General features: G+C 35.0%; 45 protein-coding genes, 3 pseudogenes and 2 riboswitches (1 of these 50 only partly in view). Of the genes and pseudogenes, 12 read left to right on the forward strand and 36 right to left on the reverse strand.

Features of this window, described 5'->3' with window-relative positions:
- Positions 1-702 (forward strand): hypothetical protein (locus H131_RS25390; RefSeq protein WP_010859447.1); only part of this gene is annotated, 702 nt, incomplete at its 5' end.
- Positions 703-1065: 363 nt separating this feature from the next.
- Positions 1066-2673, forward strand: a complete 1608-nt coding sequence (locus H131_RS12200) for a glycosyl hydrolase family 18 protein (protein ID WP_010859448.1) — start codon at positions 1066-1068, stop codon at positions 2671-2673.
- Positions 2674-3023: 350 nt separating this feature from the next.
- Here the strand turns inward: H131_RS12200 and H131_RS12205 are convergent, their stop codons facing one another.
- From H131_RS12205 to queF, 5 genes are all read right to left on the reverse strand, one after another.
- Entirely contained in the window at positions 3024-3563 is a 540-nt protein-coding gene (locus H131_RS12205; protein ID WP_010859449.1) for a VUT family protein, read from the reverse strand.
- A gap of 46 nt (positions 3564-3609) precedes the next feature.
- Positions 3610-4338, reverse strand: a complete 729-nt coding sequence (gene queE, locus H131_RS12210) for a 7-carboxy-7-deazaguanine synthase QueE (protein ID WP_010859450.1) — start codon at positions 4336-4338, stop codon at positions 3610-3612.
- On the reverse strand, positions 4331-4804 hold the full coding sequence (gene queD / locus H131_RS12215; RefSeq protein ID WP_010859451.1) for a 6-carboxytetrahydropterin synthase QueD: 474 nt from the start codon (positions 4802-4804) through the stop codon (positions 4331-4333). The genes queE and queD overlap by 8 nt, the downstream gene beginning before the upstream one ends.
- A gap of 3 nt (positions 4805-4807) precedes the next feature.
- Positions 4808-5488: a 7-cyano-7-deazaguanine synthase QueC gene (queC, locus tag H131_RS12220; protein WP_268891044.1), complete on the reverse strand. Its 681-nt coding sequence runs from the start codon at positions 5486-5488 to the stop codon at positions 4808-4810.
- Between the two features lie 99 nt (positions 5489-5587).
- Complete coding sequence (gene queF, locus H131_RS12225) at positions 5588-6088, reverse strand: preQ(1) synthase (protein WP_010859453.1); 501 nt, start codon at positions 6086-6088, stop codon at positions 5588-5590.
- A gap of 123 nt (positions 6089-6211) precedes the next feature.
- Positions 6212-6258, reverse strand: a riboswitch (PreQ1 riboswitch).
- Between the two features lie 276 nt (positions 6259-6534).
- Here queF and H131_RS12230 point away from each other — a divergent pair.
- From H131_RS12230 to H131_RS12240, 3 genes are all read left to right on the forward strand, one after another.
- Positions 6535-7665, forward strand: a complete 1131-nt coding sequence (locus H131_RS12230) for a DUF418 domain-containing protein (RefSeq protein WP_010859454.1) — start codon at positions 6535-6537, stop codon at positions 7663-7665.
- A 268-nt stretch (positions 7666-7933) separates the two neighbouring features.
- On the forward strand, positions 7934-8794 hold the full coding sequence (locus tag H131_RS12235; protein WP_230491846.1) for a sensor histidine kinase: 861 nt from the start codon (positions 7934-7936) through the stop codon (positions 8792-8794).
- The gene (locus H131_RS12240) at positions 8791-9396 is read left to right on the forward strand and encodes a response regulator transcription factor (protein WP_010859456.1); all 606 of its coding nucleotides are present in this window, start codon (positions 8791-8793) and stop codon (positions 9394-9396) included. Before H131_RS12235 ends, H131_RS12240 begins: the two co-directional genes overlap by 4 nt.
- Before the next feature lie 147 nt (positions 9397-9543).
- On the opposite strand, the gene H131_RS23675 is transcribed toward H131_RS12240, so the two are convergent.
- Together H131_RS23675 and H131_RS12245 are read right to left on the reverse strand one after the other, a co-directional pair.
- Positions 9544-9693, reverse strand: a complete 150-nt coding sequence (locus H131_RS23675; RefSeq protein WP_010859457.1) for a YrzO family protein — start codon at positions 9691-9693, stop codon at positions 9544-9546.
- 26 nt (positions 9694-9719) lie between these two features.
- Positions 9720-10688 carry a DMT family transporter gene (locus H131_RS12245; protein ID WP_036130229.1) on the reverse strand — a complete coding sequence of 323 codons (969 nt, stop codon included), beginning with the start codon at positions 10686-10688 and terminating at the stop codon, positions 9720-9722.
- A 137-nt stretch (positions 10689-10825) separates the two neighbouring features.
- Between H131_RS12245 and H131_RS12250 the strand changes: the two genes are divergently transcribed.
- Positions 10826-11692: a LysR family transcriptional regulator gene (locus H131_RS12250; RefSeq protein ID WP_010859459.1), complete on the forward strand. Its 867-nt coding sequence runs from the start codon at positions 10826-10828 to the stop codon at positions 11690-11692.
- Between the two features lie 422 nt (positions 11693-12114).
- Here the strand turns inward: H131_RS12250 and H131_RS12255 are convergent, their stop codons facing one another.
- The 10 genes from H131_RS12255 to H131_RS12285 form a co-directional block, all read right to left on the reverse strand.
- Positions 12115-13200 (reverse strand): hypothetical protein, encoded by a 1086-nt coding sequence (locus tag H131_RS12255; RefSeq protein ID WP_010859460.1) that lies wholly within the window; start codon positions 13198-13200, stop codon positions 12115-12117.
- 29 nt (positions 13201-13229) lie between these two features.
- Positions 13230-13910, reverse strand: a complete 681-nt coding sequence (locus tag H131_RS12260) for an ankyrin repeat domain-containing protein (protein WP_010859461.1) — start codon at positions 13908-13910, stop codon at positions 13230-13232.
- Positions 13911-14137: 227 nt separating this feature from the next.
- On the reverse strand, positions 14138-15499 hold the full coding sequence (locus H131_RS12265) for a PepSY-associated TM helix domain-containing protein (protein ID WP_010859463.1): 1362 nt from the start codon (positions 15497-15499) through the stop codon (positions 14138-14140).
- Positions 15500-15762: 263 nt separating this feature from the next.
- The gene (locus tag H131_RS12270; protein WP_010859464.1) at positions 15763-15945 is read right to left on the reverse strand and encodes a hypothetical protein; all 183 of its coding nucleotides are present in this window, start codon (positions 15943-15945) and stop codon (positions 15763-15765) included.
- 214 nt (positions 15946-16159) lie between these two features.
- A riboswitch (cobalamin riboswitch) is annotated at positions 16160-16349 on the reverse strand.
- A 165-nt stretch (positions 16350-16514) separates the two neighbouring features.
- On the reverse strand, positions 16515-16676 hold the full coding sequence (locus H131_RS24460) for a hypothetical protein (protein ID WP_155242427.1): 162 nt from the start codon (positions 16674-16676) through the stop codon (positions 16515-16517).
- A 32-nt stretch (positions 16677-16708) separates the two neighbouring features.
- Positions 16709-16915, reverse strand: coding sequence for a hypothetical protein (locus H131_RS12275; protein WP_010859465.1), 207 nt, complete (start codon positions 16913-16915; stop codon positions 16709-16711).
- Positions 16916-17088: 173 nt separating this feature from the next.
- Positions 17089-17253, reverse strand: coding sequence for a hypothetical protein (locus H131_RS24465; protein WP_155242428.1), 165 nt, complete (start codon positions 17251-17253; stop codon positions 17089-17091).
- A gap of 36 nt (positions 17254-17289) precedes the next feature.
- The gene (locus tag H131_RS24470; RefSeq protein WP_196228889.1) at positions 17290-17463 is read right to left on the reverse strand and encodes a hypothetical protein; all 174 of its coding nucleotides are present in this window, start codon (positions 17461-17463) and stop codon (positions 17290-17292) included.
- A 319-nt stretch (positions 17464-17782) separates the two neighbouring features.
- Entirely contained in the window at positions 17783-18439 is a 657-nt protein-coding gene (locus H131_RS23145; RefSeq protein WP_080647730.1) for a M15 family metallopeptidase, read from the reverse strand.
- 26 nt (positions 18440-18465) lie between these two features.
- A complete protein-coding gene (locus H131_RS12285) occupies positions 18466-18777 on the reverse strand; it encodes a hypothetical protein (RefSeq protein ID WP_010859467.1) in 312 nt (103 codons plus the stop codon).
- A 95-nt stretch (positions 18778-18872) separates the two neighbouring features.
- Between H131_RS12285 and H131_RS12290 the strand changes: the two genes are divergently transcribed.
- Positions 18873-19202, forward strand: a complete 330-nt coding sequence (locus H131_RS12290; RefSeq protein ID WP_010859468.1) for a helix-turn-helix domain-containing protein — start codon at positions 18873-18875, stop codon at positions 19200-19202.
- 310 nt (positions 19203-19512) lie between these two features.
- Here H131_RS12290 and H131_RS24480 read toward each other — a convergent pair whose 3' ends face one another.
- Positions 19513-19677, reverse strand: a complete 165-nt coding sequence (locus H131_RS24480) for a hypothetical protein (protein ID WP_155242431.1) — start codon at positions 19675-19677, stop codon at positions 19513-19515.
- A 223-nt stretch (positions 19678-19900) separates the two neighbouring features.
- Here H131_RS24480 and H131_RS12295 point away from each other — a divergent pair.
- The 3 genes and pseudogenes from H131_RS12295 to H131_RS12300 all read left to right on the forward strand — a co-directional run.
- A pseudogene (locus tag H131_RS12295) lies at positions 19901-20818 on the forward strand (beta-propeller fold lactonase family protein); the annotation flags it as partial.
- Positions 20819-21393: 575 nt separating this feature from the next.
- Positions 21394-21474, forward strand: a pseudogene (locus H131_RS26145) (YjcZ family sporulation protein); the annotation flags it as partial.
- A gap of 366 nt (positions 21475-21840) precedes the next feature.
- Entirely contained in the window at positions 21841-22344 is a 504-nt protein-coding gene (locus H131_RS12300) for a DinB family protein (RefSeq protein ID WP_010859471.1), read from the forward strand.
- A 664-nt stretch (positions 22345-23008) separates the two neighbouring features.
- Here the strand turns inward: H131_RS12300 and H131_RS12305 are convergent.
- Positions 23009-23245 (reverse strand): hypothetical protein, encoded by a 237-nt coding sequence (locus H131_RS12305; RefSeq protein WP_010859472.1) that lies wholly within the window; start codon positions 23243-23245, stop codon positions 23009-23011.
- 516 nt (positions 23246-23761) lie between these two features.
- A complete protein-coding gene (locus H131_RS25955; protein WP_329600449.1) occupies positions 23762-23902 on the reverse strand; it encodes a DUF3953 domain-containing protein in 141 nt (46 codons plus the stop codon).
- A 418-nt stretch (positions 23903-24320) separates the two neighbouring features.
- Here H131_RS25955 and H131_RS12315 point away from each other — a divergent pair, with 418 nt between their 5' ends.
- Complete coding sequence (locus H131_RS12315; RefSeq protein ID WP_010859474.1) at positions 24321-24662, forward strand: DUF7668 domain-containing protein; 342 nt, start codon at positions 24321-24323, stop codon at positions 24660-24662.
- Between the two features lie 525 nt (positions 24663-25187).
- On the opposite strand, the gene H131_RS12320 is transcribed toward H131_RS12315, so the two are convergent.
- Together H131_RS12320 and H131_RS12325 are read right to left on the reverse strand one after the other, a co-directional pair.
- The gene (locus H131_RS12320) at positions 25188-26852 is read right to left on the reverse strand and encodes a helix-turn-helix domain-containing protein (protein WP_010859475.1); all 1665 of its coding nucleotides are present in this window, start codon (positions 26850-26852) and stop codon (positions 25188-25190) included.
- A gap of 152 nt (positions 26853-27004) precedes the next feature.
- Entirely contained in the window at positions 27005-27970 is a 966-nt protein-coding gene (locus H131_RS12325) for an ABC transporter substrate-binding protein (RefSeq protein WP_010859476.1), read from the reverse strand.
- Positions 27971-28638: 668 nt separating this feature from the next.
- Between H131_RS12325 and H131_RS12330 the strand changes: the two genes are divergently transcribed.
- A complete protein-coding gene (locus H131_RS12330; RefSeq protein WP_010859477.1) occupies positions 28639-28839 on the forward strand; it encodes a hypothetical protein in 201 nt (66 codons plus the stop codon).
- A 191-nt stretch (positions 28840-29030) separates the two neighbouring features.
- Here the strand turns inward: H131_RS12330 and H131_RS24485 are convergent, their stop codons facing one another.
- From H131_RS24485 to H131_RS12395, 14 genes and pseudogenes are all read right to left on the reverse strand, one after another.
- Complete coding sequence (locus H131_RS24485) at positions 29031-29189, reverse strand: hypothetical protein (protein ID WP_010859478.1); 159 nt, start codon at positions 29187-29189, stop codon at positions 29031-29033.
- Between the two features lie 264 nt (positions 29190-29453).
- Positions 29454-30959, reverse strand: coding sequence for a serine hydrolase domain-containing protein (locus H131_RS12340; protein WP_010859479.1), 1506 nt, complete (start codon positions 30957-30959; stop codon positions 29454-29456).
- 530 nt (positions 30960-31489) lie between these two features.
- Positions 31490-31675: a hypothetical protein gene (locus H131_RS12345; protein ID WP_010859481.1), complete on the reverse strand. Its 186-nt coding sequence runs from the start codon at positions 31673-31675 to the stop codon at positions 31490-31492.
- 282 nt (positions 31676-31957) lie between these two features.
- Positions 31958-32461, reverse strand: coding sequence for a MepB family protein (locus H131_RS12350; RefSeq protein WP_010859482.1), 504 nt, complete (start codon positions 32459-32461; stop codon positions 31958-31960).
- Positions 32462-32803: 342 nt separating this feature from the next.
- Positions 32804-32939 (reverse strand): annotated as a pseudogene (locus tag H131_RS26150) (Y-family DNA polymerase); the annotation flags it as partial.
- 231 nt (positions 32940-33170) lie between these two features.
- The gene (locus H131_RS12355; protein ID WP_010859483.1) at positions 33171-33926 is read right to left on the reverse strand and encodes a class I SAM-dependent methyltransferase; all 756 of its coding nucleotides are present in this window, start codon (positions 33924-33926) and stop codon (positions 33171-33173) included.
- A 14-nt stretch (positions 33927-33940) separates the two neighbouring features.
- Entirely contained in the window at positions 33941-35329 is a 1389-nt protein-coding gene (gene kamA / locus H131_RS12360) for a lysine 2,3-aminomutase (protein ID WP_010859484.1), read from the reverse strand.
- The gene (locus tag H131_RS12365; protein WP_036131454.1) at positions 35319-36107 is read right to left on the reverse strand and encodes a thioesterase II family protein; all 789 of its coding nucleotides are present in this window, start codon (positions 36105-36107) and stop codon (positions 35319-35321) included. Before H131_RS12365 ends, kamA begins: the two co-directional genes overlap by 11 nt.
- A gap of 2 nt (positions 36108-36109) precedes the next feature.
- Positions 36110-39307: a condensation domain-containing protein gene (locus tag H131_RS12370; protein ID WP_010859486.1), complete on the reverse strand. Its 3198-nt coding sequence runs from the start codon at positions 39305-39307 to the stop codon at positions 36110-36112.
- A gap of 20 nt (positions 39308-39327) precedes the next feature.
- Entirely contained in the window at positions 39328-44193 is a 4866-nt protein-coding gene (locus tag H131_RS12375; protein ID WP_010859487.1) for a non-ribosomal peptide synthetase, read from the reverse strand.
- A gap of 35 nt (positions 44194-44228) precedes the next feature.
- The gene (gene fabD, locus H131_RS12380; RefSeq protein WP_010859488.1) at positions 44229-45470 is read right to left on the reverse strand and encodes an ACP S-malonyltransferase; all 1242 of its coding nucleotides are present in this window, start codon (positions 45468-45470) and stop codon (positions 44229-44231) included.
- A 42-nt stretch (positions 45471-45512) separates the two neighbouring features.
- The gene (locus H131_RS12385; RefSeq protein ID WP_010859489.1) at positions 45513-49358 is read right to left on the reverse strand and encodes a beta-ketoacyl synthase N-terminal-like domain-containing protein; all 3846 of its coding nucleotides are present in this window, start codon (positions 49356-49358) and stop codon (positions 45513-45515) included.
- Positions 49336-50649: an MFS transporter gene (locus tag H131_RS12390; protein ID WP_010859490.1), complete on the reverse strand. Its 1314-nt coding sequence runs from the start codon at positions 50647-50649 to the stop codon at positions 49336-49338. Before H131_RS12390 ends, H131_RS12385 begins: the two co-directional genes overlap by 23 nt.
- Positions 50646-57671, reverse strand: the 3' portion of a protein-coding gene (locus H131_RS12395) for a condensation domain-containing protein (RefSeq protein ID WP_010859491.1). Its footprint extends 378 nt past the window's final position; only the last 7026 of its 7404 coding nucleotides appear in the window; its start codon lies off the right edge, out of view; it ends in the stop codon at positions 50646-50648. Before H131_RS12395 ends, H131_RS12390 begins: the two co-directional genes overlap by 4 nt.

The following is a 57671-nucleotide window of genomic DNA, read 5'->3' on the forward strand; positions in this document are numbered from 1 at the left end:
ATGCCAGGAGGGATGCCGGGCGGAATGCCAGGCGGAATGCCAGGAGGGATGCCGGGCGGAATGCCAGGCGGAATGCCAGGAGGGATGCCGGGCGGAATGCCAGGCGGAATGCCAGGAGGGATGCCGGGCGGAATGCCAGGCGGAATGCCAGGAGGGATGCCAGGCGGAATGCCAGGTAGATTCCCAGGAGGGATGCCGGGCGGAATGCCAGGTGGTTTCCCAGGCGGAATGCCGGGTGGTTTCCCAGGCGGAATGCCAGGTGGTTTCCCAGGTGGGATGCCGGGTGGTTTCCCAGGCGGAATGCCGGGTGGTTTCCCAGGCGGGATGCCGGGTGGTTTCCCAGGTGGTTTCCCAGGCGGGATGCCGGGTGGTTTCCCAGGTGGTTTCCCAGGTGGAACACCTAGACCTGGCCAAGGGGGGCAAATGAACCCACCATCTCCGTCTCAAAACATGATTAATAGATATCAATTTTTAAGTCAAAATCCAGCACAAGCGCAAAGTATGTTACAATCACAAGGTCCAGCAACATATGCAGTTGGTTGTGATGGTAGATGGACCATTGTTCTCTTAAGGAATGGACAGCTATTTTTAATGTATGTAATTTCAGCAAGCGTTACTGGTAATACTACTGGCATTATATGGCCGAATTTCACGTTTGCTTCATTCCCATCTTCCGCCATTTTAGCGTATTCTTGTAATTAATAATACCCATTTATTATGAACCCGTGATGAATCACATATGACAATAATAAAATGATCCCACTGAATTATTCAGTGGGATTATTTTATTATTATTACATTTTTCGTTGTACCTTGGTCAGTCGTAACATCCAGCCTTCCCTTGAATAGTTGATTACTTTATGTCTAGTCAACAATTCCGATACGTGAGTTTTCACTTTTCTTCTATAGTCAAATGTGAATTTATTGAATTTTAGAAAACCAACCACGAGTTTTGGTGACGAACCTAAATAACTCAATTAACCCATATTTTTATAATTGATATAGTTGATCCAAATAATAGATAATTAAGTAGATAAAATCTATTTTATAGGAAGGAAAGAAGGTATGAATAATAAATTTAAACAATATTTTCTAATCCCCGCTCTGTTAACTACATTATTTGCCTCTCCATTTAGTGCTGATGCCTCAGTAAATGACATACATATGTCTTATTTATATGGTGGAACTTCTAGCTCCTATTTAGAAAATATAGATATGACTTTAGGTGCGTTAAATACAGCTACGCCAGGATTCTATGAATTAAACGCTGACGGTAGTTTAAAATCTTCAATTGATAAAAATTTAATAGCAGAGTTACACAAAAGAAAATTAAAAGTCGTTCCATATATTACCAACAACTGGGATAGAAATTTAGCTCAAATGGCTATGAAAAATAGAGAAGTTTTATCTACTCAATTAGTAGATTCTGTAGTAAAAAATAACTTAGATGGCATAGATATTGATATTGAGAATTTAAACTATACCGATAAGGAAGTATTTACAGATTTCATTAGATTATTAAATGAAAAAATGCCTAATGATAAAACAATATCTATAGCAGTTGCTGCAAATCCAAATGGATGGACGGTAGGATGGCATGGTTCTTATGATTATTTAAAACTAAGTGAATATAGTGATTATCTAATGTTAATGGCCTATGATGAAAGCTGGAATGGTGGTCCAGTAGGTCCTGTCGCTAGCTTATCATTTGTTGAAAATTCTATTATATCTTTATTAAATCTAGGTGTTGATTCAAAGAAAGTAGTTTTAGGCTTACCATTTTACGGGCGAATTTGGAACGATGACGAGGAATTAGGTGGATATGGTGTAGCTAATAAATCTGTAAAAAGCATAGTTAATAATCATAAAGGAAAACTATATTTTGATAATACCTCAAAATCAGCTTATGCTAAATTCACTGTTAGAGAAAGCGATTCACCAACATATATTGGTGGTAAAAAACTTTCAACGGGCAATTACACCATTTGGTATGAAAATGATTTATCTTTAAAATATAAATTAAGATTAGTAGAGAAATACAATTTAAGAGGAACTGGTAGTTGGGATTTAACGCAAGCAGATAACGGAATATGGAAATTTTATTCGTCTTGGGCAAATGGACAACATAATTTTATAGATTCAGAAAATCATTGGGCTGAAAATGATATTATGTCTCTTTATAGAAAGGGATGGATAAGTGGGAAAAATGAATACACGTTTGACCCTAATGGTGATCTAACAAGGGCACAAGCTGTTACTATCCTTACAAACGCGATTGGTTTAAATGACAAAAAAGAAACGGTACCCAATTACTTTACAGATGTTCCTACTGACCATTGGGCAAAACGGGCTATTGAACTCGCACATAAGTATCATATTGTTAATGGAACGAAACCAAACGTGTTTGAACCAAATTCTCGAATTACAAGAGCTCAATTATCAGCAATATTATCAAGAATACTAGATTACCCATTAGATAATACGAATGAATGTCCTTTTTATGATGTACAAAAAGGACATTGGGCGTACTCAGATATTTTAAAACTAAGTAGTCATGAAATTATTAAAGGTAAAGAAGACGGTCGATTTTACCCTAACGAATTTGTTAAAAGAGCGCAAATGGCAGCGATGGTTAATCGTGCGAGTGGAGATTTAGAAAAATATCCAAAATAAAATAATTAACATCCTCCTCCAAGAAAGTGTTGATAAATAAGGTAAAGTAAATACAGGGCTTCATCTACAAACGTGTAGATGAAGCCCTGTTTTTAACTTACTTTCCCCCTTTGTCGAAATCCTTCATCTTGTTCGGTCCTATAAAGATAATCTCCCCTACATCATTAGGGGCGACGGTATTTCTTTCAGGGCCTACAATTTTTTTATATCGATGCTAGGCACATGCAAGCCGACTAAATTAATTTGTTTTTTGTAATTTGCTATGTGAGGCTCAGCTCACGCCCGCGAAAAAGCTATCGCTCTTAGTGGAATGTGCGGTCAAGTACATATTTTGAAAAAGCGCCAAAAAATCATTCTAAAGTAAGACGTTTTCCCTGAATTACACGCACTTGATTTAAAATCAGTGCACCTAACATCTGAATAATCGTCTTCACAATAATTTGTCCCAAAATGGCGGCTGGTACTGCTTCCCAATTCAGCATATTGGCTCCAAGCGGACTCAAGCCAATTACTACGAAAATAACGGAATCCAGAAATCCTCCAACAATTCCGCTATAAAACACACGCCAAGCCATTGGTAGTTTCAATCGGGTATAGATTTCTGTATCGGCTGTTTCAGCGACAACAAATGAAAGTGCCGATGCCACCACAATCAATAGTGTATCCCCGAGCATGAATGAAACCACTGCGGATAAGATTAGAGCTGTAATGATAAACAAATAGGTCTTTGCTCTACCATATTTATTTTGCACAAGATCCCGGAAAATGAAGGTCGCTCCAATCAACAGAGTCCCCATTGGAACAATAAACATGCCAAACTGTAATGGCGCAAATGCTGCCGTTACTACATTAGCAATGACAATAGATAATAAATAAAATAATATTCTCATGATGTTACTCCTCAAGTAAATTTAAAGACCGTTTTGAAACTGCCCACTATACACCTCTTTTATTTCCCCAAACAAGGGCATGCAGCTGTGGCAGTACTTTAACATCTCTTAATCCCTCATCTTCAATCACCCTGTCAATTAGCGCTTGGTACTTCTCTAATAAATGGCTAATCAGCAGCGGATTATCAGTCGTCGTAATATCATCATTACCGACTTGTAGATAAAAAGGAATCGTCGGATATCGAAGGTGAATTTGCTTAGCATAAGCATAATCCTCTTCATTAAAAACGACTATTTTGAGGGAAGTATGCTGATTGCTGTTTCGATTTTGAAGTTTTCCGAGGATATCAGATAGTACCGTATAGTCTGTGGTCATTCCGGAACTAGGAGGCTTGGGTGAAATCGTCAGTTCATCGATATCATATAGCCATTCTTGCCATCTGCTTCCCTGTGTCTCTACTCCGACCTTTATGTCGTTTTCTTTTAAAATAGCAATGAGCGCTTCCAAATTTCGAAAGAGTGCAGGATTTCCACCCGAAATCGTGACAAATGAAAAACCACTGCCTCCGAGTCGTTTCAACTCAGACCAAATCTCATCTGCTGTCATTTGGACAATCAGATGCTTTCCGCTGCCATCCCATGTAAACGATGAATCACACCAGGAACAGGAATAGTCACAGCCAGCAGTCCGCACAAACATCGTCTTCTGTCCAACTACCATACCCTCGCCTTGAATGGTCGGTCCAAAAATCTCGATAACGGGTACCTTACTCAACTTCCATCCACTCCCGTCGCGCTTCAGCATAGCTTGTCGGAGTCTCATACAGCCTGATAAACTCTACACGCGCCCCGTTATATCGTTGTTCATCATGCAAGGCTTCCGCTAACTTTTCGTAAATCCAGACTACAATGTTCTCAGCCGTTGTATTCATCGGTGGAAGCGTTTCATTTAAATAACGATGATCCAAATAAATGTCTATTTTTTGTTTCCAAATTTCTTTTATATCACCAAAGTCAATCATCAAACCGCGTTCATCTGTGAATCCACTCAACCCTAATACAGCACGATACGTATGGCCATGCAAATTTTTGCATTTCCCATCATAATCATGTAAATGATGGGCTGCATCGAAGGTAAATTCCTTGCTCACGAGAACACGTTTTGAATGATAGTTCAATTGATTCCTTTGAATATCTTCATCTATTTTTTGGAGCTTCTCGACAATTTTAAAATGAAACATGCCTTAAGACTCCTTTCTGAAGCTTAAATACTCATCTAGCCCTTTTTTTCGCAGTTTACACGCCGGGCATTCACCACAACCATCTGCTATTACACCGTTATAACAAGTTAACGTTCTTTCCCGAACAAACTCAAGCGCCCCAAGCTGATCAGCAAGCTCCCATGTCTGTACCTTATTCAGCCACATTAACGGTGTATCAATCACAAAGGAATCATCCATAGATAAATTTAACGTTACATTCAAGGATTTTATAAAAATATCCCGGCAATCCGGATATCCACTAAAATCCGTTTCACAAACACCAGTTACGATATGCTTGGCTCCAACTTGACTCGCCAAAACGCCCGCAAATGAAAGAAAGAGCAAATTCCGGCCAGGCACAAAAGTCGATGGAAGCCCGCCATCTTCTCCGTCTTCTACTTCGATGTCTTGTCGTGTCAATGCATTCGGAGCAAGCTGATTCAGGAGCGACATATCAAGAATGTGATGCGTGACACCAAGTTCCGCTGCTATCTCCTTTGCACATTCAATTTCAAGAAGATGCCTTTGACCATAATCAAAAGTCACCGCTTCAACCTCTTCAAAATGTTCTTGTGCCCACAACAAACAAGTGGTACTGTCCTGACCTCCACTAAACACAACAATTGCTTTTTCCTGCTTCTTCATCTGTAAAAACTCCCTTATAACGAAAAAAACAGCACACTAAGAAAAATGCTGTTTTCTTCTTAGTTTTTTTAAGAGGGTAGCTAAAACCTCTTCCTTCATTGATAAGACTTTCCAAATTTATCGATTATCGATTTTTTCTGGATTAAGATCGTGATTCATTAAACGATAATTCGCTATTTCTTCGTATTTAGTTTCTGGTTTCCCATAGTTACACCATGGATCAATCGAGATTCCTCCACGTGGCGTAAATTTACCCCAAACCTCGATATATCTTGGATCAAGTAATTTAATTAAATCGTTCATAATGATATTGACGCAATCTTCGTGGAAATCGCCATGATTTCTAAAACTAAATAAATATAATTTTAGTGATTTACTCTCCACAATTTTTTTATCCGGGATGTATGAGATGTACATCGTCGCAAAATCAGGCTGATTGGTAAGCGGACATAAACTAGTGAACTCTGGACAATTAAACTTGACGAAATAATCTCGATTGGAATGAAGATTGTCTACTGCCTCCAATACTTCGGGTGCATATTCGTATGAATATTGCGTACCTTGATTACCTAATAGTGTTAAATCCTTCAGTCCTTCTTCATGGCTTCGGCCAGACATAAAAAAACCTCCTTGTAAAATGTTTCCCAACACTTTTCAAGAGAGGCATCACCAATCATTCTATTAAAACATAAGTAAAAACATAAAAAAGCCACGTCCGATATGGACATGGCATATTGTCATGTTTCCATAGTTTTTTATAGAGGGTATCAGCTATGAACCTCTCCCGTTCTAGTCCGGGCATTCTTTTCTTCTATCATAATATAAAATATGGTGGAAAACGTCAAATGAAAATTTTCAAATAAAATCTTACACCCTTGTACTTGGCTAACCACATTTTCAGCCTTCGCGGTTCTGGTACACCCTATAAATTACGTCCGTGCCCGGCACACAAAAGTTCTTTATGACACGTGTCATAAAGAACTTTTGACTCCTGTGAATAGGCTTCTATTCTGTTTCTCTTTATCATTTAATTATAAGAAAACAAAGAAAGAGTGATATAAATAATGCAAACGAATCAAAGGTTACCGTTAATCGACATTTTACGTGGTTTTGCGGTATTGGGAACACTCGGTACAAATATTTGGATTTTTGCTTATCTCGGCGACTTATCTTACATTACAACGAGTCACTATTCGGGTTGGTGGTCATTCGATGATTTTCTACGAATGCTCGTGTTATTTTTCGTAAATGGGAAGCTTTTAGGACTGTTAACCATTATGTTTGGGGTTGGTCTAGAATTAAAATACCAACAATCCATTCGAAAAGGGAATGCATGGCCAGGTGTCTATATTTGGACTGTTTTATTCTTGTTTGTAGAGGGTTTTATCCATTTCACATTGGTTATGGAATATGATATTTTGATGAGTTACGCTGTGACCGCAATCCTCGTTGCCTTTATTGTAAAAGCTGGTGATAAAACCATTCATCGCGCTTTATATACGATTGGAGGGTTTCATGCGCTGATGATACTGCTACTTTTAATAAGTGCCTTCCAAGGTGCTAATATGTCTTTGCCTAGTAACGAGTCGATTGTCACGATTTATCAACATGGTACTTGGTTTGAACAAATCTACAATCGTTTAACGAATTTTTGGTTTTTTAGAACGGAAGCCATTTTTATTATTCCAATGAATATCTTCTTATTTTTACTGGGTGTGAAGTTAATGCGTACTGGCGTATTTGCACAAGATGAACATGGACGCCATATGCGCAAAAAGTTATTGTCGATTGGGCTTTATATTGGTGTACCATTAAATCTCCTTATTTTTATTCCTGGAGGCGCTTTTGATTTCCCTGTTCGCTACTTATTTGCGCCGCTCCTATCACTTGGGTATATTGGCATTATAGGTAAACTGATAGAATATAAAAAGGTAGATTGGCTATGGCAGCGATTTGGAGAAGTTGGTAAAATGTCTTTAAGTTGCTATGTTTTACAAAATGTGCTGTCATCTATTATTTTCTATGGTTGGGGCTTCGGATTAGGTGGAAAGCTGTCTAGCTTCGAGGTGATTGGCATGTGGATTGTCCTGTCCCTTTTCCAACTGTTCATTGCTCATATTTTCTTAAAGCATTTCCATTATGGACCGTTGGAATGGCTTCGAAAACATGCGGTTCAAGCCGTTGCACATAAATAATCGACAAGGGTTGGTGTAAAGTATAAAAATATATCCGAAAGATCAAGCAAAGCAATATTTAATTATCGACGCAGTATCCATTATTTTTTTACTATCCATGGTATTAAGCTCAAACTCGGAGTTACCAGTCATAGCAAAAATAATTGTCTTGGTGCTATTGCTAACCGCATTTTATTTTGCATTATGGTATAAAGATTGGCGCCTTCATTTGGCAGCCTTAACGGGTTTCTTTCTTATTACAATACTTGGCATCTATGAAGGCTCTATCATGTTAATCTTTGGATTTAGCTTTGCCGATTTAGTAGGAAGAGCGAAAGTCAAATGGCATATTGCTTCGGCAATGCTTGCTATTGCTCTGATGTTTATCGTTGTTTTATGGGTTGAAACAGGCGAGCTATTCAAAATAGACGACCCCGTTATACTTCCTATTATGATGATTCAGCTTGTCTTTCCCGTGCTGATTTACTATGTAGAAAAAGCAAAAAATTTAAAAGTTGAGTTAGCAACGGTCAATACACAACTTGTAAAACAGCACGAAAGGCAACGTATTGCCAGAGATCTCCATGATACGATTGGCCACACCCTCACAATGATTAAGTTAAAAACAGAGCTGACAACAAAATTAGTGGACAAAGATTCATCTCGAGTAAAAGACGAGTTGCAAGATATTTTAGCAACAACGCGTACTGCACTTAAACAAGTAAGAAAGTTAGTGTCTGATATGAATTTCATTTCATTAGAAAGTGAGCTTTTACACTGTGAAAAACTACTGCAGTCAGCTGATATCGACATCAAAATGACTAACAAATGCCCAAAAATCCTATTATCAAGCGTAGAGGAAACGATGCTAGCCTTATGTGTAAGAGAAGCAACAACGAATATCCTCAAACATAGTCAAGCAAAGTCTTGTATTGTAGAAATCGACTATAGTGACCATATCTATCAGCTGGACATACTAGATAACGGCATAGGTTTGAAAAATCAAGGCCTTGGGAACGGCATATCATCTATGAAGGAAAGAATGACTATCCTTCAAGGCACTGCAACGATTGATAATTTTTCACACGGTGGAACCATTGTTTCGTTAAAATTACCGTTCCAACACTATCGAAAGGAGCCCATTAAATGATACGGGTATTACTAGCTGAAGACCAACAAATGTTGCGTGGCGCTTTAACTTCATTGCTGTCGTTCGAGACGGACATCGAAGTAATTGCAGAAGTTTCTGATGGTCAAAAAGCATGGGAATGCATACAGAGCGATGTGCCCGATGTTTGTATCTTAGACATCGAAATGCCGAATTTGACAGGACTAGAACTTGCTGAAAAAATTAAGAACGCCCATTTACCTTGCAAAGTGATGATTGTGACGACCTTTGCCCGCCCGGGGTATTTACAGAAGGCGATGGATTGTGAGGTCAATGGTTATTTATTGAAAGATGAACCAATTGATTATTTAATTGAAACGATACGCAAAGTGATGAATGGTGAAAAGGTCGTGAGTAGAGATTTAGCCACTACGTTATTTATGAAAGAGCAAAATCCTCTAAATGAACGAGAAATGGCCGTGCTCCAGCTTGTTAAAGAAGGATTCTCAACTAGTGAGATAAGCAAAAAATTATTTTTAACAAAAGGAACCATTCGCAATTATTTATCGACCTCTATTCAGAAACTCCATGTAGAATCCAGACAGCAAGCCGTTCATATTGCCAGTGACAAAGGCTGGCTTTAAAGATACTCGTTCATGTGAGCTACATATGCGTAAAAAAGCAACAAAAAAAATGACCTACCCCCATTAGTGTCTACAATTGGAGGTAGGTCATTTTTATGGTGAGTGGCTCATTTTTTGTCGTCTACACACTTGCTGAAATTTGCTGTGTTAAGTAGATTTATTTTTTTGCTGTAGTAAATCTCTTAAAAGTAGAATCATCTCTTCTTGTTGTTTAATCTTTCTGCGGCCATTTCTATTGATCGCTACAAGCTCGCATGCAATTCCTGCGGCAAAGAAAAACGATAAACTCGTTAACATTATAAGCTCCTTTCAAAACATGAATATCAGCCAGCATGGCGCAATTGTCTTTCCTGTATAATTTGTATATCCTTATTTACTTCTTTACGCTGACATATATTGTTTCGAATGAGAGCTGTAATAACAAGCAGTGTGCCTACAATATCAAAAATGGTTATAGTATACCCTTGTACCATCATAATGACTAATGTAGTAATCGGCACAAAGTTGATAAATAAGATGCCATTAATGGATGACAAAATTTTCACACCGTAGTTCCAACAAAGTAATGCGACAATACCTGGTAAAATCATCATAAACAATAAATCGTATTTCACAATAGCGATTGTTTCCATCGTTGGTACCGACACATACCCTAACATTGTCACAACCATCGTTACTATTCCTGTTATGGCTGTACCAAATACACAAGTTAATGTTGAATAACGAAGTGTAGACCATTCAGGAAATGAGTGCCCCCCCATCGTGTAGATTACCCATCCAACAACTCCAAGGAAAATAAATGCGAGCGGCATTACATTATTTTTTAATGTCAGAAAGAACCCCATATCGCCTTTTGTAATAACAAAAACAGCTCCAACAAAAGCAATGGTCATGCTTACAATCATATACTTTTTCGGTTTCACATTTTTAAATCCCCATAGAATAGCAATCGAAATCATCGGCATCAGCGCCTCCATAATAGACGCTACCATAACACCTGATTTGCCCATTAGCATCTGCCCTAAGAAAACAAGGACATTGTATACAGTAAATGCCATAACCCCGAAAAAGATTAGCAGTTTCCCTTTACCCTCTAATTGAAATGCTTTCTTACCTTCTTTTATCCATAATAAAATAATCAATGCGATCGATACCACACCATATCGAATTGTTGAAAAATAAAATGGGTCGATATACTCCAGTGCATGATCTGCAACTGGGAACATTGCGCCCCATGAAATACTTGCAACTAAACAGGCAATCGCACCTATTATCATCTTACTCTTATTCACTGCTATTCCTCACTTCTATGTATTCTCTTATTATTTCACATTGTGAATTATAAAAAAGAAATAGCATCACGTAAAATGATTGAAAATGATATAAACCATCATTTATAATGATAGTTTATATCAAGGAGGATTACACAGTGGAACTACGAGACTTACAAATTTTCAAATGCGTTGCAAATCTAGGAAGCGTCAGCAGTGCCGCAAAGGAATTAAATTATGTCCAATCCAACGTCACAGCACGTATTAAGCATTTAGAAAACGAACTTAACACACAGCTTTTTTATCGTCATAAAAAAGGGATGCTATTGAATGAGGATGGAAGAAAAATGCTCACTTACGTTAATAAAATCCTACTGGATGTCGAAGAATTACAACAAGTATTTCTAGATAGTCATACGCCTGTTGGAACGTTAAAAATCGGTACAGTTGAAATCGTCAGTATTTTACCAACCATACTAGCTGCTTACTATCAGGACTATCCTAATGTCGATTTATCATTACAAGCGGGTTTGACTGAGGAACTCATAAAAGAAGTAACTGATCACCAATTAGATGGTGCTTTTATATCAGGACCTATCAAACATCCACAATTAGAACAATACGATGTCTGTATGGAGAAACTCGTTCTTGTTACGCAAAATAAAACTTTTCATAAAGAAGATTTTTTAACAACACCCATCCTCGTTTCTAATAAAGGTTGCGGTTATCGTTCCAAGCTAGAACACTGGCTTAAAGATGAAGGTTTACTGCCAAAAAGGATTATGGAATTTAACATACTAGAGACAATCATAAACAGTGTTGCACTTGGCCTTGGCATTACGCTAGTACCGCAATCTGCTGTAAATCAACTTTCCACTACAAGTAAAGTATACTGTCATCCAATCCCTAAAAAATATGGCAGCAATTCAACTGTATTTATACGTCGAAAAGATGCCTACATGACCAACTCAATGCGTTACTTTTTAAAAACAATTGCCGCGCATCGAGATATCAGCTTGCTGTAAGTATATGAATTTGAATGCTTTTTTGCGGTACCTTTATGTCATTTGCAGATAAAATTTTACGATTTTCTAAACTAAAAAGCACTTTTGAGTGAAACGTAGCGACAGAAGCAGGAAAAGCAAGCGTATGAGACCCAGCAGGGAGCGTTAAGTGGAACGAAGACTAAAGTCGTCACGTCCTGTGGCAACGCCTTCGTGACCAACATCCTGTTGCTGTCGCTTCGCTTTCGCACATAAAACATTTGTTGCCCTGATGCGGCTCATGCCTTGTCCGCGGAAAGCGAAGCGGATTTTTACTATATAGGAAGACGGACGTTATCTTTTGAAGGACTTTTAGACAGTTCCTACCTCCAGTTGTTCACTAGCGTCTAACAATGGCGACAGTCAATTTTATTGATGCTGGCTTTTCAATAGCATCTGTCGTTTTACTTTGCTTTTAACGTTAAATTAGCTGCAGTAGCCCAGTTGTTGAGTGGTTCTACTCGATAGGTACCGCCAGATTTTAATGTACCTTCTTTTACATCAAAAATACCGACAGCACCTTTTCGTGAAGAATAGCGATATTTCGCTTGGATTTTTTTACCATCTTCACCTTGTAATTCTACACTGCGCCCAGCAAATAACTCCATCCCTGGATCTTTATCTAACGTAACTTGGAATGATTTATCATCTATTGGTTCCACCGCTTTAATTGTCAATGGCGCGATTTCTGTGGCAGTAAAAGTTGGGTTCGCCACTGTTGCCCAATCAGACGTCACGGTATATTGCACACCTGGTCTTAATGTCCGTCCTTCAGGTAAGCGGAATTTTGGTGCTTGTCTACCATCAGCAGCTTGTGTGAACAAAACGTAACTCGCTTGCATTTCTTCTCCATCGTCTGCCGTCAATGTCACCACACGGTCACGTAACGAGGAAATTACTTGATATTGCTTGCCACTTTCATCTTTATTTTCATCGTTTACTTGGAATGATTGATCGCCTCTCGCCTCTCTATAGGCTTCAATAATGTTGGCATAATCGGTTACACCTTGTTCTTTAAATGACTCGATTTCAAACGTATCATTTGTGACCTGTTTTGTTTGACTGACATTAATTTTTTCATCGCTGCCCTCAAAAATCTGTGCTTCTCCACCTTTGTAACTTAACGTATATGTCGTGTCAGATTGTTGGACTGTCACGGGGACAATATACGTGCTTTGTGAACCGATTTTTAACCGAGGCACATTGACAATACTCAAATTATGATTGAATGTATAATCTTTTTTGATAGCATCTAAATTTTCTACTTTCACAGCTTCTTCTGTTAGTGCTTCAGAAAATGTTACTTGTAATGTCATAGCATTTAGTGCTTGTATTTGCATAATTTGCGCAACCTCTTTTGCTTGTTGTGATGTTTCCTGTTCCTGTTGCGCTTGCTTTGGTTCCGCTTGCTTATTTAGAAAGTTACATCCTGTTAACATTAGCGTTGCGCCTAAAAGGATTGGTGTCATCATTTTTAGCTTTTTGTTCATTTGTACGACTCCCTTTTCTCATCAATTTTTTATTTTGCTCCAGCTTGCAATAAAATTTGTACGATTTCATGGAAACCCTTCGCTTTCGCATGTTGTAATGGCGAAATATTTTTGTTATCCGCTATATTGACATTTGCTCCATGAGCTATTAACAACTGAACTACCTGCTGCTGTCTTTGATTGCCATCATTCAAAATAATTGCTTCGATTAGTGCTGTCCATCCAAGGTTATTGACGTGGTTTACATCTACTGCTGTAGTTGTTAGTAATTCTTGCACAACGTCTAGATAACCATGTTCAGAGGCGGGTATTAAAGCCGTCCCACCATAGCGATTTGTGATGGAAGAATCTGCACCAGCTGTTATCGTAAGGTTCAAAATTTCAAGATAGCCCTCTGCACCGGCATAGAGGAATGGACTATTTTGCCTATCGTCCTGTATGTTGTCATCTGCACCGGCCTCAATTAGCATTCTTGCCATCTCGACATCATTGTTATACGTTGCAATCATGACGGCCGTTCGTTTGTTCGCGTCTTGCACATTAATATCTATATCTTCACTGAGTAAATCTTGTATTTTACTTCGCTCACCTTGCGCCGCTGCTTGAAGCAGCTGTTCATTCAATTCAACGCTCACTATTTCACTACCCTTTTGTTGTTTTAATAGTTGTACATCTTTATTTGACAAACATTCTTTAAGCAAAAGTGCCATGCCTAAGATATGTACGAAAAACACATGGTGTAATGGCTGATGATGAGATTTGGTTGCGCTTTAAAGGTGAGCATTTAACCCATCGTGATGTGTGCTTGCGCAAGGAAACCTATTACCCTGAAGATTTGGTGGACGATCAACTCGATAACAAGATTTACCTCTAACATAAATAAAGCGATACTGTCATCCCTCTTCAAGGATTACAGCATCGCTCATTTTTTTAGTTTTCATTCTTTACTTGATAACCGTTTGTTTGAAATAATTTTGACGATCCATTCTATCAATACGACTGCGATTAAAGAAAGTCCAAATAACGGCATGAGTAGACCTAATACAATCATGAAGGCGATAAAAGGTATTGAAACCTTCTGAGATATTTGAGGTGGTGCAGACAGAAAGCCATTTTTCTTGCGAAGCAACCAAGTGCGGAATCCCCAAAAAATAACGGCTAAAAATGCAACACAGACAATTAAATTTAACAATTTATTTGGCCAGCCAAATAAATGTCCTTCATGTAAGGGAATTCCCCATGTAAACCATTTAGCTAAAATGCCATAATCCTCATAACCAACCTTGGCCATAAATTCACCGCTATATTGATCGAAATACATAGTAGTTTCGTCATTCGGGCTAACATCCAGGCCAGTTACGCCCGTGTTGCTCGATTTCGCAACTGTATATACGCCCGTTTCACTTGGAGGATAAATAATCGAATATGGTTTTGCAATGTCCATTGCTTCTATCTGTTGTTGAAGACTTTCTACAGCCAATTGATTTGGATTGGTTACATTACTCTTTGCCGCTCCCATTCCATGATGTCCAGCATGACCAGCGTCAGATGAAGGAGCCTCCTGTTGGCGAGTCGCCCAAGGAATTTCACTCATATCCGAAGTAGGTGGTTGCTGTTGCAATAACGGCGTGCCGAATGAAGGGTTTTCTTGTGATGCATTATAAATCATATTGCCCATCAGCGCAGACCATGGTAGACCCGTGAAAATAATGACAATCATCGGAATGGTAACGATCGTACCAATAAGGGCATGCCATCTTCTATTTTTTTGTCGTGTGTTAGGCTGTTTCGCCTTCTTCAAAACTTTTCCTTTAAAGGTCATATAGAGACCTGAAAGTAGTAAAAAGATGGCCCAACACGCCGCTAATTCTACCAGATAATTGACAACGGTTCCCCCTATGAATAAGGAACTGTGCAAGCTTCTGAGGATATTCCCGAAAGTGTATTGTGCATCTTGATGACCAACAATTTGATTATTGTTATCTAAAAATAAATAGCGCTGTTCGCCTTCTGCATTTGTCATCGTTAAACGTGTATTATAAGGTTCTTCTAATACAATAATTTTATCGGTTTTGAAGCCTGCAAACGCCGCTTCCGCTTCTTTAATTCCTTCATCAATCGATAATACTTCTGTTTTTTTACTATCTCCAAAGAAATAGTCATCATATAATTGATCTTCTACATCTGTATAGAATAAATACCCGATACCACTTAGTGTCAAAGTCAAAAGAAGTGGTGTCATAAATAATGCAGCATAAAAGTGCATTCGCCAAAAACTGGAATAAAGCCTATTTTTCATTCAAATTCTCCAATCTATTATAATAAGAGCAGATTTATTATATATTGAAAAAGTGAAATATGAATGAAGTCCTAGTAAATATTTAATGAAGTTATATTTTTACAGTAAACTCTCTTAATTCAATCTTTCTTTAGTGACTTTCATAATTTACTTTGGATAAACATTTCCAAGTGTAATGACAACGTATTTCAATTTTATAAAATCTCCTAAAAAAGCTACTTAATGCCCCGTGAAATGGAATGCGTTAAGTAGCTTACTTCATTTTATCCGATTACTTCTTTTCTTACATTGCTATAGGCTGCATGTATGTCTAAATGGTGTGCTTCATCTTGCCCTACAAACTGTTCAGCAAGTTCTTTCAATGTTTTTCTAGCACCATCAAACTGCTTTTGCATGATTTCATTTTTAAAGAGACTTTCATAGTACTCGATTACCTGTGGATTCATGTGTAACACTCCTTCAATTTTAGCATAAAAAAACATCTTTCCATCATTAGAAAGATGTCTACTATGACAAATACACGACATAATACGCCGAATGCCATGATGGAAAAAGCTTTCTATTCGTCATAGAAGCTACCCTTTTGACAATCGTCGTACTATGAGCATGCAGAAGAATTTCTCTAGTCACACTCAACACCCCCTATCCTCGTAGGTTTTTTGGTTGTACTAGATAAAGGCAGGTCTCCTGGCTTATGTTCATCGCACCTTTCACCTTCCCATTACTTTGCGTAACAGTGGTCTGCTGAAATGTGCTCCCATTTACAGTTGCGGGACAGCGTCGGATTTACACCGACTTCCCTATTAAACAAATCGAAAATCAGATTTGTACCTCTATCTTATTATTCCGTTTTTATTATTATACCATAAAGGTTTGTGTACAAAGACACTATCTTAATAGAATACTAATATCTATTGTAATGGAGTCAATTTTCAAAGTCAATTCAGTACCATGTTATAACTTTTTCATTATTTTTTTACAAATAAAAAAGAAGCTATTCATTAAGAATAACCTCTCATTTTATTAAATCCTTTAATAATCTAGCAGCTAAATCAATATTTAAATCATTAAATTTAAGATACGTATGATCACCTTTTACTACTTTTACAACTTTAGTATCTGGAGGTTCGTCTTTTAATACTAATTGAACAAATTCCTCTTCAGTCATTTTTGCCATAATAATTCTCCTTTCTTCATATTAATCTCTACTTACATGTATTTCACTAAAAACCTAGCCAAAACATCTAAATTTGGTTCTCCAATTGTATAGTAGATTGTTCCTTGTTCAGTTAACTTCGCTCGAAGCACTTGTCCACTTTCTTCTGCACTTTTTAATTGTGATTCGTAGAACTCTTTTTCAGTACCAGTTAACTCTCTTTCAATATCTGTATTATGAATCTTTATAGTTATACTCATTCATTCATCCATCCTTTTTAATAGATTTAAAAATATCTAATCTATACTATTTATGAGAAAACGAATTAAAGAATGACAACTGAGAATTTATATTATTTTTATGGGCGTGTGAAAAGTGGTCTATCTACTGAATTACCATTACAAACAAAAAAAGAGCATGCCCAAAGTACACCCTAGTCACTTTCTTCTCTTTCAATCTCTTCACTCATTATTCTCCTCATTATTTTAGTTACTACTTTTCTACATCTCAGTATAGCCTCTTCGCTAGGCTCATTTGTGGCAGTAACCGTACAGTCATACTTCCCTATTTTTAATTTAGTAGTTTTACCATTACTCATGAACTGTATCTTCCTCTCAATTTGATTTATCTTACTTCAGCATTCAAGATTCTCTGCTTTCTTCTCTCTCGATCTTTTCCTAAGGTAATTTTTCATTACTTCATTTACTATTTTTCTACATTTTAAAATCGCTTCTTCACTTGGTTCATTAAGCGCCCTTCCTACTAATGTGTATTTTCCGATTTTCATAATAGTTTCTTTCCCCACCATACATTTTCCTTTCTATTTACTGAACCCTATTCCTTATTTATTCTCTTCATAATCTCTGTTAGTTTTTTACGGAAGTTCATAATTGCCTCTTCGCTAGGCTCATTAACTCCTATCACAGTGCAATTATATTTTCCAACTTTTATCTTTATAGTTTTACCACTCATCCATCCATCCTTTCTTTATATCTAATTTCCCTGCTACTATTCTTATATGCTAGATTTCATGTAATATTCTTACAACAAATTTACTAATGTAACAGATGAATAAATTAAGTAAAAAAATAAGAGGTGAGACAAAAATATCCCACCCTATGTATCGATTACTTTACTATGTATTTATCATGGTATCGTTTAAGCATCGTAGCCATTTGTTGGCGACTTAACGCACCAGTAGGATTCATACTCTTACCGTCACCTTTAATGATTCCTTGAGCAATTGCCCAATCCCATGACTCCATATGTGTTTCATCAACTACAGTATCAGTTTTAATATTTGCTTTATTTTTCAACTGTTCTTCCAATTCTTTAATCTTTGCAGACAGTTCATTATACTGCGACATAGTTAATTCTCCTTTATCTACTTTTATTTTTCCAAAAATATCTGTACCATAACCTTTATGCTCATATTGCAAGTGAGGAGAATCCCATCCCCAATCATGACCACTTACAAATCCAATTGACTTCGCATAATTAATTACCTTCATACCATTAGCAGTTTTATAAGCATTCCAGAGTGTATTTCCTTTTGAATCAACTAACACCCAATCTAATGCCTGTCCTACTAAATGATATGATTTCATTGTTTGAGACTTACCATTGGCTACATTTTGCTTCTGTTGTGCAACCGTTCGAATCGTTTCATAAATCAATAGTTGAATTTGATTATTAATACAATAGTTGTACCATTTGTAAGCAGCTACTTTTGTATGGTCTGCTAACTTATCTAAATTGGTACGATTACGAGTGTCATAAATCATTTTAAATGCCAATTATCTCACCATCCTTAAGGTGTTTTTTCTTCAATCTTCTCAACACGTTTCTCTAATGATTGTAATGAGTCATTGATTCCTTCTAAACTTTTAGCAGTACGTTCCTGCGACTCATTACTACGTTCTAAATGCTCCATAAGCTTATCTTCACGTTGCTGTGCTTTAGTTTCATTTGCATCATATAACGTAATAATTTTAGTCTCATTTTGTTCATTCTTCTGATACACTTTTTTAAGGATAAATCCGCCTAGTAAAATACATAAAACAGCCCATCCAAATTGTGATTCTAAAATTTGATTGATCAAGTTAAAATCTAATGTTTCCAATTTAGCACCTACTTTCTGACAAAATAAAAAGCACGCCTCAAATGATCTGCCCCGTAAAAGTTAGACACCAATCTAACTTTTACGGGGGTTTTTTTATGGCAAAGGTAAGTGTTGAACAACGTATTCAAGCAGTTCAACGATACTTAAATGGAGATGAATCCATGAGTGGAATTGCGAAAGATATCGGAGTGACAGATCGAGTTGTCAGTGATTGGATTCGCCGTTATCAAAAAAATGGTGTAGAGGCTTTCTTAAAATCCTATACAAAATATTCAGCTGACTATAAAATGAATGTACTTAATTATATGAACGAGACAGGTACATCTTCGATTGACACAGCTGCACTATTTAAAATTTCATCAACTTTTTGTTGTGTTTCAGCATCCAAATTTGTGTATTTTTCTACATTCACTGTTTCTTTTTGAACCGTAGCAGCATAGGTTGGAATAGTTGTACCTCCAATTATCCCTAATGATAAAGCTCCTGTCATAGCATAAGTTGCAATCTTACTTTTTCTTTTCATTCTTATTCACTCCTTGAATTAGTGTAAACGAGGTTTTTTCCTCTAGCTTAGATTTTTACTAAGCTGTATCTACAATTTATCAGCGAAATGTGTCAGCTAGATGTCAAAAGGACAGCAATTTTAAAAAATTGTATAAGAACTTTTTCAATTGAGTCAATTCCACCAAAGCCCTTCTACGTAAAAAACGAATAATCTCCGTAATCTTGTTTGTTTTAAATAGTTCGTTTAACAACCGAAATCAGTAATCCTAACGCTTCACCATCTGTCATGCAATCCACTTTATCACCATGATCCACCTTTAAAATTCTGCGTTTATGTGTCTCTTTTAACAATCCCTTTAAATCTTGTTTAGCTGTTGATGTTAGTGTATTTGGCACTTGTGGTTCCTCCCAGTGGAGGAGTATTTGGTTTAGGTAAACGTACAAGAAGCCTAATTCTTTACACATAAAGTATCAATATATGACAGAAAGGAAGTCCATTGTGGAGAAAGAACATAAATCTTTTAAAAAGTTCAAGTTTAAATCAAATCCAAGTTGCCATTGTCATTGTTGTTGTTTTTGTTGTCCTTGTCGTTGTCCTATGCCACCATTTTTACCTTTACCACCAAGTTGTAACTATCTCGTATATATTACAGACGCTGGTCAGCTAGCAACTCCTGATAATAGAGTATCAGTGATTGATACAGCGACAAATACTATAGTCGCTACCATTCCAGTAGGGTCTGCTCCTCTAGAAGTAGCGATTACACCAAATGGAGCATTTGGTTACGTTCCTGCTTTCTTCTCGAATAATGTAACGGTTTTTAGTACTGAAACAAACACGCCAATCGCTACCATTCCGGTAGGAGTTAATCCCCTTGGTGTAGCCATTTCACCAAATGGAACACTTGCTTATGTATCCAATCATGGATCTAACACTGTATCTGTCATAAATACAGCTACTAATACCGTAACAGCTACTATTCCAGTAGGGCTCCAACCTCAAGGCATAGCTTTTACTCCGAATGGTGCGTTTGCTTACGTTGCAAACGAAAATTCAGGTACAGTATCAGTCATAAATACAGCTACTAATACCGTGGTTGCTACAATCCTTGTGGGAATTCGCCCAAGATCAATCGTTTTCATACCGAGCGGACAATTTGCTTACGTTACAAACGAAAATAGTAACACCGTATCTGTCATTAATGCAGCAACTAATACAGTAGTAGATACAATCCCTGTAGGAACAGGACCTGTAGGAAACTCCATTACACCTGACGGAACACTTATTTACATTGTAAATAAAGGTAGTAATACTGTATCTGTTATCAATACAGCAACTAATACGGTGATTGCTACCATCCCAGTAGGATTATCTCCTGACCAAGTAACTATCTTGTCTGATGGAACATTTGCATATGTCACAAATCAAGCTGACAATACTGTGTCTGTCATAAAAATAGCAACCAATATGGTCGTTGCTACAATCCCAGGATTTAACGGTCCTACTGGTATAAAAACCGGGACAATCTGCCAATAAAAGATTAACTTTTTATATAAACGAGTTGATTTCATAATCCTGTGTCCTTGGAGCTTGGAGGTTTCAAACAAAAAAACACTGGCCCCTCCCCAGATTCGGTATGCAAGATCTACAAAGTTAGCAAGTGATATTTTGAAATGTATAAAAAATTAAATTTGTTTATGGAACCTTTTATAAACATATTGTTCAAAACTCAAAGGGTTCGAACCCATTCTAGGCTGTATCGTGTGAAGACGCTGCGGCTTTTTTTATTAGATTGATCTATAGGCAAATCACTATGCATTATCTTCGTCTAAGGCATATTTATATTGTGTAAAGGCATTTAATTTTCGCCTATCTCCGCAGAGGACCAGCAGTGACCTTTTTTTATTGTCCCACAAAATACGTAACAGGATTTTCAATTCTTCAAAAGAAAATATTGATTAGATAAAAACCTCCTCTCCTTTCTACAACTAACATATTATAGATTGTAGAAAGGAGGGATTTTTATGGGATACTCAGGAAATGTAGGTAATGTAGGTAATTACAACAACAATTGTTATTACGGAGGCTATGACAGCGGCAGTAGCTATGGCGGTTCATCATTCGTTCTAATCGTTGTCCTATTCATTCTTCTAATTATTGTCGGCGCATCTTTCATGCATAAGCCATATTAACATTTCCAATTTTCTAAGTGTAACGAGTTGAATAGAAGGTTAGCGCCTTCATTATTGGCAACTATCAATAATCTCCATAACCCCTTCTGCAAACTATCATAATAGTAGTGTAATGCTAATCTAGCAGCTTTATACACTCCTGTTATGACCAAAGGGTCGCCCCCAGCCTGGTGACCCTTTTTTTATTGTTTTTTATTCATATTATTCAGTAAAATAGCAGTTACTGAAGTAATGTTCATGGATAGTAAAGTGAACCCTTTAGAAAAATTTAACTGTTTTTCAAAATTATAACCTTATTCCGCTTAACGGAGCGTATACTTAAATTATAGATGCATAGAAAGAAAACTAATTTTTAGGAGGATTTTTATGTTCCAGACCTTAGATCATTTTTTGAAATCTTGGGAGTTTGAAGCTGATGCTACACAGAATCTACTCAATAATTTAACTGATGAATCACTTAAACAGGAAATAACATCACAAAATTGGACTTTAGGACGCATTGCTTGGCATACCGTTTCTGCTATACGAATTATTACTTCAAATACAAACTTGAAGTTTGAAGCACCAACTAAAGATTATCCCGTTCCTTGTTCGGCTCAATTTATTGCAGACAGCTATCACCAAGCTAGTAATGCATTTGTACAGGCATTAAAAACCCAATGGACTGACCATACAATGAGTGAGTGTATTGAATTTATCGGTCAACAAATGCCTAATGGTTCACTATTAATGTTTTTGATTCAACATCAAAGCCACCACAGAGGACAAATGACCGTTCTTATGCGACAGGCAGGATTAGTTGTTCCAGGCATTTATGGTCCTTCAAAAGAAGAATGGGCAAAGTTTGGTATGGAAGCACCACAAATGTAGTTCAACAAAACAAACAAAAGATTAAACTTTTTAAGACTTCATGTGTATCCAATAGTTATTGAATCTATTTTGATTGAACTTATTTCAAAGTAGATTCTTTTTGTTTCTTCTTCTAAAATTGATTTGCTGAGTGATAATTATCCCATGCATATTACCATTCTTCCTTGTGAATATTTGGTTCACAATTTTTTTACTAAACAATATCTTGCAAAAATTCACTTGTTCCACCTGAGCAAATTACTAATCTGCTCCAGTTCTTTCCCAATACTTCTTTGCCACTTATACGTCTTGCACCCTCTGCATTTTTAGTAGGATCATAAGTTCTTCGTTTCGGACAACCTTTGCAACTGAGATAGAAAATGTGGTCCTGCTGATTCACTAAACTTGTCCAACGCTTTCTAATTTCCTTACGTACTATATTCAAGCATTATTTTTTCAGCAGCAGTATAACGAGCGCCACCATTCATTTTTGCTGTAGCACATTTCAACATGAAGTTATTAAAGATTGCGAGTACCTTCCCCACCACCACAATGAAAATCGTTGCATTTAAAAGGAGTGGCTTGAATCACTTATACTAATCTAGTAAAGATGGTTATTTATATCTCGTTACAGCCCCTACGCTTACCTTTTTTCTTCACATAATAATTTGCAGTAAATATGCTTTTAACCAATCGCTATAAAGTGTTCGTCAGGTGCGTTTTCTATATCAATAGTTCTCCATAAATGCGGGTAGAACCATTCTACTCCTCTTTCAGTATCTCCACTTGCTAATTCGATACAACGAAACGTTTTGGTTTCTCTATCAAATGCAATTTCACCATCCAACTCATCACTTTCACGGCTATATCTGTAAACAATTTGCTTGTCATCATCAATAATTTTTTTTAGTTTCCACCACATAATCGTCACCCCATACCGTAAATAAGTAATAAATTCCAATAAAATACATATCACCCAATTTTGTGCTATTTCAAATTCTTTTCCATTATTTACTTCATTACAACTTCGGGTACATACTCATACTTGTTATCATATATGTATTTAATATCTGAAATAAATTTATCTCCCAGTTTGCCTGATGTCGATACTTTTCAATGAAATCACAGTATCAAATCAAGTAATATTTGATATGTATCTTCTAAATGAAAAACATGGTCTGTCGCTGAATTAGATGGATGAACTTTCCTAGTGAAAGTATTGCTTTTTAACAAAAATTCTACAAAATCATCAACAATGACCACTTCACCTAATTTGATTGACGATGAGTTCGACTCTTCAGAAGTTTCTTCTGTTACTTTTACTTGTTCTACTGCTTTATCGACTTCTATTGATTCATCCCGAGTTGTTTCTTCACTTGTATGTTCAGAATCATCTTTTGAGAAATGTAAAAATTCAACATGATAACCACTCCTTTATTTAGAGCAATACGAAACTTTGAATTGATACAAATACTGAAAATAAAAATACAACGATTAGTAGCCATCCATAAACATTTCTCTCTCTCTGAAATTCTCTAATTCCTAAAATCAACATAAATAATCCTAAAAAGAATATCATTAAAAAATTCAGCTGATAATCCCGTGTGATAAGTCCGTAAGCTGAGAGTGATATTACTATGATGGAAAAAACAATTTGTAAAATTTTCAGCAAAACTTTCCTCTCCTCTTTTAAATTATTCTTATTTTATTATACAACAAAACAGAAAGTATGGATATAAATCCCAATTTATAGCTCTGAAATTATTTAGATACCTAATATGGGACGCTTTTCGGTCATCGGTCGGTCTTTTCCTAATAGTTAGGATTTTGTAAATTCCAAGCGAGAAATCTTTATCTGTCCGACCTCCAATTCAGTTTACATCTCGTACTTCCCTATCACCTAATATTGAAAGTATGGCAACTATAGTAATGTATAGATTATTAATGATAATATGAGATTAGTTAAGTATTTCATAGTTTAGAAGGCAATTATTATAATGACATTAGAAGAAAAAATAGTGCAATTAACTAAAGAAACACTCGTTGATCTAGTAAACCTTCGTTACGAAAAACTTAAAGAAGAGAATAAAATTAACGATGAAACTGAGAAGTTTTTAAAAGACGTTATACTAATGCAAGGAACACTTACTTTGCCACCTAGTGATGAAGAAATGGACATAGATGTATACGAATACAATGATAACAGTGGCTTTTGTGCAGAAGTAAGGTATCTATGGTTTGATGATGAAGAAATCCCGATAATACTTTTTTGCGAAGCTAAAACAAATGCTGAAAAAAATGAGGTAACTGAATTTTATATTGAAACAATTGATGCATAAGTAAAAGGGGGCAATCAGGCTCTCTACCTGTTACCCTATCATGTTCTCTACGATACTGTCCTTGATGTTTTAATGTGTGTATGACTTAAAACCCATATTTTGTACCTTATTCATCGCTTAGATCGCCCGTCAAGCATCTAGTGATCGCCTACACTTCCTACAACCTTTGATAATATAGCCTCGATACCGTATTGAGTTGTCTTTGCCCAACTGCTCGTATTTCTTTAAGCGTTAATCACCCAGTGTTAGTCCGTAATCATTGCGTCTAGTTGTTTTGTGTAAATGTTAATACTAGCCCTTGTTTGCCCATTAGGTTTGATCTCCTAAGTTGCGGTATAATTGTTAACAGATAATAAAGTTGTTTAATTTTGACCATTAAAATGCAATAACCACCTATCGCCTAAATTTGATAGGTGGTTTTAAAATCGTTTTAAAATCTATTTAATATTCTATAGCTCGAATTTATACAGATAATAAAGTCATTTAATTTATAAATAAGTACCTTTTTTGATGCTACACCCCTAATCACATAGTTTTCTTCTTAAAAATATACGGTAGCACCTCTAACAACCGTTCACGTGTGATGGGATCTTCATAATTCCATGTAGCATCCATAAAATGAATCTTACCGGGAGTTAACTCGACTATAGCCGCGATTTGTGGACAGTGAGCAACTGTTTGCAATTCTTTGCGAGAAGCCAAGATGAAATTGCGTTCTCCAGCATAGTGTTTCATTTGATGCTGCTGAATTTCTATCCATGCTTGCCCTTGCTCGATTAGGTGCATCACTTGGGCAGATGGACGAAAGCCAAGTGATTCATACAAGGAGGCAGCCAATCCGTTTTGGCCCATAATATAAAATTTTGTACCTAGCTTAAGATAAACAGTAGCCGTCTCCCCAGCAATATAAGCATCTGCTAATTGTCTACGTACCAGTCTTACTTTGTCCTCATATGTAGTAATCCACTTCTCCGCCGCTTTACTACGTTCAAATAGTTTAGCGATATACCGTAATCGTTCAAATAGTCTAAACTTATTGTCCAACACAACAGTAGGAGCAATCGCATCTAGTACTTGTAAATCTTGTGCATGATGATGATAGCTAAGCAACACTAACTCAGGCTGCAGCTGTGCTATTTTATCGGGATCTGCCCAATGTCCAATATTTTGAATATTTTGTAACTTATTGTAATAAATTACATTATCTTTCATAGAGATGGCCGCTCCTATAGGAGATATGCCTAGAACTAGTAATTCTCCAAGTGTATATTTGCCATCAGTCACAATACGCGTTGCATTTCTAGGAACAAGAACTTTTCTACCAAGTGAATCGATAACTGTTCTTTGCTGAGTATGTAGATGGATATTGGCATATTCACGCGGAGTGTTTCCAGTTAATTTACGAAAGCATCGGCTGAAATAGTATTCATCCTTGAACCCAATTTGTCGAGATATTTTGCTCAATGGCTCAGTGGAATTGCAAAGTAGTTTCTTTGCGTGCTTGATACGTAAATGGACCAAATAATCAGTTGGCTTTTGACCAGTCAATGTTTTAAACTGTTGACTATATTGCCATCTGACCATTCCAGCCATGTTAGCTAGTTGTTCTACTGTCAAGTCTTCATCATAATGCTTTTCCATATAATGTACAGTATGTTGTATCATTTTTATCTTTTCTTCGTTCTGCAAATGGGCAGCTTGCTCATCTAACTGGACCATCATACTTAGAATAAACTGAAGTCTACTTTGCATCATTGCCATTTCTGATGCGGACAGAGAGGAACGGAACGGATTCCTCATCTCTGCTTCATTTCCTAATATTTGCTTGACTCGAGAAAATAACAGACTATAGGGATAACCACAAAGCAAGGGTGGATGAGCAACCGGATTCATATTCATTCCTTCTACTTCAAAGGTTTCAAAGGTAAAGCGCACAAGCTCTCCCTCGCCGTTGCTTGATTCCACCGTGTAGCGTTGTACTGGTAAAACTAGAATGCAGCTCCCTTGTCGCAGATCGATTGCAATTTTATCTATGTACAGCCGTATGCCAGGACTAAGTGCTATCAATAATGTGCATAAATTTGTTTCATTGTTATTTATTCCCTCATTATGGCTAATCGCTGAGATCGTCTGGTCAACTTGAAACCTATCACAGTGTTGTAGCCTAATATACAAGGATGCTAGATTCATAAGCAACTCCCCAACTATTGAAAGTGATTATCATTGTCATTAATATAACATATAATGACCCGCTTTCAACTATAGCTCAGCTTTATTAGTTCGAGTATGTGCTATTTTAGAAAACTAACGGTTTAAAGAACTGAGTGGGCAGATACAATTTCTTACGGCCGTTGCATCCATTGTGGCAGCTCTTTAAACAATTGCTCCAAAGCTAACAAGCCATCTGTATTCCATTCAGCAGAAGCAACGTAAACATTTCCCTTTTGGACTGCAGGCAGAGTTCCCCATAGCGGGCTTCTTTGTAGCAGTTGGTCAGATTCTGTTTTACTTTCATCATTATCTTGTACAAGTACAAACAAATGATCACCAGCAAACTCTGGAATCACCTCCTCTGAAACCTCAACGAAAGATACCCCTTTTTGATCAATAATATTTTTCTGTACTGCTGGCGGGATGGCAAAGCCGTTCTCTCCATAAATAATGGCACCAAGTGAACGATTACCCATAACATAAAGCGTTTTACCTAACTGGTAGAAAACTGTTGCTGACTCCCCTTCTGCTAATTGAAGCTTATCAAACATTTCTTGCGACTGTGTTTCAAACTTAGCAATCAATTGAGCTGCCTCTTTCTGTTGGCCAAAGATATTTCCCATTTCCTTTATACGTTCTGCATAAGGAAGAGCTGGGTTGAAGGGGATAGTAGGAGCAATTTTCGACAATGCCTCATTTTGCTCTGCATCAGCATTGTAATAACTATTAATAATCAGATCCGGTTTTAAAGTTAGAATCATCTCTAAGTCACCTGGATGTCCAACATCAACTATTCCTTCCGTTTTGCCTTCATAGTAACTATGATTAGCATGGATAAGATTACTACCAACGATTGGAATATCCATCACCAAGAAATCGCCAAGCGTCGGACCAATATAAACGACCCGTTTGGGATGTGCAGGTATTTTAACTTGTTCACCTTTAATCGTTGTATACTGTATTGTTTTCTCGCTTTCCTCTTTCTGTTCATCAGACACGTTGCTATTAACATTAGAAGTACTGCATGCTGATAATATCACCAACAGGAGAAAGCTCCCTGCCCATAGTATAATTTGCTTTCCACGATGTTTCTTCACACTTGTTGCCCCTTTCCTTCTTGCCTTTAATTGAAAATGATTATCATTTACGGCATTATTATAGCTTGTGCGAAAAGAGGAAACAATGGAAAAAACGCAACGATTTATTTGGATAAATGTCAATGGCATCAATAGAAAAAGTTTCAGTTTGTCCAGTATTAAAATATTTAACAGCTATCGATGTCATTCTAGGTGTCTTCCATCTTTAATGTCATAGAAACTCTCACATGAAAAGTGAATAATTCACAAATTAGATGCGTTATCTATTAAATTTTGAATTTAATTTAATTCTTTTCTTCTTTTAGTAAGTCTCTGTTTAGCATTCGCCATCATTTCCTCCCAAACAAAAAACATCCGTTCGCTTATTTCATTTATAAGCAAACAGATGCAAATTACACATATATTTAAACAACTATTTTATTTTTAAACAACTTTATTATCTCTTAACAATAACACTGTTACTGACTAACCGTAAAAGGTCATGAGCCAATTCTAGGCTGTAGCGTTTGATCACGCTGCAGCTTCTTTTTGATGTATAAATTAACAAATTGTGTACAGAATAATTATTGCCATGAGATTTTCTCCACTGATTTGAGGCCGCAGCCACTTCCCTCGTTGCGGCTTTTTTTATGTTACAATTCACATAAAATACATATTGAGGTGATTTTATGGAGAATGATAAATTAATTTGTAAGGCTTGTGGTAACGATTCCTTTGCAACTGGTCAAATTGGCAGTATAACTAGTGAAGGTAACGTTAGACCTATAGGTTCTATAATTGCTGCTGGGTCCCCACTTATTTTAACATTTTGCAAAAAATGTGGTGAAGCAGCTTCAACCAAAGTAGCCAAACCCGAAAAATTCAAATAATCCCGTAGTTTTGTTTAGGGTCACTTTTAACCGAGTGACCCTTTAGATTGACGCCAAAAGGTATTCGGAACGTGATTATGCCGAATACCTTTTGAAATGTTATCAGAAATAGTAGTGACAAATAACCGCTATTAACGACAGTAGTTCGCTACGAGCAACTATTTTCTGCCGTTTTTAAACTTTACCATGAATTAGCTAGCTTCTTTAAATTCATGGCAGTCATGGACAATTAAGGTTGTCCAACGCATACCATGCTTTTCTTTCGCATCCGCACATATACGTTCAATCGTTTCTTTTAGAAGTGCATAGATCTGTTTCATGTCACATTGATGACGTAAAAGATTCCACATGATGCGACCAAATAGGACGTCCAATGATTTTCCGATAGCAGCATTTCTAATTGATGTCGTTCATTATTACTATTTTTCATCATCCTTATCCATCACCTCAATCATTTATAGACGTACACGAGTTGGTTGGAGCACAGGCGGCGACTTCTGCGGGAATAGCATGAGCTGAAGCCCCGCAAGAGCTTAGCGACGAGGAGACTGAAGCCGTGCCCGCGAAAAGCGTCCGCCGTAACGGAAATCAACGGCTTCATATAGATACTTCTCTTATTTCATCTTTAGCTCATTTTTTTTAGTAAAAATAAGCAATAATCCAAACAGATAATAAATAACACTTGTCACTATGACACTATAAAATAACACAGAGATTGAAGTCGGCCCCCATACTTTAATAAATTCCCAAGGCAATCCGTCGAATAAAATCTTTGGGAACAGTATCAAGAGTGTCAAAATGGCAGCTACAATTAACGAATGTATGGAAAGTAGAAAAATCCTCTTTGCGCTTAAAGATACTCTAATGCGTTGCTTTCTATAAAATTTTCTCGCGATTCTTAGCGAAAAAATGCTGAAAAATGCACCGAAACCAAAGATCGTAATACAAATGATGGTCACGATTTTATCCAATTTTTGATAGCTGTCGGAATGATTATTGTTAACATTTCCCCCTTCCCATAAATCCATCACGCCTTGACCTATAGCTGTTGTAAAGCTCGTATTCATATTGGACAGTATGGCTACGCCTAATTGTTCATCAGGCTGCATGATGAAATACGAGGTAAATGTTGGATTTTCTCCGGCATGGAGGATATATTGTTTTTCGTCTTTTTCCATAACGCCCCAGCCACTAGCATAGTATGTATCCTTATCGAAAGGCTCTACTGATTGATCAGGGATATGCGATTCTTGAATGATTTTTTTGCCAATAGGATAAATTTGGCTGATTCCTAACTGTAAGTTCAGCCATTTTGCGATATCATTCGTATTGCTGACAATATACCCAGCTGGTACATTTCCACGATAAATCGGTGGCGTGTATGTTTGCTCCCGCATAAACCCTCTTTTATAACCGGTTGCCATTTCTGTTGAATTCACTTGTTGAAGCCCAACAAAGGAATCATTCATATCGACTGGCTCTAAAATCTGCTGTTTTATATACATTTCATAGGGCTGTTTTGTTATTTTCTCAATAACAAGACCCAATACATCGTAATTAATTGTTGCGTATTCAAATGAACTGCCAGGTTTACGATTTAATTGTTGATTTAGTAATGTTTTCACAGTCAACTCAATAGCGTTATCCGCTGTACTTTTAGGGATACGAGCTATAGTGTTAGAAGCTATCCCACTCGTATGGTAAAGTAACTGATTGATAGTAACCGTCTGCACATCCCCATTATATTTTAGCTCTAACCAAGGAATATACTTTCGGACATCGTCAGTTCGTGTTAACAAACCTTCCTTTTCCAATTGCAGAATGGCTAGCCCTGTAAATGCTTTCGTCGTGGATCCTATTTCAAACAATGTATTAGAAGTGACGGGTGTTTTTTCCTTTACATCAGCGTATCCGAAGCCTTTTTGATAGACCGTTTTCCCCTTCTCTACAATAACTAATGATAATCCTGGAATTTTACTAATGGCTCTTTGCTCTTCAACAAATTGTTCAATCTTTTGAATTTTTTCTTTCGAGTCCGCGTACGCTATTTTTGGTAATAATCCATTAAATATTAGAATCATAGCAAGCATAAACATAAACATTTTTAATGATGATTTCATTTTAGTTTCTCCTTTGGATTTACACGTTTCAACTAAGTATTGCTGGTTACAAGAAAAAAATTTCTTACAACATCGTTTAATATAACAAGCAAATAATACCGAAACCATCGTTTTACATGACCAAAAACGATACAACATGACAATTTTGTCACATAATGTTGTTCTGTTATCCTGTAGTTAATTCAATTTGTATAATGGCATCACTTTTCATTTCAAAGATAGAAAGCAGGTAAGAATCGTTTCAAGGAAAAAGTATCGTCTGAAGAGATAAGAAAAAATATTATAGCGGAAGGAAAAAAAGAAATAAGAGAAACATACGAAGAAGGTTTAAAACAGGTTATTGATATTTATCGCCTATCAGAATTTTTATCGAAAAAACGTAAGTGTTTGGAAAAAATCAGAGACAAATAGCAAGATTACCTTGACAGAAGATTCAATAAGTAAGATAAATGTTCATGTACATAAAATTAATCCTGGTCGTAAAACATTCGATGAAACACTTGATAAATAGCTATAAAAAGACCGAGTACTCATAAATTATAAGTACTCGGTTTTTTTACTTCATTGGATGTCTTTAATGTTTTATCAATATCCTCAATCAACCTGTCCACTTGTTCTTTTGTAATTTTAATTACATATAACTCTGTGCTTTCCCCATTATGACGTCGCTTCTGGTGTTCGGGATATTGATATTCAATTATCGTATCTTTCTCCATAAAATCACCTCTAAAAGCTATGTTCAATATAAAGTATAACAAACTTTCAATAAAAAGGAAATTAACTAAATAGTTTTTCCTTCTCAAAAACAGAAAAAGAAAACGAATAAAAATCTTATTAATCAGTTGAAAGGAAAAAAGTAGTTGAGCAAGTAGATTACGTTTGAATATAAGGTTAAACTTATATGATTACCAATGATGCTCGATTTCAACAAAGTAACGAATATACAGGGATAAAAGCCCATTCGCTACATTAAATGACCGATCAGTAGACTTTAATGCTTAAGAATATAGTTTCATTATTTGTTCATTCATCAGCATATTATTATCTGCTAAATCAATGAAATATGGTAATTGCCATTTTTGAGTAGTTACTGCTTGCTTATTGGTTGGTTCATCCCAACTTGGATAGACTCTGATTGCCATCTTGCCCTTTTTATCTTTTGTTTTTAGAATACCTTTTTTCATCAGAAGTTCTTTTGGGAAAACAAATTGACCGACCTTTTTATTTTTAAAGGTAGTGATAACTAGTAAGTCTGGGAAGTCTTTATAATGATATGCTTGATTTTTATTGCCGTCATCCTTCTCCCAAAAAGCGACAAATTGTCCGATTTTGGTTGGCGTTATTTTGGCAACCCTAAAGCGAATTGTTTTCAAATTTAAAGTGAATTTCCCTGCCCCATATTCTGAATTTTGTTGTTCTTCTTGAATATTGCTGATCATTAGGTTATTTGGTTCGTATATCTTATTATTTGTAAAAGTTACTGCATCATAAAATCTGCTCATGGTGTCTTTCTCCTTTGTTAATAGTACAAGACAGGGCCTTCTCTTACGTTCAAAAAAGCACCGCAAACTACTAGTATACTATAATACTGTTAGTTCACGGTACTGTGATTCACCGTATCTAACGCTCACTATACTTAAACTGTCAGCTGCTATTTTGCCCTTAAAATTATCCATAATTTAACATTTTTAAAAAGGCCACTTCCATTTAGAAAGTGACCCAAAACAGGAGAGTTTTTTTGTAAGGCTAGATTAGCTTTACACTACTATTACTATGCGATGAAAGCTATTTTTGACTAGCCTTTTGTCTGAGCAATAGATTTTAAAAATAAAAAAGTAGAAACAAGCATCGAGATCTAATGCTAGTTTAGCCATCAACATGTTTGGTCCCATGCCAACCGCAGACGGAATGCGAAATTGAGAATAAATTAGCATTTTGAATTTCCTTTGCTGCCTGTTCAGGTGAACCCCAAAGGCTTTGCTGTATGTACTCCTTTTGTTGTGTAACATTAAAAAAACAATCTAAACACCCATCATAAAAATCGAGGGCACTGAAAAAGTCCGAAATTAAATTTAAGCAGTGAAAAGTTCGATTGAATCGAACTTTTCACTGCTTTTTATTATATGGTTCTAAGTCAAATGTTTCATTTTTGAGGCACCCCTACTGAGAGATGAATAGTTCTATTATTTATATTCGCTATTTAGTTAAATGCTATTTTTTTACTGCTTCATACGTAAATACCTCAGAATCATTCGTTGGATATTTATTATATTCGTAATCTGAAGAAATCGTAACATCTTTAAATCCAATATCTTGTAAAATAGCTCGAAACTCTTCTACTCCATACCACTTTAATGGGAAGATTTCTAACTCAGTGTCAATTAGTTTAGTATTTTGCCATTTCTGATATTTATTATGCGTAGTAGTAAATTGATTAATGTAATCCACATCCACTAATACTTCTTCCAAAGTTATAGAGTCACCGTCTTGATTCTTTAATACTCTAGTCGCAAGATAACCTTTCTCAAACGACTCGGGAAGGAAAGTATCCACTATTAAACGGCCTCCATCCTCTAAGTGATCGTAAAAGCACTTTAAAGCATTTAAAGAATCTTCTCTTTGATGCATTAATAGGAATGATCCAGTCGGAATAATAATTGCTTCATATTTTTGTTCCAATGTAAAATTGCACATATTTAATGAATATAGATTTGGTGAAAGCTCTCTTTCCGCACAATTCTTTTTACATAAACTTAACATGTCATCGGAAAGATCAAAACCTTCAATGTTTAGCCCTTTTTGCAGTAGAGGTATTAAGATACGTCCATTACCAACAGCAGGCTCTAATATTCTTCCCTTAACACCTTCTAACCTTTTTAGATAATACTCTACATCACCAAATGATTTACCAATATATTTATCTATATCGTATACTTCTGTGGATAACCTTCCGTAAAAACTAATCATCTCTATTCTCCTAACTAAAATTTTTTTATTTTCTGTGCTTGTAGTAATTTCTTTTGTTTTAAAAGATCCCTATTTTCTCTTTTATCCTTCAAAGTCTCCGCTCCCTCTTTTTTATATCTTTCCCTTAATTTATATCGGCGAAGATTTTTTGGAATTAGACTTTTAGAAGGCTCAGGCGCTAGAAGCTTTGAAACACCTGTGGATTCATATGATTTTAAATCATAAACTTCAGAAAAATAACTATCTGCAGTACCTGGCTCATAGTTCTTTATTTCTGGATAAGAAGAAATAACGCCTTCAAAATTTCTTAAAACAAATTTCTCAGGACTCTGAGAAATTATATAATTTGGTTGTAAAGCAATCTTCCCACCACCGTCTGGGGCATCTACTACGAATGTAGGAACAGCATAGCCGGAAGTATGCCCTCTCAAAGATTCAATTATTTCCAATCCTTTAGAAATAGGCGCTCTAAAATGACTAATACCTTCTGATAGATCACATTGATAAATATAGTATGGTCTAACCCGGGTTTTGACTAAATCATGTACTAATTTTTTCATTATCGGAACACTATCGTTAATGCCCGTAAGAATAACAGACTGATTCCCAACTGGAACTCCAGCATCCACTAATTTTTCACATGCTTCTTTTGCTTCTTCAGTTAATTCCAATGAAGTATTGAAGTGTGTATTTAGCCATACAGGATGATATTTTTTAAAAATATCACACAATTCGTCAGTTATTCTTTGAGGAAATACTACTGGTGCTCTAGTGCCAATTCTAATTATTTCTACATGCGATATTTCTCTTAAATTACTTATAATATACTCAAGTATTTTGTCGTTAATTAATAAGGCATCTCCTCCTGATAATAGAACGTCTCTAATTTCTTCATTATTCCTAATGTAATCAAGAGCTGTATCAAGTTGCTTTTTAGGTACTGCCATTCCCACCTGTCCAGAAAACCTTCTTCTAGTACAATATCTACAATACATGGAGCATTGATTGGTAACTAAGAATAATACTCTATCTGGGTATCTATGTGTTATGCCTGGTACTGGCGAATCTTCATCTTCGTCCAATGGATCTTCTAAATCATAGTGGCTCTTAATAATTTCAGCAGATAAGGGTACAGACTGCATACGTATTGGACAACGTACATCATCTGGGTTCATTAAAGATGCATAGTAAGGAGTTATATTCAAAGGAATCGTTTGTAGAGAAATTTTTACTCCTTCTTCTTCTTCAGCAGTCAAGTTTACAACCTTCTTTAAATCATCTAAAGTTTTAATAGTATTCGTTAATTGCCAATGCCAATCATCCCACTGCTCTTGGGTAACATCTTTCCAAAGTTCAATTTCCCGATAATGTCTTCTTTCTCCTGGTTTAAGTTTAGTCTGCATAAATCACCCCTCCTTTAATGTTAGCATAAATTTCCATTAATTCACGACTCAATTCTTTCGCAGGGGCCTCGTTCTCATTCAAGTAGAAATGACCACCTTTGAAATACTTACACTTATATTCATTTAGCGTCATTTTCTCCCACAGTTCTACTTCCTCTTCAGGAACTGCCAAATCTTGTTCACCTAACCAAAGCTCCATTGGATATTTGATGAATGCCTTATCATCAAACCTAAATGTATCAAGTAAATGAAAATCTCTTCCTGTAACATCAACTATTGAATTGAACAGGCACAAGTCAGACTCAAGCTCACTAGGAACTCCACCCAGCCTTCTAATATCTGATATAACACTTTCTCTCGTTCGCCTCGTAAAAGGAGTCTCAGGATACGTCGCATTATTAGATACAGTTATTGGCGACCTAGCAGCTGAAATAATTAATTTTTTAATATATTGACTTTTATCATCAAGTAAACTTGATAAAGCATACACAAATAATCCGCCTAAGCTATGACCAAATAAAACTGATGGACGATCAATATAAGGAGCTACGTTTTTTAGAAGATATTCTTTTGCTTCACAAAATGTAGCTTGAAAAGGCAAATCATTGGTCATTCCTCTACCAGGTAGTTCAAATAAACAAACTTCTACTTCTGAAGATAAGTTTCTTACTAAAGGAACCATTGAAAGTGCCGAACCTCCAGCATGATGAAAACATAACAATTTTAATTTTGCATTTTGATTCGGGTTATATATTAGATAGCCTTTTTCTTGTTTCATCTTCACAATCTATTACCACCTATTAATTTCATTGCTTCATCTACTGTAAGCTCGCCTTGTTTCACTTTTTCTAGTACTTCTATTTTGCTGTAAGATGGAGTCACACTTTCTTGAGTAGGCTTATCCTCTTTTCTAGCCGAAATTTCTTCAACAAATCGGTTGATCGTTGGATATCTGAAAAGGTCTCCAACCACAAACTCATGCTCAGGCAATACTTTTCTAAGTAAGTTATATAATTTTAGAGCAATTAAAGAATGGCCGCCTTGATCGAATAAGCTTCGATTTAGTTGAACTTTTTTCCCTAAAACTACTTCCCACGTCTCTCTAACAATATCAACTATATCTCCTGATATTGAAATATTTGTAGCTTCAGTTGATTGTTTTAGAAGTGCTTCAGCTTGTTTCTTTAGTGAAACTCTATCGATTTTACCATTCGTATTTCGAGGCAACTTTTCTAATGAAATAATTAAATTCGGAATAGCAAAATCAGGTAGTATCCCTGAAATGATACTAGTAATTGTCTCAACACTTTGGTTTGTTCCACTTATAAAGGCAATTAATTGATTTTCACCATTAGTATTTAGAAGACATGTGACAAAACATTCCATACCTGATTGAAGTGATAACAACGCGTTCTCCACTTCTCCTAACTCCAATCGGTAGCCTCGAATTTTTACTTGTTGATCACAGCGTCCATAAAATTCAATTACCCCATTAGCGTTTAGCCTAACTAAATCACCTGTACGGAAGTATCTAACACCATCTAAAGCATATATATTTGAAGTAGCTAAGCCATCCTCGGTTACGTATCCTTTTGTAACTTGATTTCCGCCAATGTGTAGTTCACCTATCATGCCAGGGGCTACTAAGTTACCTTTTTTATCAACAATTCTCACAATCGTTCCTGGTAATGGTTCACCTATTGGGCATAGCCCTGATTTAGAACTATCGTCATAGTTATTACATTTATAAACTAGCGACTCAATTGTACATTCACTTAGACCATAACCATTATAGAAATTCACACCTTTCCAAAGCATGTTACAAATTTCATTCTTTTCTTCGAGTCTGAACGTATCAGAACCTACCACTACCGTTTTTAAATCCTTTAAAACAATCTTTTCTGCATTTAAAAAGTGGATAAATTCTCTTACTAAAACAGGTGTTGATTCTAGAAATGATATATTATATTTATCTGCTATTTCCGCTAAATATGCCATGTCAATTCTTTTATCTTCCTCGCAAATGAATAAGCATCCACTAGTAGACCATGCCTTCAATAAATCACCTAAAAAAACATCGGAGGTCCAACTCCCTAGTTGTAGAACATTTTGTTCGTGAGAGAAATTATAAAATTGCTTCCAGCTTTGCGTTAGTTGAGACAAACCTTCCGCTTTTAATGAAACTATTTTAGGTTCTCCTGTACTACCAGAAGTAGAAATATAATATGCAAAATCTTCTGAGTTAAACCTGTGAGCCTCGCTCATAATTTCTTTTTCATTAGCACTACACTCGATAATTTTTGAAATGTTATCTAGAAATAAAGACGTTTTTGGCTGCAATATTTCAAAAGTACGTTTATTTCTAGCATCTGGTGTATTCATATCAATTGCACACCACGCAGCACCTATTGTCCAAGTAGCAAAAATGCCGATTGCTGTTTCAATACTTTTCTTCCCAACTAATGCAACCGTATCCCCACTCTGTACTCCTTCTTCAAGTAATTGATTTGCCACAATATTAATACATTTTTTTAAATCTCGATAACTTAAATTTCTTTGACCGTCTGATATAGCTAAAGAATCTTCCTTGTGACCTTCTAACATGGATTGAATAGAGAAATTTCCAAAATTTTCAGGTTGTTTTGTATTTAATACATTATTTAGATATAACTCTTCAACTTTCGTTAAGTTCATATTTTTCACTAGCATATTATTATAGGTTTCTATATTTTCAAATATATACTCAAGGGAATCGAGTATTCTCATAAGCTCCATTTTCTCATAACGATGCTGATCCCAACCTAATCTTAAAAATAATGAATTTTGGGTAATATCAAATGTTATCGATAAAGAATCAGAGCTCGTTCCATATTGGTGAACTAAATCACCATTCTTTTTTTTATTTAAACTTCCTTTAAAGTTTTGAAAGATAACAGACGTTTTAAAGATTTCTGAATCTCCAGATACCCCTCCAAATTGCAACAATTTAGAGTATGGAACCCCGCTGTTTTCTGAAACATCTTGTAGATAATCCATTGTCTGCAAACACACTTCTTTTAATGTCAGTTCATCTTCAATATCTATTTTGACTGGTAAGGTGTTTATGAGCATCCCGTTCATATCATTCGACTCTATCAATTGATATGGTCTTAAAGCAAAGGTTGAACCTACATATAGTTTATTTGTTTGTTGATAACGATTTATCAACACTCCCCATATTGTTAAAGCTACACTTGAAGTTGTAACCCTATTTTTTATACTGTAGGCATGAAGGTTCTCTGCCGCTTTCTTACTTAACTCTTTATCTACATACATGAATAATGGCTTTTGATCAACATGTTGTGATTTTTCTATAGCCAGTGTTTCTGCTTGAGTTAAATCACTTAAAACATTTTTCCAATACTCTTCTAGTTCTTTTTTGTACGCTGAATCACTAATATAGTTTAAATAAGGTTCTATATCCGGACGACTTTCTAATGAAGTTACATCCTTGTTTAATAACTTAAAGAAATCTTCAAACGTTTGGGCAATTGACCAGCCATCCATTATGATATGATGATGCACCCATACTAATAAGTTTTTAGTTGGTTTCCAGTTATGAACGATGTAAAATTGCTGAGATTTATCCAACATAGAATGTTGTAGCCTAGCAATCTTACTTTTAAACCAATTCTCTATATTTAAAAATTCGTCTTTAATTGTAAGAAAGTTAACCTCTAATACACTAACTTCCTCCACATTATTTTGAATAATTTGGATAGGTTCTGACTCATAATCCCATTCGAACTTTGTTCTTAATGCTGGATTTGCCTTTACAGTATTCAACCAAGCGTAATGAATTTCTTCAAATGAAAACGTATTTGGAATTTCATAAGATAGAATTTGCCAATATGCATCTGATAATGGGTCCTTTAATGTTTCCATTAACATAACCATTTGCAATGGTGTTAACGGCAATTTTTTGTCATTTTTCACCATCTATCAACCCTCCTTCAAAATTATTTAAGTATGAGAGACATTTCTGATATTGTTGGGTGTTTCAAAAAGTCTTTCGGAGTAATTTCTATACCATTGGTACGTAATTTGGATACTATTTGAAGAGATTTAATGGAATCTCCACCGATTTCAAAAAAGTTATCATCAATACCTATTTCGTTTTTCTTGAGAACTTCAGCCCATATCTCTACAATTGATTTTTCCAGTTTAGTTGTCGGTTTCTTAAAATTATTTTGTGCACCATCTGCGAGATATTGTGAAGCCTCTTCGCTAAGTAATTTTCGATCTCTTTTTCCACTAGATGTTAATGGTAATTTATCTAATTCAACGAACATCGACGGAATATAAGTTGCCGGCAAGTCTTTAGAGACAGCCTTTTTCAAATCGTCTCTACTTAAGCTTTCTTTTAAATTTAAAGTGTAGAAACAGACTAAACAAGGTTTCTCATTCTGATCATTCCCTAATACTACCGTTGCACCATTGACTTGTGGTTGTTGTACAACACATGCTTCAATTTCTTCTATTTCAATCCTTACACCGTTTACCTTAACTTGTGAATCCTTTCTTCCTATAAAATCTAAACTACCATCCTCCGAAATCCGAACCAAATCACCAGACTTGTAAAAGATTTTTCCATTTCGCTCTACAAAAACTTTTCTCGTTTCAATTTTATCTTTGAAGTAACCCTTCGCTAGAGAGGGGCCTCCAATCATTAATTCTCCTGGAAAACCTTTTGGAACTGGTAGACCAGTTTCATCAATCACTTCCATCTCTACATACGGTAATGGAAAACCAATATTATAATTTTCTTTTGTCACTTGTTGAACTGTAACTTCTATACCTGCCTCGGTTGGACCGTATAAATTGAATGCTTTAACGTGTGGTAATAATTCACTTATTTTTTTGGCTAATGGAGCAGGCAGGGCTTCACCACTTAAATGAAGATATTTTAATGGTAATTCGTAACCTTTATGATAGTTCATTTCATTGAGCACTAATTGCAACACTGAAGGGACAAAATGACACAAGTCAATTGACTCATCATTAATGAAATTCAATAAACCTAAAGGATTACGATGCAAATCCTTAGGAGCAACAACTAATGTAGCCCCCGTACAGATGGTATAAAATATCTCCCAAACAGATACATCGAATGTATATGGCGTTTTAAATAGCGTTTTATTACCAGGTTTAAGTATTTTTTGATTTTTTTGCCATAATATACGTAAAGAAGCCCCTAAATGTGGACATAATACACCTTTTGGTTCACCAGTTGATCCGGAGGTAAACATGAGATAGGCCGGATCATCAATAGAAACACTTCTCTTTGCTTGTGTTATGACATTATTTTCAAATTTATTTTTTTCAAGTGTATTTATTACTTCCCATTCTCCATACGGTATCTCTTCTTCTGTATTTACAATTAAAATCTTTGGATTTAATCTGGCCAATAATTTCTGTGTTCTTGCTATAGGATGTTCAGTATCTAAAGGAACATATACTGCTCCTACTTTTAGAACACCAAGTATTACCGCAATTACATCAATTCCCCTACTCATATAAATAGGTATATAATCTCCTTTTTCAATACCCATTGATAGAAGTAACGAAGAATATTTTTCAGCTTCTTGATTTAGTTGTTCATATGTTAAAGTTCTATCGAGCTCTTGGATGGCAATATAATCTTTGTATTTTATTGCTGCATCTTCAAATTGGCAATGCAGTGGCTTAGCTTTTTGTAGTAGTCCCCCCTTATCATTGGAGGATATAACGGAGCCTTTAGCAAATGCAGAACTCCATAAATTATTTGGATTAGTCATTAAAGAAGCGAGCAATTTAAAATAATTCTCCGCCAACAATTGAATCTCTGCTTCTGTGAAATTAGCAAATGAATATTCTATATGACCTTTCACTTCCTCATCTTCTACATAGAAAAAGCTGCTTAAAGGAAATCTTGCTCCACCGGTATCTTGCTCAATAAAACTAGTGTTGGTATTTTTTAAATCCATTTCGAGATTCACTTTAAGACTGAATGTATTATTTACTACATCAAAATACTCTCTTTTTTCAATGTTGGCCGCAATATCAACTATTGAGAAATCACCATGAGCAATATTTTCATGTACAATATTACTTATTTCTTGCAGAAGCTCTTTAAAGGAAGCATTTTTATTTAATGTAAGCGTTAAAGGAACTAAATTAACAAACATACCTACATCATCTAAGTTTTCGTTTGACCTACCATGATAAGGAATTCCAATAGTTATTGTATCCTGCATACAATATTTTGCTAAATTTAGAGCCCATGCAGTTAGTAATATTGTAAACTTACTTAATTTCATCTCCTGTGAAAATCGATTTATTTTTCCACCTAACCCTATGTTACTCTCTATCTCTAAAATTTTACCAATTCTTAAATATTCTTCTGATTTCTCTTTAATAGGTAATTCAGCGAGTCTAAATGTCTTAGATTGCTCAACCCAAAAATCCTTCAGATTTTGATCCTTTGATTTATTGCTTAATCTATTTATATTGTTGTATAATTTTTCGGCACTACTTGATTTCATGTCGTCTACAGTGATTTCATCATTATAGACTTTAGATATATCTTGAAGAATATTTTTTAAAGATAATCCATCACATACTATATGATGGGATACAAGTACAAAAATGGACCCCGAATTCTCTGTATGAATTACTGCTCCTCTAAACAATAAATCACTTTCTAACAAGAATGGTTTATTATAAATTGTTTTTGCAAGAGCGCGCGCATCCTCAAGAGTTTTCACATTAAAGATTTGAATGTGATGATTCACGTTCTCTTCTAAATCATCTGTATTTCTAATTTTTTGTTCAATCCCATAGGAGGAATTTTCTCTAAAATTCACAAAAAATGCAGCATTTTTCATAAAGCTATTAACTAAGGCTTGATAGAGTGTATGTTCATCGAACTGACCGTTGATATGAAAAGTTGCACCTACATTATAAAATGGATTCCTTTCATTTGTTTTCCACAAATACCAAAGCCCTTTTTGCATACTAGTGGCAGGAAACCACTCATTTTTGTTATATATAGTAGATTCATTATTTGTTGATAAAGCTGGTAAAGTATTAAGAATATCCACTAGGTTACATGGTTTTCTCTGTTTTTGTACTTGCCATGGTAAACAATCAACATTAAATGTTTTCGACACTTTCATAGCAATTTCTGCCGCATCTAAGGAATTTCCCCCAACTTCAAACAAATCTGTTTGTGAAGAACATTTTAAATCTAATATGGAAGAATAAATATCAATAATTTTTTGCAAAGAATCACTTATTTTGCTAGTTGGAGATTCACTTAATTGTTTTCGTTTGAAATATTCAATATGTTGTTTGTTCAATAAATCTCGATCCACCTTCCCGTTTTTAGTTAAAGGTAGGTGTTTATGGAAAATAATTTGAACTGGAATCATATTTTTGGGCAATTTCTCTTTTAAATAGCTGAATATTTCAAATTCCGAAACAGAAAATTCCTCTTCTAATACAATGGATGCGGTTAATAGCGTATTTGAAGCTATATGTATTGGTAATGCTATAGCTTGGCTTACTCTATTATGTTTTTGAAGAGTACTCTCTATATCTCCTAATTCAATTCTTACACCATTGATGCTTAATTGAAAATCTTTTCTACCATGGAAATTGAAATTTCCATGATTATCTAAACTTACAACGTCTCCAGTGTTATAGACTCTTACATTTTCACCGTCAATTTCTAGCTCTGTAAATTTTTCATCTGTTTCACGAGGCAAATTTATATATTCTCTTGCTAATCCATCGCCGGATATCCATAATGTTCCTTTTCTCTCTACATCATTAATGATTTGTAAATTTCGATCTAAAATAAAACACTTCACATAAGGTAAAGCAGATCCTATATGAGGTAGCTTTTTCGCCTTGCCATCATCTCTCTCTACAATTCCAGAAGTACTTACAACAGTTCCTTCACTTGGGCCATAATTGTTTACTAAATAAAAAGGTAAATCTTTTGAAGGGTGCTTCGTTAGTTTATCTCCACCTACTAAAAGATATTTTAGTGCTGTATGACTGTTTTCCCAGTTCAGCTCCATTAGTCGCTCTGCAATTGGGGTAGATACAAACGAATGCGTGACTTGGTGCTCTATCCAAGTATTTTTTAATAGCTCCGGGTTAAGTCTTTCATGATTTGTCGTAATATAAATTGACGCTCTGGAAGCAATAGCACCCCAAATCTCCCATATGGAAGCATCAAATCCAGGTGAAGATGTTAAAGATACTATTGAATTTTTTGTAACATTAAAAGTATTTGTATGCCAATCTATTAACCGATTTAAAGATTTCCATTCAATGACTACACCTTTAGGTTTGCCTGTCGTACCTGATGTAAAAACAATATAAGCAGCTGATTTCAAAGAAAAATGCGTATTTACTTTCATTTCTTTATGATCCAAATTAAAATGCTCAAGAACATCATCAAGCTTAAAAGTTATCTGATCTTGAAAAGCATTTGCCTCATAAATATCCTGATGTGTAATAATTAAGCTAGGGTTTATATCTTCAATGATGTTGTCTAATCTGTCCTTCGGTGTCTCTGGATCGATACAAACAATAACCCCACCAGCAATAAATGTTGATAAATGCGCAACAAGAAGAGCAGGTGACCTTCTAAGAACAATCAAGACTTTTTGTTCAGCGCCTTGTTTCATTCCCTTCTCTTGCATTACTGTTGCTAGTTTAAACGCTTTATTAGCTAATTGTTTTAAACTGTACTTGTTTTGATTGAACCATAAGCTTTGTTCGTCATAGTAATCGATTTGTTCATTAAAAATTCTTTCGAAGAAGTTTGACATTCTATTACCCCAATCTAACAAATTATTGAAAAGCATTAATTTTTAGATATTTTAGAATATAAATTTGGATTTGCGATTGATAATTTTAGTAACTCGAGTGTTTCATTTTTATGAAATCCCTTATGCATTAAAATAGAAAAAAATTGCTGAGATAAACTTGCCACTCTATGAGACTCCACCGCAATTTGGTTACTTTCTTTCATTTCTTTTAATTCCTGTTTAATCTTGTTATAGGGAGAATGGACTTCTCTCTCGAAGTCTTGCTTATCAATTTTCGATTTAAAAGGTGTACCAATAATAATTCTCAAACACGCCTGTAAAAAGTGTATAGTTTCTTCTACTTTTAATGTATTTCCATCAAGATTATTTAAAATAGAATGGATGCCATTTTTCTCGTTAACTGGGATAGCTCGATATTCAGGATATTCCATCTTAATAATATCCGTTAAAACTGTTTTGGGACCCATCTCAATAAATGTGCTAACTTCTCTATTAATGAGAACATCCATAACCTTTGGCCATCTAACACTTTCCGTGAGTTGTCTACTTAATTGATTCGCTATTTCGTTAGCCCTACTGTATGGTTCACCTGTAGCGCATGAAAATATAGGATATTTACAGTCATTCATCTGTGTTTGTTGTAGAGCTGATTGAAATATTTTTTCCGCAGGTTTCATAAGCCTACTATGAGCAGGAACACTAACATGTAATGTCTTTGTAACAGCTCCCTTTTTCTGTAGCCGAATGGATGCCTGCTCCAATGCATGTTTATGACCACTTAGTACGATTTGATTTTTAGAGTTAAAGTTTGCAACAGTTACATGATTATTGTCAGTATCTATTTCCTGACATATAGCCTCCACCTCTTCTCCGCTAAGTCCAAAACAAACAATCATACCGCCATCTTGAGTACATTCATTCATAGAAGAAGCACGAAGCTTCACTAATTCAACTGACTTCGAAAAGGGAATTCCGTCGGCAGCTACTACTGCCGACAGTTCACCTAAGCTATGCCCGGTTAAATAGAGGTTTTTTACATCATTATTTTTTTCAAATATCTTCCAGCAAGCAATACTATAAACTAGTATTGCAGGCTGAACTATTACCGTATTACTAAGTTCTTCATTTTTATTTTCACATGCTTTCAATAAATCATAGCCTAATATATCACTAGCCTCATTATATAAATCACGAGCTATTTGGTAATTATTGTATAAATCTTGCCCCATTGAATTGTATTGTGAACCTTGTCCTGGAAAAACAATTGCAGTGTTCAAACTATTTCCCTCCCCATGTTAAAAGTAATTATCCTTTTCAACTCAATGCTTATTCAATAATAGAGAAAGTGCCTCTTCTGAAGAAATATCGTCACTCTCAAATGCATCAAGAATATCGTTTAATTCATCTTTAGCATTATAAAATTGATCACAAAATAAAATTTGGTCTTGGAATGTAGGATTACTATATAAATCTGAGATCTCAAACTTTAATCCAACGAATTTGTTTTTAAATAAATGAACAAACCTTAAAGCACTTAAAGAACTTCCTCCTAAGCTAAAGAAATTATCAATTTCTTTAATAGTTGTAACTCCTAGAACTGTTCTCCAAATTTCACGTATACCGGCTTCAATCTCTGACAATGTAAACTCACTTTTCACAGCTTCATCTTCCATTGGAATACTTTCATCTTGATCATCTTTAGAATGATTAAAGCACTCTACTTCGCTCCAAAAACTTTCGCCAAACGGAATTTTAATAACTGGTTTAAGGTAATGGACTTGTTCTAAGTCAAAACGTGAAATCAGACTCCATTCATAGCCCTTATTGAAGAATAAGTTCAATGAATTTTGGAAATCCATAAAATCAATTGGAGGAATGGCAGTATCACTTCCGAAATCTTTTTTATCGTCTAAAATTAACGTAAAGTTCATCGTTTTACCGTTTATTCCTTTTTGATTCAAATATCCAGCCATTGAGTCCAAATATTGATTCACAGCGCAGCATTCACTTGCAGATTTCGTACCCATTAAAGAAGAAATTGAAGAAAATAGTATAAAGAAATCTAGTGGCTCAGGATTTAATTCTTTTTCAACTAAATAAGTACCGATGACTCTGTTATGAATACCTTTTTTAAATTGACTAAGCTTTAATTCTTTTATCCATAAATGATAAAGTTGTTTTACTAACATAAACGCACCATTGATTTCGCCAAAATCTTGTCTAATTTTCGCAAACGTTTCTTTAACAGAGTGTTCTTCTGTAACATCGCACTGCATGATTGTAACTGTAGAACCTCGACTTTCAATCTCCATAATTAATGTTAATTTATAAATCAACATTTCGTCTTCTGCTTGATTATTCTCAATGATTTTTGTCCATTCCATTCGATCTGGCAATAGATTTCTAGCTAATAAAATAATATTGACAGTTTCCTTTTCACTTAAGAATTTCCCTAATTGAACACCTAAGTAACCTGTACCACCTGCAATAACATAATTTCCATTCTCCCTTACTAAGAGTTCATTTCCATTAAAGTTATCACTCTGTCTTTCAATTACTTTTGTGTATCTTTCTGATTTTCTAAATGCGACTAATTCTGGACGAGTATCTTTGTCTTGTTGTAACTCTTTAAATAGATGTGTAGCAATTTCTTGGGAACCTCCGTCCAAGTCATGATCAATGGAATAGGATGAAATAGTAGGTTGTTCCTGTGAGATAACTTTTGCTAATCCAAAAATTGTTACTCTGGCAGGGATTATTTTTTCGTTATCCTTAATTTGTTCTGTTAATGACGACATGACATTTAATTGAATTGGATGTGTAACATCAAACTCTAATAACATTTTTGTTATATTGAATAGTGAGAAAATACCTTCCTCTTGGGATTTTTCCATATTTTCTTTCGATTCCATTGTTTCATCTAAATGCTTGAATGTGTAGGAATGAATAATTCCTTTTAAATTCTTTAATTCATGTAATCCGATATTTTCAAACAACTTATACATATCTGTATCAGAATTAATGTCAATACTATATTGTTCATCTGTATGTTTAACAAATGTTTCTGATTTATGAACTTCGATTACTCTTATACCTATATGAGCCATCTTGTTCTTTAGCTCAACCATATCTTCATCATCTTTATTCATAAAGAAAATCCAAGTTGATCCAGCTTTTAATTCTTCATGTGTATTCGTATTGTTGTACGGATAATTTATCCATTTCTTCTCAAAGAAAAGTTCTTTTGTCTGGTTTAGGAATGCGTCTTTACTTGATGGCCATATTCTTCTAGTATTAAAAATACTTACTGGCAACGGAAGCAACTTCCCATCTTTAAATAATTCTCGACACTCATTCTCAACATTGTTACCTTCTAAATATTGTTGCATTAAATCTTTATATGTTGTTGAGACGTTAAATTCATCGAGATTTTTAATACTTTCAACTTGTGTTTCATGTTCATCAGCTAAAAATATACCTTGTGTATAAAAATTCTTCGGTACCTTTTCAAATGTTCTAACATTTAATAATCTTTCGATTTTTTGATGTAGTTCATTGCAATTACTTGCAAAAATACACATTCTAGACCGTTCATGACTTCTTCTATTATTTAAAGTGTAGGCTAAATCTTGAATGCTGTAATTTTGATTATTTTTAAGATGAATAGCTAAGAGTTTTATTTGATCCCAAAGTGCTCTTCGAGTTTTACTTGAAATAAACAGTGGTGTTAACGTGCTACTAAACTGTTCCGTTTTATTAGATTGATATCCCTCTAATACGACATGAACATTCGTACCGCTTATACCTATTGAGTTAACTCCCGCTCTTAAAATTCTATTTCCATCATACTTTTTATTTTCTGAGCTGACTTTGAATGGTGAGTCTTTAAAGCCGATTTTAGGATTTTCTACTTCAAAATGATTAAGACCTGGAACTTCTCTTTTTTCTATTGAAAGCACTGCTTTCATTAAACCTGCAATGCCTGCTGCATCCCCCATATGGCCAAAATTAGACTTAATCGAACCTAATTGACATTCACTAGTCTTATTTGATTTTTCTAAATATGCTTTTTTAAGACCCTCTACTTCGATTAAATCACCAACTTGAGTGCCCGCTCCGTGCGCCTCAACAAAATCAATTTCATTGAATGATAATTTTGCTTCATCAAGAGCATCCATTATAGCTTTAGATTGGGCATCAGGATTAGGAACTTGCATTCCGTTTGATGCTCCATCGCTACTTATACTAGAACCCTTTAGAACAGCATGGATATGGTTGTTGTCATTTATTGCATCAGATAATCTCTTTATAACAATAGCAGCAACCCCTTCACCTCCGATAATCCCATCTCCGCTTTTATCAAATGGTGAACATCTATATTTTGTACTTCTTACAACATAATCAGGTGCTTCCTCTTCCCAATAAGGGAATAAATTTAAATTCACCCCAGCAACTACCGCTAAGTTACAATCTCCCTGCTTAAGCGCATTCTTAGCAACATGAACAGCGGCTAAAGAAGAGGAACAACTAGTATTTATTGTCATAACTGGCCCTTTTAAATCTAATGCATACGATAAATGATACCCCAGATTTGCAGGTATATTTGATATGAAAGCCCGCTCATCTCTTTCTTCGAATAAATTTAAATAATCAAATGCAGGATGAGGAGTATGTGCTATAAATACTCCAGTATTTGAATCCTTTAGGTGATTTTCCTGGTAGCCTGCCATGTATAATGACTCTAATGCAACCTGTAAAAACAGGCGCTCTGCTGGTCCCATAAATTGGGCTTCATGCTCATTTAATCCAAATTTTTCAGGATCAAACTGTTCAATATTATGAAGCCATGAGCCATATGACCTTGGATCATTCGTTATTTTATTTTTCAAATGGCTATACAGTTCATGTAATTTAGGATTAGAGTTGACAATTAAATCAAAACGCTCTTTTGAAAATTCAGTAACAAAATCCTTTTTGTTCACAAGACCTGACCATAAATCATCTAAATTTGAGACTTCAGGAAATCTCAAAGACATGCCAACAATTGCAAGCGGTTCACTTGTATCCTTTTCAATTTCATCTAATATATTTAATGCTAAATGTGTATCTAACTTATTTTCTTCTACTAAACTTAATATTTTTTTAGACAGTGTGTTGTACTTCATTTTCCTCTCTCCTATCAAAGTCTTTAATGAATTTCAGCTGAGCGAAAATTGCGACAGTTACTATAATTAGGCCTCCAGCTAAGAGAAGCAGCGTTCCATAAACTCCTCGTTCCCCGCTACCTAAATAAGGGATAATATTTGCGTTTGAAGCAACTAATCTATCAGCAAGTACCCCTCCTAAAATATAAGCTAATGGTAAAGAAATCCAAGCTAATGTTCTAGAAATCGAAAAAACTCTTCCTAATAAATTTGGCTCCGTATGAAGTTGAATTAAAGTAAGTGTACCTGTATTAACCACTGGTAGTAATAACCCCAATCCAGCCCAAAAAACGGCAATTAAGAAAATATTATTGAATAACCCTGTTAACGTTATAAAAACACCAATACCAAAATTCGAAATCAATACTAACCATATAATGTGGGTCTTTAATTTAATAAATGACATTAGCAATCCCCCTAATACCATTCCTCCTCCATATATAGAGCTTAATAACCCGAACTGTTCAACAGTACCAAAGCTCAATATATATGGCTGTCCAACTACTTGATTAAACCCTAATGCAAAGTTCAAAACCGTAAACAAAAGCACTAAAGTAAGAAGAGACTTATGCTTAATTAAATAATTAAAACCCTCCTTCAAATCATCAAAAATAGATGAATTTACATTTTTATCTTCATTATCACTGTTCTCTTTGACACTTAATTTTGTCCAAAGTATTAATAGAATAGGAATCGCAATACAGTAAGTAACTAGCTCCGCACCAATGATATAAACAATGCTTCCAAATCCCATTATTACACCACCAATAACAGGACCTAGCACATCACTAGTTGATGTTGCCATTGAAAATACACCATTAGCTCTAGATAACTTTTCTTTCGGTACCAATAGAGGTACTAGTGTTTGTAATGCTGGCGTTTGCATAGAGCTTACTATAGAAAGCGATATAGCACCTGCAATGACATGGACCATACTTATATTCCCTAAAATAAGGGAGGAGAAAATTATTGAGGAAATAATGAGCCCAATAATATCTCCTAGTAAAATTAATAATCTAGGACCCTTTCTATCTATCCAGATTCCTACAAAAGGTGATAACAAAATTGCTGGGAGAAATCCTGCAACCAGTACTACTGCAAAACTAGATACTTGTCCTGTACTCTGATAAGCCCAGACACCAAGTCCAAACCTTGCAACAGAAGAACCTAATAAAGAAATAAAATGAGTAGCTACAACCATTAGAAAGATTGAAAATCCGCTGCTCGTTAGTTTGCTAAAATAAGTTATCATGTACTTTGGGGCTCCTTTGCATTTCCACTACATTCAACCAATATTTCTTCAAATTTAGATAAGAGATGATGAGCTTTTTCATTACTTATAATTTGTCTATCTACCTCTAAGCTAATATTAAGTTTCCCATCCAAAATAAATATGTTCATTTCCAAAATATTAGAAAGCTCATTGTCAGGATGAATAGCAGGAGCCTGAGGAAGATTTGGAGAATATTGTAACACTCCATTGTCTCCATTTTTACTATTTGTTGAAGTACTAATATCGTTATCAAAATCTCCTAAGTAATTGACCAATAAAGATGGTTGAATACATGTCATGTTGTTATTTTCTCTGATCCATCTTGATACCATAAAGTCCAATCCACTACCAATTTCGCTCAACGATTTACCAACTGAGTAAAGCATTTCATCTATAGTATTTAATGACACATGTAGCGGATACATCGTCGTAAACCAACCTATCGTCCTACTAAGATCTAATGATAATTGGCGACTATCGCGTCCATGCCCTTCAAAGTTAAATAACACATCTTTTTGACCGAATATTTGACTAAACGCTTGAGCAAACGTTACTGCAATGAGTGCATCAGGTTTGTAAAGTTCTGATTGCTTTCTTGCATTTAAAAATTGATTTGTACTTTCCTCACTTAGAAGTTTCGTTACGTGATATCGATTCTTAAATAAATAATCTTTTCTGACAGGCTGAATACATAATGGATGTACATTATTTACGTCAATAGTTTCCCAATAAGATTGATTAATGCGTAGTTCCTCTTTATACAATTCTTCTATCCAATCTGAAAATTGCGTCATAGGGAAACTGAACTTATCTTTACCATTTACTATCGCCAAATAATTATTTTCTAATTCTTCTATTAAGACTCTCCATGAAACTCCATCAACGACTAGATGGTGAATAAAGAATGTCAAGATAGGCTTCTTAGATGTCAGGAATACTACTGCACCTATTGGTAATACCTTGCCAAAATCAAAGCTATCTTGTAATTGGAATTGAATCTTTTCAATTTCTTCTTTTAACATACTTGGAGGTATTAATTTTAAATCTTTCACTATTAGCTTAAATGTGTTTGCTAATTTCGGTTCAACAAAAGCCTTCGGTTCTGTATCTTTAACATCAAACCAAGTCAACAAGCTTTCATTTACTGAAATGATTGATTTGAAAGACTTTTCTAAAGCAACTACATCCACTTTCTCAGGTAATTCTACTGACATTAATAAGTTCCAATAGTGTGCATGCTTAAACGACTGTTCGAAGAACCATTTTTGCATCGGAGCTAGTGGAATCTTCTTAGAACTTAACTCTTGCCATTCTTTATGAATGTCAATTTCTTTACTAGCTTTCAAAGCTATTTTTCGAATACTTCTATAATTAAAGATGTGGTTAATTTTTAAAACAATATTTTTCTCTTTTGCCTTAGAAATAAACTTTAATGCCTTAATGGAGTCTCCTCCAATTTTAAAGAAATCTGAATCTATGTTAACGTTATGATTACCTAGAATCCCTTCTAATATTGAAAGTAATTCCCTTTCCATCTCTGTCAAACTACTGATATCGTCTTTCTGAACCATCTTGTCATCGTATAATTCAGGGCTTGGAAGTGAAAGTCTATCTACTTTCCCGCTATTAGCCATTGGAATTCGCTCTATTTTTTGATAATAAGTTGGAACTAAATATTCTGGTAAATGACGTAATAGGAGTTTTTCAATATCTCTTTGATTAATCTCTTGTTGACAGACTAAGTAAGCACATAGTTGTTCACCAAATTCATTTTTATTTAATGTAACAACAGCATCTTTAACGCTTGGAACTTCTCGTAAGTATTTTTCAATTTCTTCCAGTTCAACCCTGTGACCACGAATTTTAACCATATTATCTTTGCGACCATAACAAACAATCTTACCATTTGGTAATACTTGCCCCATATCCCCTGTCTTATATAAATATCCTGATTGTAAATGGTTAATATGATTAGCTATAAACTTAGTTCTAGTTAAATTCGGCTCTCCCAAATATCCTAAGGCAATACTTTCACCACTTAATGCAATTTCACCAACACCGTATGATGGAGCTAGTTGATTTTTATTGTTCAGAATGTAAACGGTAGTGTTGTTGATTGGTAATCCGATTGGCGCATGGATGTAATCTGAATTTAGGTCTTCTTCTGTTACTTCATGATAAATCGTTCCAACAGTAGCTTCAGTTGGTCCATATTCATTAATAATGCGAGCATTCTGGAATTTCTCTTGCAGCGCTTTACATAACGACATATCTAAAGCTTCTCCACCTAAAATAAAACACTCTACATCTGGTGAAAACCTCTCACTCTCGATTAAATACTGTATTTGTTTAGGGGTACCTTTAATCGTTATTTTGCCTTTTATATTTGATACACTTTCAAAAGTTTGATCAATTTCCCCTTCACAACATATTATTTTTCCTCCTGTGATTAGTGGAATAAACATTGAAGTAATTGTTAAATCCACAGATATGGAAGTGAAAAATGGCATATTTAAAGGTACATTTGTAGGTGAGTAGTATTCAGCAGCCCAATTCAAATAATTATTAAGGTTTTTACTTGAGACTACTACACCTTTAGGTTTTCCAGTGCTACCGGATGTAAAGAGAATATATGCTGGTGAAGTATTAGAAATGGTATTGAATTCGATTTCTAAATTTTCGTCTAGTTGAATTACATCACTTAACATATTTTTAGAGCTGCTCTGTCTATATTTTTCTCCCTTTTCTTTAACAATGATGACAGCATCAAATCTATACTGATTTAGTTCATTGCTTACAGTATATTTTTTCTCAGAACATTCAATTTGTATATCAGCACACACATCATTGAGAAGCTCTTTTAAGATTTCTTCGTTTATAAATAAATCTGTATCCCAATCTAATTTAGTATTCAAATCAATGTTTTCTTCCTTAAATGCTTTTAAAGAAGAGACAAATTCATCTTTTTTATCAATATCTAATAAATCTCCTAAGAAGATTATTCCGCCCTCTTTTAACGAGTCGATAGCTTTTTGAAGTACTACCTTTAAATAGCCGTAGCTTGGGAAACAGTGAATAACACTATTAATGACAACAGCATCTAACTCTGTTTCAAATTTATTAAAGGAATGTGCCGTCGAAACGCTAAATTCAATATTGTTAAAGCTAGATTTCTTAGCAATTTGTCTATTCCTTTCAATGATTGATGAAGATAAATCCATTGCTGTATACGTTCGCGCATATGGAGCAAGAGCAAAAGTTGTCAAACCTGAGCCACATCCAAGCTCTAATACGTTTGAATCTTGTGGTAAATACTCTTTTATTTTGTTTACTGCATTCCCCACATACTCTTGCATTTCTAATGCACTGAACGCTTCACCTGTATAACTGCTATTCCAACCACTAGCCTCTATCTCCGTTTTTTGCCCTTCAGCGAAATAGTTCCACAAAGATTCGTCCATTAATTCACTTGAATCAGCAACAGCACACTGGTCTAAATCCGTTTCTCCTAACACCATAACCGATTGAATATTTTCATTTTCGAATAAAAGCCTATTACACAATGAATAGAATTTTTTTTCTGAAATAATAAAGTTAGCTTGACTTTGATGCATAATAGATTCAATTCTTGCTTTTGGATTTTTAGGTGATACAGGTATGAATGTGACGTTACTCATTAAACAAGATAAAATACCTAAAATTGCAGTTCTATTATTGTTAGAAATAATGACAACATTTTTAATTTCACTGTTGCTGTTCAACAATTTACTTGCTATTGATTTACTTCTTACTATTAACTCTCGATATGTTAATGAACCTTCGTTATCTTCCAATGCTGTTTTTTCTGGGTTCGTTTCTGCCATCATTAAAATGGTATTTAAAAAGTTTTTGCCATCATCGACAAATTGACCATTTATGACACTTAGACTTCCTTCTACATCAGTATTATTTAATTCATCTTCATGTAAAATCGTATCTAGTATTTTTAAATACGTTTCAATTAATGAATTAATAAATTTAGAGGAATATACGCTGTCATAGTACTCAAGATTACAGAATAACTCTCCATCTGGTAATTCAACAAATTCAAATTCAAGGTCCCATTTACTTGTTTTGTGTTCAGAAACAATAGGTGTTAGTTCCGCATCGTCAAACGCTGATGTCGTATTTTTAAATTTAAAATTTTGAAGTGCCACGTTTATATTAAATAAAGGTGAACGACTAGTATCTCGAGGTAAATCTAATTTTTCCACTAATAAATCGAAAGGATATTCTTGATGTTTAAAGCTATCCAATAACACTGACTTTACATTTCTTAATAATGCAAGGAAGTCCTCATGTTCTTCGTAATTAATCCTGATTGGGATTGTATTCGTGAATAAACCAATTATTTTCTCTAATTCTTCATTCAATCTTCCAGATACCGGTGTACCAACCACCATATCAGTATCACCAGTCATCTGATTAATAAGTTTAAATACACTTGAAACTAAAACCATGTATAACGTACTTTCTTGAGTACTTGCAAAAGATCTTAATTTATCTGCTAATGTAGCACTAATATCAAATCTCTTAATCTTTCCAGTATATTGGAAAGTGTTTGGTCTTAATTTATCGCCTGTGATTTCAGTAATAGGGAGATTTCCGCTTAATGTATGAAGCCAGTAATCTTCATGTTGTTTAAACCTACCACTTTCTATATTTTCACGTTGCCATGTAGCAAAATCTACATACGTATTTTCTATTGCTGGTAGGTCGTCATATAGATTATTACCACTATTGTATAAAGTGAAGAGTTCATCCGATAATAGCGATAATGACCAGCCATCTACAATAATATGGTGCATCATTAAAGCAAAAAGACTTTTATCTTTTGCTATTTTATAAACAAGTACTCTTAAAAGTGGTCCCGTTTCTAAATCATAAGGAGTTTCTTTCCAAAGATTTATTTGGTCCATTGCTTTAGCTTCAGCATTATCTTCTAAATTAAAATCTTTATATTCAAATAAATAGTTTGGATTTTGCAGTATTTTCTGTTTATTCCCATTCTCATACTTCACAAATATTGTTCTTAAGGACTCATGTCTCTGTGAAAGTAAATCGAATGTTTCACGTAATCTCTCATTGTCTACTAACCCGTTAACTTTAAAGATAAACGGTGTATTGTAAACCATTTTTTGGTCTGTTAATTGTTCGATTATGCTTAATCGGTTTTGACCGTATGATAATGGATATTCAACATTTTCTGCACTTATTTGAGGTATGATTTCTGCCGATTTTAAATTTTCATTGTTTATTTGTTTACTAAGTTGTTCAAATGTAAGGAATACATCATCTAAAACAAAGTCTTTATTGAATTGTTTTTTCAAACGGGTAATAAATTGTAATCCTGAAAGAGAATTTCCACCTACTGATATAAAACTATCCGTCTGCTTAATATTCTCTGTTTCTAAAATTATTTCTGCTAAACTAATGATTTCTTCAAGAGTTGATTTTCCTTTTACCTCTTTAACTTTTACGCTACCTTCACTCTGTAACCAATAAGATTTCTCGTCAAAAAAGTATGTAGGCAAAGAAATTTTAAAATTATTTTCATTCTGAAATTGTTTATGCCAACTACATTTTTCACCTAAAATATAACTTTCTGCCAAAGTTTTCGTAGTGTTATCGTTATGATTTGTCGTAATTACAATTTTTTCCCAACTGCTCATATCTTGATCAATTAAATTTTTACATGCGACTATTAGGTCATCCATTGTCTCAGCAATAATTGCCACTCTTATATCATGATGCTCTCTACCTGTACACATCGTATACGCTAAATCACTTAAATTAATCATATCTGCAGTTAAATTAGAAAAATGTTCAATAGTACCTCGCAAAGATAATTCAGATTTAGCAGAAAAAGGAATCACATAAGCTTTTCTACTATTTTCTTTCTTATCGATTTCAGCTTTCTTTGGAGCTTCCTCTAATAGTAAATGTACATTTGTACCATTGAAGCCAAAGCAGCTTACACCAGCTATAATAGGTTCATTTTCTTTTTTATTTTTTTTAATGTTATATGGTAATGTCGGAATAAATACTGGCGAATTTACAAAATCAATGTGTGTATTTGGTTCAACTAAATTTATTGTAGGTGGAACTATTCCCTTTTTTATTACATGTAGCGCTTTAATAACTCCCGATAAACCTGCAGCTCCATCAAGTAAATGCCCAATATTTCCTTTTACAGAACCAATCGGCAAAAACTGTTTATCATTGTTACTTCGTTCAATTGCTTCTTGAATGCCTTTTATCTCAATAGGGTCTCCTAAATGAGTTCCTGTGCCATGCGCTTCAATGTAGTCAATTTGCTCTGGCTTAATGCCAGCTCGATCCCAAGTTTCAGCTAATAAATCTGCATGTGCTTTAGGATTTGGTGCAGTTATACCCGCTGAAGTACCATCATTATTTACTCTAGAGGCAATTATAACAGCATGGATATTATCATTATCTTCTATAGCTTGATTTAAAGGCTTTAATAAAAGCGCTACCGCCCCTTCGCCTCTTCCAATTCCACTTGCTGAGTCGTCAAATGGCTTACACTTTTGTTGCTCAGACATAATGCCCGCAGCATTCATAAAAAGTTTTTCACTATTTATTGGATAAGGAAAAATATTAACACCACCGACTAATGCCGTTTCACAGTCATTATTCATTAAACCTACACAAGCCTCGTGAATTGCCAACATTGAGGAGGCACAAGTAGCATTTACTACATAAGATGGTCCTTTTAAATTGAAAATATAAGAAATTCTTGAAGCTGTAAAAGCAGGAATATTGCCCGGAACACTTAATGGTGTGAATTCATCCAAGCCTTCAGAGTAATTGGTCATAGCAGCGGAAATATAGACACCCGTATTAGAATTTTTCATACGACTCCCTGCATAACCAGCATCTTCAAAACATTGGTATGCTGTTTGAAGAAATCTACGCTGTTGTGGGTCCATCACCTTTGC

It is taken from the genome of Lysinibacillus sphaericus OT4b.31, from assembly GCF_000392615.1.
Lineage (GTDB): Bacteria > Bacillota > Bacilli > Bacillales_A > Planococcaceae > Lysinibacillus > Lysinibacillus sphaericus_B.

What these genes read in the sequence shown, in the direction of transcription:
- H131_RS12240 (WP_010859456.1), top strand. Translation starts at nt 8,791, where the DNA reads ATGATACGGGTATTACTAGCTGAAGACCAACAAATGTTGCGTGGCGCT.
- H131_RS24460 (WP_155242427.1), bottom strand. Translation starts at nt 16,676, where the DNA reads ATGGCAAAAATGACTGAAGAGGAATTTGTTCAATTAGTATTAAAAGAC.
- H131_RS25955 (WP_329600449.1), bottom strand. Translation starts at nt 23,902, where the DNA reads ATGATATTCTTTTTAGGATTATTTATGTTGATTTTAGGAATTAGAGAA.
- H131_RS12200 (WP_010859448.1), top strand. Translation starts at nt 1,066, where the DNA reads ATGAATAATAAATTTAAACAATATTTTCTAATCCCCGCTCTGTTAACT.
- H131_RS12385 (WP_010859489.1), bottom strand. Translation starts at nt 49,358, where the DNA reads ATGAAGTACAACACACTGTCTAAAAAAATATTAAGTTTAGTAGAAGAA.
- H131_RS12350 (WP_010859482.1), bottom strand. Translation starts at nt 32,461, where the DNA reads ATGAGCAGATTTTATGATGCAGTAACTTTTACAAATAATAAGATATAC.
- H131_RS12365 (WP_036131454.1), bottom strand. Translation starts at nt 36,107, where the DNA reads ATGAAACAAGAAAAAGGCTATCTAATATATAACCCGAATCAAAATGCA.
- H131_RS12375 (WP_010859487.1), bottom strand. Translation starts at nt 44,193, where the DNA reads ATGTCAAACTTCTTCGAAAGAATTTTTAATGAACAAATCGATTACTAT.
- H131_RS24465 (WP_155242428.1), bottom strand. Translation starts at nt 17,253, where the DNA reads ATGAGTAATGGTAAAACTACTAAATTAAAAATAGGGAAGTATGACTGT.
- H131_RS12355 (WP_010859483.1), bottom strand. Translation starts at nt 33,926, where the DNA reads ATGATTAGTTTTTACGGAAGGTTATCCACAGAAGTATACGATATAGAT.
- H131_RS12305 (WP_010859472.1), bottom strand. Translation starts at nt 23,245, where the DNA reads ATGTGGTGGAAACTAAAAAAAATTATTGATGATGACAAGCAAATTGTT.
- H131_RS12290 (WP_010859468.1), top strand. Translation starts at nt 18,873, where the DNA reads ATGGCAAAGGTAAGTGTTGAACAACGTATTCAAGCAGTTCAACGATAC.
- H131_RS12235 (WP_230491846.1), top strand. Translation starts at nt 7,934, where the DNA reads ATGTTAATCTTTGGATTTAGCTTTGCCGATTTAGTAGGAAGAGCGAAA.
- H131_RS12330 (WP_010859477.1), top strand. Translation starts at nt 28,639, where the DNA reads ATGGAGAATGATAAATTAATTTGTAAGGCTTGTGGTAACGATTCCTTT.
- H131_RS12260 (WP_010859461.1), bottom strand. Translation starts at nt 13,910, where the DNA reads ATGGCACTTTTGCTTAAAGAATGTTTGTCAAATAAAGATGTACAACTA.
- H131_RS23675 (WP_010859457.1), bottom strand. Translation starts at nt 9,693, where the DNA reads ATGTTAACGAGTTTATCGTTTTTCTTTGCCGCAGGAATTGCATGCGAG.
- H131_RS23145 (WP_080647730.1), bottom strand. Translation starts at nt 18,439, where the DNA reads ATGATTTATGACACTCGTAATCGTACCAATTTAGATAAGTTAGCAGAC.
- H131_RS12315 (WP_010859474.1), top strand. Translation starts at nt 24,321, where the DNA reads ATGACATTAGAAGAAAAAATAGTGCAATTAACTAAAGAAACACTCGTT.
- H131_RS12265 (WP_010859463.1), bottom strand. Translation starts at nt 15,499, where the DNA reads ATGAAAAATAGGCTTTATTCCAGTTTTTGGCGAATGCACTTTTATGCT.
- H131_RS12255 (WP_010859460.1), bottom strand. Translation starts at nt 13,200, where the DNA reads ATGAACAAAAAGCTAAAAATGATGACACCAATCCTTTTAGGCGCAACG.
- H131_RS12275 (WP_010859465.1), bottom strand. Translation starts at nt 16,915, where the DNA reads ATGAGTATAACTATAAAGATTCATAATACAGATATTGAAAGAGAGTTA.
- H131_RS12205 (WP_010859449.1), bottom strand. Translation starts at nt 3,563, where the DNA reads ATGAGAATATTATTTTATTTATTATCTATTGTCATTGCTAATGTAGTA.
- H131_RS12300 (WP_010859471.1), top strand. Translation starts at nt 21,841, where the DNA reads ATGTTCCAGACCTTAGATCATTTTTTGAAATCTTGGGAGTTTGAAGCT.
- kamA (WP_010859484.1), bottom strand. Translation starts at nt 35,329, where the DNA reads ATGCAGACTAAACTTAAACCAGGAGAAAGAAGACATTATCGGGAAATT.
- H131_RS12340 (WP_010859479.1), bottom strand. Translation starts at nt 30,959, where the DNA reads ATGAAATCATCATTAAAAATGTTTATGTTTATGCTTGCTATGATTCTA.
- queF (WP_010859453.1), bottom strand. Translation starts at nt 6,088, where the DNA reads ATGTCTGGCCGAAGCCATGAAGAAGGACTGAAGGATTTAACACTATTA.
- H131_RS12230 (WP_010859454.1), top strand. Translation starts at nt 6,535, where the DNA reads ATGCAAACGAATCAAAGGTTACCGTTAATCGACATTTTACGTGGTTTT.
- H131_RS24470 (WP_196228889.1), bottom strand. Translation starts at nt 17,463, where the DNA reads ATGGTGGGGAAAGAAACTATTATGAAAATCGGAAAATACACATTAGTA.
- H131_RS12270 (WP_010859464.1), bottom strand. Translation starts at nt 15,945, where the DNA reads ATGAATCCACAGGTAATCGAGTACTATGAAAGTCTCTTTAAAAATGAA.
- H131_RS12370 (WP_010859486.1), bottom strand. Translation starts at nt 39,307, where the DNA reads ATGGTGAAAAATGACAAAAAATTGCCGTTAACACCATTGCAAATGGTT.
- H131_RS12320 (WP_010859475.1), bottom strand. Translation starts at nt 26,852, where the DNA reads ATGAATCTAGCATCCTTGTATATTAGGCTACAACACTGTGATAGGTTT.
- H131_RS24485 (WP_010859478.1), bottom strand. Translation starts at nt 29,189, where the DNA reads ATGTGGAATCTTTTACGTCATCAATGTGACATGAAACAGATCTATGCA.
- queD (WP_010859451.1), bottom strand. Translation starts at nt 4,804, where the DNA reads ATGTTTCATTTTAAAATTGTCGAGAAGCTCCAAAAAATAGATGAAGAT.
- H131_RS12390 (WP_010859490.1), bottom strand. Translation starts at nt 50,649, where the DNA reads ATGATAACTTATTTTAGCAAACTAACGAGCAGCGGATTTTCAATCTTT.
- H131_RS12345 (WP_010859481.1), bottom strand. Translation starts at nt 31,675, where the DNA reads ATGGAGAAAGATACGATAATTGAATATCAATATCCCGAACACCAGAAG.